Source organism: Methylobacterium sp. J-059, assembly GCF_022829485.1.
GTDB lineage: Bacteria > Pseudomonadota > Alphaproteobacteria > Rhizobiales > Beijerinckiaceae > Methylobacterium.
This window is the reverse complement of sequence record NZ_JAKSYA010000035.1, coordinates 1-55,139: the sequence shown is the minus strand read 5'-3', so window position 1 is coordinate 55,139 and position 55,139 is coordinate 1. Positions and strand designations below refer to the sequence as shown.

Here is a 55,139-nt window from a genome sequence, read left to right as displayed (position 1 = left end):
TGTAGGTCGTGGTCCAGGAGGCGAGCCAGCCGAGGCCGCCGACGACGGCCAGCGCGGCGGCGCAGGCGGCGAAGGTCGGCCACGAGGCCTCGAGGCCCGCCAGCACCGCGCCGTCGAGGGCCGCCGGCAGGATGGTCCAGGCGGCCAGCACGCCGAACCACAGCACGACGAACCCGCCGTGCATCGGGCGGGCGGCCATGCCGAAGGCGGCCGGCCGGCCCTGCCACAGGATGTGCTCGCCCGGCGGCAGCGCCTCGGGCAGGCCCTCGGGGATCCGGTCGTCGCGGACGGTGTCGTCCGAGGGCGTATCGTGGGTCCGGCGGCCGCTCATAGCAGGGTCTCCGCGCGCTGGGGCGTGGCGTACAGGGTGCCGGCGCCGAAATAGGCGATGATCTTCTCCTCCTCGAGGAGGGTCACCGCGTCGGGGTCGGCGTGGGGCGGGATGTCCGAGAACTGCCGGGCGAGCAGCGCCTCGGTCTTCACGGTGCGCGAGAACCGCCCCGTTCGGCAGAAGGTGACCGGCATCAGCACGCGGCGTCCGCCGGCGCCGAGATCGACCTCGTAGTAGCGGGCGAAGCTTTCGCCGCGGTCGACCCAGATGTCGGACACCGTTCCGGCGATCTGGCTGTCGGCGCCGAACACGCTCATGCCGATCGGGTTGGGGCCGTCCTCGTGGACCATGAAGTGCGTCGCGACGCGCAAGGGGACGATCCGCTTCTGGCCGTCGAAGGTGTGATCGAACGCGTCGTCGCGGCTGACCCAGGAGCCGGGGCCGACATGGGCGAACATCGGGTCGGCGCCGGTCGGCTCCAGCGGGGCGCCCGGCCAGGGCTCGCGCTTGCTGCCGAGGTAGTTGCGATCGGGCCTGGTGTCGGCCTGCGGCGCCTGCTTGATCTTGCCGTCGGCGAGGTGGAACAGCTTCGGCGTCGGGATCAGGATCGGGTCGGGGCGCTTGAGGGTGCCCGTCACCTCGGCCTCGAGGGGATAGCCCTCGCGCCGGTCCTCGCGCCGGAGCCAGAAGACCAGGCCGAAGAAGAACAGGAAGAAGGCGTACAGGACGATCTGCGCGACGTCGACGTAGCCGGTGAGTGCTCCCGTGGGCAGTGCTCCTGGTGGCATGGCGATCTCCCGAGCTTCAGGTGGAGGAGGTGGACAGGGCGACGCGGGGCCTGCCCCGCGCCGCCGCTTGCGGGCTGCGGTCCCGGACCAGCGGGCCGATCGCGACCAGCGTCGCGAACAGCAGCGCGATCTCGATGTGGTAGACGACGAGGTAGCCGATCGAGGGATCGCTCATGCCCTCGCCGAGCGCCCCCGAGACGGCGAGCGCCGAGCCGACGTCCCGCACGATGCCGCTGCCGGCGATGGCGAGGCCAGCCGCCGACGCCTGGACCGCGCCCCAGGCGCCGAGCGCGAGCCCGGTATCCTCCGGCCCGGCCTTCGCCATGGAGGCGGTGAGCGTGCCGTGGGCGAACAGGCCGCCGCCGCAGCCGATCAGGCTGACGCCGGCCGCGAAGACCTGCGTCGAGCCGAGCGGGGCCGCGAACACGACGCAGGAAAAGGCAAGGATGCCGATCACGGCACCCGCCGCCGCCACCCGGAACGGGTCGCCGCCCCGGTTGAGCCAGCGCGCCGCCGCCAGCAGCCCGAGGCCGCCGCCGGCCGCCAGCATCGCGGTCAGCGCCGTGGTCGCGCCGACCGAGAGGTGCAGGATCTGCCCGCCATAGGGTTCCAGCAGGATGTCCTGCATCGAGAAGGCGGCGGTGCCGAGCCCGGTGGCGACGAGGCGGCGCCGCGCCAGCCCCTGCCCCGCATAGGCCGCCCAGGATTCGGAGAAGCTCGGCTGCGCCGCGTCGCGGGCGCGGTCGGGGTCGCGCGCCTCCTGCTTCCACAGGGCCAGCCCGTTGAGCACGATGGTGACGAGGGCCGTACCCTGGATTACCTGGATCAGCCGCACCTTCGAGAAGTCGGCGAGCAGCAGGCCGAAGGCGACCGCGCTGACCATCATCCCGACGAGCAGCATGACGCAGAGCAGCGCGACGACCTTGGGCCTTGCATGGGCCGGTGCGAGGTCGGTGGCGAGGGCGAGCCCCACCGTCTGCGTGGTGTGGAGGCCGGCTCCGACCAGGACGAAGGCGAGCGCGGCGGCGACCTGCCCGGCCCACATCGGGCCGGTGGTGTCGCCCGACAGCAGCAGCAGCGCGAACGGCATGATGGCGAGCCCGCCGAACTGCAGCAGCGTGCCGAACCAGATGTAGGGGACGCGGCGCCAGCCGAGCACCGACCGGTGCGTGTCCGAGCGGAAGCCGATCAGCGCCCGCAAGGGGGCGAAGATCAGCGGCAGGGACAGCATCAGCGCGACGACCCAGGCCGGCACCTCCAGCTCCACGATCATGACGCGGTTGAGCGTGCCGATCAGCAGCACCGCGGCCATGCCGACGGTGACCTGGAACAGCGACAGCCGCATCAGCCGCCCGAGCGGCAACTCCTTCGTCGCCGCGTCGGCGAAGGGGAGGATCGACGGCCCGAGGGCCGCGACGTGCCGGATCAGGCGGAGGCCGAGCTTCATCGGCGGCCCCGCGCCAGCTCGATCGCGTTCGAGAGGTAGAAGCCGCTGTTGACGCGCTGCGTGCGCGTCAGCACGAACTCGGCCAGCGCCGGCTCCCGGCCGATCCGCTTGGCCAGCGCGCCTAGCGTGATCGGCACGATCGCCGGCGCCCGGTCGGCCCTCGGGAACAGCGTGCCGGCGGCGTGCATCGCGGTGAGCAGGGCGGTGCGGGGCGCCACCGTGAACACCACCGACCCGTCCGTGCACGCGCCGAGCGCGGCGAGCGCCCGGGCGATGTCGGCGGCGCCGTAATGGATCAGCGAATCCATCGCCACGACGTGGTCGAAGCGGCCGAGGCTCGGATCGAGCATGTCGCCGACCCGGAAGTCGATCGACCCGCCGCCCGCGATCGGCCCGGCGCGCTCGGCCGCGAGGCCGACCAGCGTCGCCGACACGTCGATGGCGACGACCTCGGCGCCGCGGCGCGCGGCCTCCAGGCTGAGCGCCCCGGTGCCGCAGCCGGCATCGAGGATGCGCCGGCCGGTCAGGTCGTCGGGCAGCCAGGACAGAAGCTGAGCCCGCATCGTGTCGCGACCCGCCCGCACCGTCGCGCGGATCTTCGAGACCGGTGCGTCCGAGGTGAGCCGCGCCCAGGCCTCGACCGCGGTGCGGTCGAAGTAGGTGGTGAGCTGCGAGCGGCGCTCGGCGTAGGATGCGCTGGTCATCACGAGACCCCTCAATCAAATCCCAGGAACTCGAAGAGGTCGCGGTCCTTCATCGGGATCGCGGAGAGCGGCTTGCCGCCGGCGTAGAGGTAGGCGGCCAGCCGCATGTACTCGGCCTTCACGGCCTCCAGTTCCGGCGTCTCGTCCATCTCGAACAGGGTCGACTTCTTCAGGCGCGAGCGCCGCACGACGTCGAGGTCGGGGAAGTGGGCGATGCGCTCCAGGCCGACGGCGGCGTTGAAGCGGTCGATCTCGTCGGTCTTGGCCGAGCGGTTGGCGATGACGCCGCCGAGCCGCACGGGGTAGTTCTTCGCCTTGGCGTGGATCGCGGCGACGATGCGGTTCATCGCGAAGATCGAGTCGAAGTCGTTGGCGGTGACGACCAGCGCCTGTTCGGCGTGCTGGAGCGGCGAGGCGAAGCCGCCGCAGACCACGTCGCCGAGCACGTCGAAGATCACCACGTCGGTGTCCTCCAAGAGGTGATGCTCCTTGAGGAGCTTCACCGTCTGGCCGACGACGTAGCCGCCGCAGCCGGTGCCGGCCGGCGGCCCGCCGGCCTCGACGCACATCACGCCGTTGTAGCCCTCGGCGACGAAGTCCCCGACGCGCAGCTCCTCGGAGTGGAACTGCACCGCCTCCAGCGCATCGATCACGGTCGGCGCCAGGCGCTTGGTGAGGGTGAAGGTCGAGTCGTGCTTCGGGTCGCAGCCGATCTGCAGCACCCGCTTGCCGAGCTTCGAGAAGGCGACCGACAGGTTCGACGAGGTCGTCGACTTGCCGATGCCGCCCTTGCCGTAGACCGCGAAGACCTTCGCCGTCGTGCCGATGGCGACGTCCAGCGAGACCTGGACGCTGCCTTCCGGCTCGCGGCGGGCGGCGACGGGGTTTCGAATCGCGATGTTCATGCCGCAACCTCCGCGGTGATGCCTTCGAGACGGTCCTCGAGCTCCTCCTCGGCGCGGGCGAGCGCGTCGCGCGTCGCCGCATCGGGAGTCCAGAAGCCGCGCTGGTGCGCCTCGATCAGCCGGTGCGCGACCTTGGCCGAGGCGGTGGGGTTGAGGGCGGCCATGCGCGCGCGCATGGCGGGGTCGAGGACGTAGGTCTCGGTGATGCGCTGGTAGATCCAGGGCGCGACGCCGTCGCTCGTGGCCGACCAGCCCATGGTGTTGGTGAGGTGCGCCTCGATCTGGCGCACGCCCTCGTAGCCGTGCCCGAGCATGCCCTCGGTCCATTTCGGGTTGAGCATGCGGGTCCGGGTCTCGAGCGAGACCTGCTCGGAGAGCGAGCGCACGGTGCCCTCGCCGCGGGTCTGGTCGCTGATGAAGATCGGCACCGCGGCGCCGCGGGCCTCGGCCACCGCCCGGCCCATGCCGCCGAGCCCGTCGAAGTAGTGGTCGACGCTCGTGACCCCGACCTCGACCGAATCGAGGTTCTGGTAGGCGAGGTCGACCTTGGCCAGCACGCTGCGCATCAGCGCGCGCTGCGGCGCCGGCTGGCCGGTGCGGCCGTAGGCGAAGCTCTTGCGGCGCGAGAAGGTCTCGGCGATCTCGTCCTCGTCCTCCCAGCGGCCGGACTCGACCAGCCCGTTGACGTTGGCGCCGTAGGTGCCCTCGGCGTTCGAGAACACCCGCAGCGCCGCGGTCTCGAGGTCGATGCCGTGCTCGGCCTGATGCGCGAGGGCGTGCTTGCGGACGAAGTTGCGCTCCACCGGCTCGTCGGCGGTGGCGGCGAGGTAGGAGGCTTCGGCGAGGAGCTTCGTCTGGAGCGGCAGCAGGTCGCGAAAGATGCCGGAGAGGGTGACGACCACGTCGATGCGCGGGCGGCCGAGCGTCTCCAGCGGGATCAGGGTCGCGCCGCAGAGCCGGCCGTAGCCGTCGAAGCGCGGCGCCGCGCCGATGAGCGCCAGGGCCTGGGCGATCGGGCCGCCCTCGCTCTTGAGGTTGTCGGTCCCCCACAGCACCAGGGCGACGCTCTCGGGTAGGGCCGCGCCCTCGTCGCGGTGACGGGCGAGGATCCGGGCGACCTGCCGCGCGCCGTCGGCGACCGCGAAGGCCGAGGGCAGGCGGTAGGGATCGAAGCCGTGCAGGTTGCGTCCCGTCGGCAGCACGGCCGGGTTGCGCAGCAGGTCGCCGCCGGCTACCGGCGCGATGAAGCGCCCGTCCAGCGCCTTGAGCAGGCCGGCGACCTCGTGGTCGCGGGCGAGCAGCGCGTCGGTCTCGGCCAGCGACCGGAAGGCGGCGCGGTGGGTCTCGTCGAGGGGCAGGTTCGCGGTGGCCAAAGCCGCGTCGACGTCCTCGCCGGCCACCAGGGCCGCGATCCCGGCCCGCTCCGGCGCGAGGCCGGCGGAGGCTTCGGCCAATGCCAGCAGCAGGTCGACCCGCTCCTCGGGCGGCGTGCCCTGCCCCACCACGTGCATCCCGTGCGGGATTAGGGTGTGCTCCAGCTCGTGCACCGCCTGGCCCAGCGCCTGGATGCGGGCGGCGAGGTCGTCCCAGGCCGGCTCGGCCGGGGCCAAGTCGAGGGCGGCGGCCTGCGCCTGGACGAGCAGGCCGAGGTCGCGGCGCTCGGCTTCCGCCTCGGGCTCCAGGGCACGCCAGCGCTCGATCGAGGCCTTGAGGTCGATCAGGCCGCGATACAGCCCCGCCTGGGCGAGGCTCGGGGTCAGGTAGCTCACCAGCGTCGCGGCGGAGCGGCGCTTGGCGATCATCCCCTCGGAGGGGTTGTTGGCAGCGTAGAGGTAGACGTTCGGCAGCGGCCCGATCAGCCGCTCAGGCCAGCACGATTCGGACAGGCCGGTCTGCTTGCCGGGCATGAATTCGAGCGCGCCGTGGGTGCCGAAATGCAGCACCGCGTCGGCGCGGAAGTCGTCGCGCAGGTAGCGGTAGAAGGCCGAGAAGGCGTGGGTCGGCGCGAAGCCGCGCTCGAACAGCAGGCGCATCGGGTCGCCCTCGTAGCCGAAGCCGGGCTGCACGCCGACGAAGACGTTGCCGAACTGCGCGCCGAGGACGAAGAGGGCCGAACCGTTGCTGTTCTGGCGCCCCGGCGCGGGCCCCCACTGCGCCTCGATCTCGGACAGGTACCGCTCGCGCCGGACGTGCTCCTCGGCCGGGATGCGGTGATGGACGTTGGCGGGCGTGCCGTAGCGGGCGGAGTTGCCGGCGAGCACCGCGTTGCGCAGGTCGTCGACCGTGTCGGGCACCGCGACGTCGTAGCCGTCCGCCTTCATCGCCGTCAGGGTGTTGTGCAGCGACTGGTACACCGACAGGAACGCCGCCGTGCCGATCGAGCCGGCATTCGGCGGGAAGCCGAACAGCACGATCGCCACCTTGCGCGCGGCCCGCGCGGTCCGCCGCAGGGCGACGAGGCGCTCGATTCGGGCGGCGAGCATGTCGGCGCGCTCCGGGTGAACACGCATGTCGCGGGCGTTCTCGCCCATCGACGCGCCGGAGCGGCCGCCGAACACCATCGGCGCGGTGGCGCCGTCGAGCTCGGGGATCGCGACCATCATCGTGGCCTCGACCGGCGAGAGGCCGCGGTCGGAGCCCTCCCACTGCTCCAGGGTCTGGAACTCCAGCGCGTGGGCGGCGAGGTAGGGCACGTCGAGGTCGGCGAGCGCCGTCTCGGCCGCCGCGGCGTCGTTGTACGCGGGCCCGCCGACCAGCGAGAACCCGGTGAGCGAGACCAGCGCGTCGATGGCCGGCCGGCCGTCGCGGCGGAAGAAGGCGTCCACCGCCGGGCGGTTGTCGAGGCCCGAGGCGAAGGCCGGCACCACCGCGAGGCCGCGGCCTTCGAGCGCCGCGATCACGCCGTCGTAATGGGCGGTGTTCCCGGCCAGCACGTAGGAGCGCATCACCAGCAGGCCGACACGACCCTTCGCAGGGCCGCTCGAAGGCCCCTTGGGCATGGGGAGCGCGGCGAGCGACCCGCCGATGCGGCCCTTCATGCGCGGGTGGTAGAGGCCGGTCTCGGGATAGCTCAGCGGCGCGGGTGCGGCGGCGATCTCGCGCCAGGCGAGGCGCGGGCCGGCGGCGTAGCGCCCGACCAGGAAGCGCACGAGGTTGGCGATGTTCTCGTCCGAGCCCGAGAGCCAGTATTGCAGGGTGAGGAAGTAGGCGCGCACGTCCTGCGCCGAGCCGGGGATGAAGCGCAGGATTTTCGGCAGCTTGCGGATCATCGCCATCTGGCGGGCGCCGTTGCCCTGGGCGCCCGGCTTGCCGCGCAGCTTCTTCAGGAAGTCGAGGGCGCCGCGCTTGGTGCCGTCCATGTCGAACCGGTTGAGGCGGGTGGTCTTCACCACCTCGCCGGCCGAGAGGCAGCCGATCATCGCGTCGCAGTGCGGGCGGCGGGCCAGCAGCGCCGGCAGCACGGCGCGGACGTGCTCGTCCATGAACAGCATCGTCGCGAGCACGATGTCGGCCCGGGCGATGTCGGCCTTGCAGGCGGACAGGCTCGCGGGCGCGGTGTCCCACTCGGCGGCGGCGTGGAAGTCGAGGATGAGGCCGGGCATCTCGCTGCGCAGCCGGAGGCGAGCGCGCTCGAGGGCGCTCGCCATGTGGTTGTCCATCGTCACGACGACGATGCGGAGCTCGGGCCGTTCAGCGACCGAAATGCGCTTTGGCATCGTACAAGGTCTCGACGGTGATGAGCGGCAGCGCCCGCTCCCTGGCGAAGGTTTCCGTGTTGGTGCGGGCTTTTCCTCGGACGAAGAACGGGATCTTCCGCAGCTCCTTCTCGGCCTCCACGGCCCAGGTCGGAGCGGTCGGGCCGGCGAGCGTCACCGAGGTGACGGGCTCGGGAACCGGCGGGGCGGGCGCGGGCGCCCCGGCGGGGGCCTTGCCGCCGAGATGGGACGGGGCGCGGTCGTTGAACTCGGGGTCCTCGCGGAACATCCCGAGCAGGTGCTCCTCCAGGCCCATCATCAGCGGGTGGACCCAGGTGTCGAACAGGACGTTGGCGCCCTCGAAGCCCATCTGCGGCGAGTAGCGCGCCGGGAAGTCCTGGACGTGGACCGGCGCCGAGATCACCGCGCAGGGCAGCCCGAGCCGCTTGGCGATGTGACGCTCCATCTGCGTGCCGAGCACCAGCTCGGGGCCGGCCGCCTGGATCGCCGCCTCGACGTCGAGGTAGTCGTCGGAGATCAGCGCCTCGATGCCGTGGAGCGCGGCCTCCGCCCGGACCTCGCGGGCGAACTCGCGGCCGTAGGTGCCGAGGCCGACGACCCGGAACCCGAGCTCGGCCTTCGCGACGCGGGCGGCGGCGATCGCGTGGGTGGCGTCGCCGAAGATGAAGACGCGCTTGCCGGTGAGATAGGTCGAGTCGACCGAGCGCGAATACCAGGGCGCGCGCGACGGCGCCCCGGCGAGCACCGGCGCCGGGTCGATTCCGGCCAGCGCCGCGACCTCCTCGACGAAGCGGATCGTCGCGCCGACGCCGATCGGCACCGTCTCGACCATCGGCTGGCCGAAGGTCTTCTGCAGATACTGCGCGGCCGCGCGCGCCACCTCCGGGTAGAGCACGACGTTGAAGTCGGCGTCCTTCAGGCGGCCGAGGTCGGCCGGGCTCGCGCCCATCGGCGCCACGACGTTGACGGCGATCCCGAGCCGCTCGAGCAGGCCGGTGATCTCGTCGAGGTCGTCGCGATGACGGAAGCCCAGCGCCGTCGGCCCGAGGATGTTGCAGGACGGACGCCGGCCCTCCGGCTTCGGCTCCAGGGACGGCGAGCCGGAAAGCCCGCGGACCAGCCGGTAGAAGGTCTCCGACGCGCCCCAGTTCTCCTTCTTCTGGTAGGCCGGCAGCTCCAGCGCGATCACCGGGATCGGCAGGTTCAGCGCCTTGGCGAGGCCGCCCGGATCGTCCTGGATCAGCTCCGCCGTGCACGAGGCGCCGACGATCATCGCCTGCGGCCGGAAGCGCTCGTAGGCGGCGGCGGCCGCGTCCTTGAAGATCTCGGCGGTGTCGGAACCGAGGTCGCGGGCCTGGAAGGTGGTGTAGGTGACCGGCGGGCGGGCGTCGCGCCGCTCGATCATCGTGAACAGCAGGTCGGCGTAGGTGTCGCCCTGCGGCGCGTGCAGCACGTAGTGCAGCCCCTCCATCGCGGTGGCGACCCGCATGGCGCCGATATGCGGCGGTCCTTCGTAGGTCCAGAGGGTGAGCTGCATCGCCTCAGACCTCCAGCCGGGTGCGGCGGACGAGCGGGCGGGCGAACAGCTCGGCGAGGTCGCCGGCCTGGTCGTAGCCCTGGATCGGCGTGAACAGCAGCTCGATCGACCACTTGGTCGCGAGCCCTTCCGCCTCCAGCGGGTTGGCGAGGCCGAGGCCGCAGACCGTCAGATCGGGCCTCTCGGCCCGGGCCCGGTCCATCTGCGCGTCGAGGCTCTGGCCCTCGACGATGTCCGTGCCGTCGGGCAGCAGGGCGAGGTCCTCGGCGAGGTGCCCGCGGTGCAGGTAGGGCGTCCCGACCTCGCACAGGCCCATGCCCAATTCCCGCGACAGGAACCGGGCGAGCGGCACCTCGAGCTGCGAATCGGGGAAGAAGAACACCCGCTTGCCGGCAAGCGTCTCGCGGTGGTGATCGAGCGCGCGGGCGGCGCGGGCCCGGCCCGGCGCGGTCGCCGCCTCGAAGCGGCCCTCAGGCACCCCCCACGCGTCGGCCGCGGCCCTGAGCCAGCGCGTCGTGCCCTCCACGCCGAGCGGGAACGGGGCCGACAGGCGCTTGGCGCCGCGGGCCTCCAGGGCCTTGGCGGTGTCGGTCAGGAACGGCTGCGCCAGCAGGAAGGTCGTGCTCGGGCCGACGGCCGGAAGCGCGCCGGCCCGGCGCGCCGGCAGGAACGCGACGTTGGCGATGCCGAGCTCGGAGAACAGCCGAAGGAACTGGTCCTCGACCACGTCGGCGAGCGCGCCCGCCACCAGCAGCGACGGGGCGGCGTCGGGCGCTTCCCGCGGCATCTCGGGCACCAGGGCCGCGAGGCAGGCATCCTCGCCCTGCGTGAACGTGGTCTCGATGCCGCTGCCGGAATAGCTCAGCACCCGCACGTCCGGCGAGAAGGTGGTCGAGAGCCGCTGCGCCGCGCGGCCGAGATCGAGCTTGATCACCTCGGAGGGGCACGAGCCGACCAGGAACAGCAGCCGGATGTCGGGGCGGCGCTCGATCAGGCGGCGCACCACCCGGTCGAGCTCCTCGTTCATGTCGGCGATGCCGGCGAGGTCCCGCTCGTCGATGATCGCGGTGGCGAAGCGCGGCTCGGCGAAGATCATCACCCCGGCGGCCGACTGGATCAGGTGGGCGCAGGTGCGCGAGCCGACGACGAGGAAGAACGCGTCCTGGATCTTGCGGTGCAGCCAGACGATGCCGGTCAGCCCGCAGAACACCGCGCGCTGGCCACGCTCCTGCCGGATCGCCACGTCGCCGCAGCCGGGTTCGGCGGTGGCTGCGACGGTCCTCGGCGGGAGGAAGGGCGCATTCATCGCGCCACCATCGCGGTGCCGGCGACGGGGCGCGGACGCCGTGGCGCCTGCAGCCGCGCCGCTCGCAGCTTCAGCAGGAATTGCGTCGCGTTGACCGCGTAGGAGGCGTAGGCCGCGAGCGCCAGCCACATGAGGCCGGCCGTGCCGAGGAGCCCGAAGCCGAGGGCGCCGAGATAGGCGGTGTGCAGGGCCAGCACGAGCATGCTGACCACGTCCTCCCAGTAGAAGGCCGGGGCGAACAGGTATCGCCCGAACACCGCCTTCTCCCAGATCGAGCCGGTGACCATGATTGCGTAGAGCAGGAAGGTCTTGGCCAGCACCGAGAGGTTGGCCGCGGCCTCGCCCTCCCCGGTGGACAGCGTCCGCAGGACCAGCCCCAGGCTGACGAGGAACACGAGGAATTGAAGCGGGGCCAGAAGGCCCTGGATCAGGGTCCAGCGGGTCGCGTCGCGCCGGGCGCGCTCGGCCGACGTGTAGAGTGGTGGTCGTGCCGTCCGGTCGCTGGGACCCATAGCCTTACCCCATCCCTGCTGCGGCGGGCCGCCTCTCGGGAGGGCGGCTTGGGGGAAGCCTAGAAACCGTGCCAAAAAGTGTCAAGCGCGCTTTACGTCAAAACTGTATGACAATGACGTGGGAGCATTCTTATTCGATTCGACCATTGCCAAGCCGCCTCGAAAGCGTATCGTCTAAGTCAAGTCGTCCCGGAGAGGGCGACGGCACGGGGAATCCTAACCCCGGCCAAGCTATATTTTGAATACAATTAAGCCGTCAGCGACATTGGAGTTGGCCAATGGATGACTTGAGGCGCTCCGAGGGGCGAAACGCCATCCTAGCGCTCGCTCGCGAGATGGCGTCAGCCTGCGAGATCGACCAGCAGGCGCCGCCGCGCCGGCAGCAATTGTCCGATCGCTGGCACGGTCACCTCTCCCGCGTGGTCGAGGCCGAGATCATCCCCCGCCTGATGCTCGCACACCGCATGGAGGCGTCGACGCGCGGCCCGGGGCCGAGAAAGCCGACCGCCGAGGACATCGAGGCCTTCGCCTCCCTCGTGCTGGCGCCGGCCGGCGAGGTGGTGGAGGCGCGCATCGCCGCGCTCGTCGACGACGGCCTCGCCCTCGACAGCCTACTCCTCGACCTCCTGGCGCCGACCGCGCGGCACCTCGGCGTGCTCTGGGAGGAGGACCTTTGCGACTTCGCCGAGCTGACGATCGCGATGGGCCGCCTGCAGCGGATCATGCACGACCTCGCGCGCCGCTACGGCGGCGAAACAGGAGGGCACCGGGACGGGCACAGCATCCTCCTGAGCCTTTGTCCCGGCGAGACCCACATGTTCGGGCTGTCGATGATCGAGCAGTTCTTTCGCGACGCGGGCTGGGACGTCACGAGCACGGCGCTCGCGCCGGTGGGCGAGATCCTGAACCAGGCGCGGACCGCTTGGTTCGACGTGATCGGCCTGTCGCTCGGCTGCGAGGTGCTTCTGCCGACCCTGACCAAGACCGTCCACGAGCTGCGCCGGGTCTCGTTCAATCCCGGCGTGCGCATCCTCGTCGGCGGCCCGATCTTCGTCGACAATCCGGGGCATATCGAGCGCGTGGGTGCTGATGCCACGGCCACGGATGCGCGTCGTGCTGTGGCCGCCGCCGAGTTCATGCTTGATCTCAGGGCGGGAGCCTGCTGAAAGACCCGATCGACGACTTCACGAAGCGGTGAGACTTGACCAGCTTGGCCACCCACGCTGCGCAGAACCCCTCCGCAGCCCTGAGCAAGACCCTGTCGGCCCTCGGGGGAGAGGCGGCGGGCCTTCTCGTCGCGGCCGCGACCGACCTGTCCCTGGTGGTGGATGCCGACGGCATCATCCGCGACGCGGCCTTCGCCGCCCCGGACCTCGCGGGCCAGGGCTGCGACACGTGGCTCGGGCGGCGCTGGATCGACACCGTCACCGTCGAGAGTCGCCCGAAGATCGACGCGCTGCTGCGCGACGCCGCGCCGGACGGGGTGACGCGCTGGCGGCAGGTCAACCACCCGTCCGTCTCCGGCGACGACCTGCCGATCCGCTACGCCGCGATGCGCCTCGGCACGGACGGCTCGATCATCGCGATCGGCCGCAACCTGCTCGCCATGGCCTCGCTCCAGCGCAAGCTCGTCGAGACGCAGCAGGCGCTGGAGCGCGACTATCTCCGCCTGCGCGGCGCCGAGACCCGCTATCGCATGCTGTTCCAGCTCGGCAGCGAGCCGGTGCTCGTGGTCGACGCGGCCACGCGCCGGGTCACCGAGGTCAACCCCGCCGCGGTCCGGCTCCTCGGGCGCACCGAGAAGCGGATCCTCGGGCTGGACGTGGTCGAGCTGTTCGAGGCGGCGAGCGGGCGCGAGATCGAGCTGCTGTTCTCCGGCCTGCGCGCCACCGGCAAGGCCGAGGATCTCGAGACCCGGCTCGCCGGAAGCCGCGGGCAGGCGCGGATCTCGGCATCGCTGTTCCGGCAGGGCAGCTCGGCGAGCGCGCTGCTGCGGCTGAGCGATTCCGCGATCGGCGACGCCGCGTCGCCCGAGCGGCGCGGCCCGCTCCTCGACGTCATTGAGGGCATTCCCGAAGGGTTCGTCGTCACCGACCTGTCGCGGCGGATCCTCACCGCCAACGGGGCCTTCCTCGACCTCGCCCAGGTCGCGACCGTGGAGCAGGCGCGCGGCGAGCTGATCGACCGCTGGATCGGCCGCGAGGAGACCGAGGCCGCGACCCTGTTCGCGACGCTGGCCGAGCACGGCTCGGTCCGCCACTTCGCCACCGGCCTGCGCGGCCTTCTCGGATCCGTCGAGGAGGTCGAGATCGCCGCCGTCGCCGTGCCGAACGCCCGCCCGCCCTGCCTCGGCTTCACCATTCGCGGCACGCCGCGCCGTGCCGTGGCGACGGCGGTGTCGGGCGGGCACGAGCTGCCGCGCTCGGTCGAGCAGATGACCGAGCTGGTCGGCCGCGTCTCGATGAAGAACCTCGTGCGCGAGACCACCGACCTGATCGAGCGTCTTTGCATCGAGGCGGCGCTGCGGATCACCCGCGACAACCGGGCCTCGGCCGCCGAGATGCTCGGGCTCAGTCGCCAGGGCCTCTACGCCAAGTTGCGCCGCTACGGCATCGGCGATCTCGACGGGCCCGACTATCCCGACGCCTGAGCGCGATCCGCTCGGCCTGCCTCCACCCGCGAATCGCGACGTCCGCCGCCGGAACGATCGTGAATGGACCGTCCGTCGGCATTCGACCTCGCCCGCTTGGTTTCAGCTTGGCACTACTCCTACCTTGGTGTGTCCAAGTTTTCGATCATCTGTCGTGTCATCTCTACTTGACACTTCGTAGGGCGAGATCCTAGCCTCGCACCATGGCGACACCGGCTCCCAGCGCACTCGTCGAACTGCTCAAGCCGATCACGTGGTTCGCGCCGATGTGGGCCTTCGCCTGCGGCGTGGTCTCGTCTGGGCAATCCACCCACGGGCAATGGCCGGTGATCATGGCCGGCGTCGTGCTCGCCGGGCCGCTGGTCTGCGCCACCAGCCAGGCGGTCAACGACTGGTACGATCGCCACGTCGACGCGATCAACGAGCCGAACCGCCCGATCCCGTCCGGCCGCATGCCCGGCCGCTGGGGGCTCTACGTCGCCGGGGCCTGGACCGGGCTTTCGCTCCTCGTCGCTGCCGCGCTCGGGCCCTGGATCCTCGGCGCGGCGATCTTCGGCCTCGTCCTGGCGTGGCTCTACAGCGCGCCGCCGATGCGCCTGAAGAGCAACGGCTGGTGGGGCAATTCCGCCGTGGCGATCTGCTACGAGGGGCTGCCGTGGTTCACCGGCGCCGCCGTGATGGCCGCCACCGTGCCCGACCGCCGCGTCCTGATCGTCGCGGCGCTGTACTCGATCGGTGCCCACGGGATCATGACCTTGAACGACTTCAAGTCGGTGGAGGGCGACACCCTCACCGGCATCCGCTCGCTGCCGGTCCAGCTCGGCATCCCCGGGGCCGCCCGCTTCGCCTGCCTCGTGATGACCGTGCCGCAGGTGGCCGTGATCGCGTTCCTCTACGGCTGGAGCCGGGGGTGGCACGCCGCGATCGTCGCGCTGCTGCTCGTCGGGCAGATCGCGCTGATGCGCCGGCTGCTCGCCGCGCCGCGGGCGAAGGCCGCCTGGTACAACGGCACCGGCACCACCCTCTACGTGCTCGGCATGCTGGTTTCCGCCTTCGCGCTCCGCCCGCTCGTGGGAGCCCCGTGATGGCCGCGCCCGCCTCATCGTCATTCACATCTTCGTTCTCTTGGGCGCAGATCGTCCGTCTCGGCCTCGTCCAGACCGCGCTGGGCTCCGTCGTCGTGCTGATGACCTCGACCATCAACCGGGTGATGGTGGTGGAGCTGGCGCTGCCCGCCATCGTCCCGGGCGCGCTGGTCGCCTTGCACTACGCGGTGCAGGTGCTGCGCCCGCGCTGGGGCTACGGCTCGGATGTCGGCGGCCGCCGCACGCCGTGGATCGTCGGCGGCATGGCCGCCCTGGCGCTCGGCGGCTTCCTCGCCGCGGCGGCGACGGCGCTCGCCGAGACGAACCTCCCCGCCGGCCTTTCGCTCGCGATCCTCGCCTTCTTCTCCGTCGGCATCGGCGCGGGCGCGGCGGGAACCTCGCTCCTCGTCCTGCTCGCCACCGGCGTCGAGGATCGGCGCCGGGGTGCCGCCGCCACCATCGTCTGGGTGATGATGATCGCCGGCTTCGCGGTCACGGCGCCGCTGGCCGGGCACTTCCTCGATCCGTTCTCCGGCGCGCGCCTGGTCGCGGTCTCCGGCACCGTCTCGCTCGCGGCGTTCGCCCTCGCGTGCCTGGCCGTGCGCGGGGTCGAGCCAACCGTCGCGCCGGTGCGATCGGAGACAGCCGGCTCTGCGAAGGCGCCGTTCCGGGCGGTGCTCGCCAAGGTCTGGTCCGAGCCGGCCTCGCGCCGCTTCACCGTGTTCATCTTCGTGGCGATGCTGGCCTACAGCGCCCAGGAGCTGATCCTCGAGCCGTTCGCCGGCCTCGTCTTCGCGATGACGCCGGGCACCACCACCAAGCTCGCCGGCCTCCAGCACGGCGGCGTGCTCGCCGGGATGCTGCTGGTCGCGGGTCTCACCATGGGCGTCGGCGGACCCTGGCTCGGCTCGCTCAAGCTCTGGACGGCCTTGGGCTGCGCCGGCTCCGGCGCGATGCTCGTCGGGATCGCGGCCGGCGGCCTCGTCGGGCCGGAGTTTCCCTTGCGCGCCGTGGTCTTCGGCCTCGGCCTGTTCAACGGCGTCTTCGCGGTCGCCGCGATCGGCTCGATGATGGGGCTCGCGGGCGCCGGCGGCGAGGCCGAGCGCGGCACGCGCATGGGCGTGTGGGGCGCGGCGCAGGGCGTGGCCTTCGGCGCCGGCGGCTTCCTCGGCACCGTCGCGGTCGACCTCGCCCGCCTCGTCACCCCGGAAGCCGTCCACGCCTACGCCGCCGTCTTCCTGGCGGAGGCGCTGCTGTTCGTGCTCGCCACCCTGATCGCGCTGCGGATCGAGCATGCGGGCGCCACCCGCGTGCCGCGCGTGCAACGCCGGGCGGCGCTCGATCTCCGGTTCGAGCCGCGGTTCTAGGGCGTTTTCAGGCGAGGTGGATGCCGGCTCGCGTGAAGGACATCCGACCCGACGACGAGAGAGCGTTTTTTTGATCCGGCGATTTGGGAAGACGCTCCAAGCGCCGCCCGCCGAAACCAACGCCAGGGAGCACAGCATGTCCGAAGCCCCCGAATTCTTCGATTGCGTCGTGGTCGGTGGCGGTCCCGCCGGCGCGACGGCGGCGACCGACCTGGCGCGGATGGGCCGTAGCGTGCTGCTCCTCGACAAGCCGGGGCGGATCAAGCCCTGCGGCGGCGCGATCCCCCCGCGGGCGATCCGCGATTTCGCCATCCCCGACGCGCAGATCGTCGCCCGCATCAAGCTCGCGCGGATGATCGCGCCCTCCGACACGGCCGTCGACATGCCGGTCGGCGACGGCTTCGTCGGCATGGTCGAACGCGAGCATTTCGATCCGTGGTTGCGCGACCGGGCCTCGCTCGCCGGCGCCGACCACCGCCCCGGCACCTACGAGCGCATCGTCCGCGACGGCGCCGGCACCACGGTGCATTACCGCGTCGGCGACGCGGCGCGCACGGTGCGGACCAAGCTGGTGATCGGTGCCGACGGGGCCTCGTCCCCGGTCGGCCGGGCCGAGATCCCGGGCCATGCCGGGATGCGCCAGGTCTTCGCCTACCACGAGATCGTCCGGCCGCCGGCCGACGGCAGCGGAGCCTACGCGGCCACGCGCTGCGACGTGTTCTACCAGGGCAAGCACTCGCCCGATTTCTACGCCTGGATCTTCCCGCACGGCGAGACGATCAGCATCGGCACCGGCTCGGCGCGGAAGGGCTTCTCGCTCCGCACCGCGATCCGCAACCTGCGCGAGTCGACGGGGCTGGCGGCGGGCGAGACGGTCCGCCGCGAGGGTGCGCCGCTGCCGCTCAAGCCGCTGAGCAAGTGGGACAACGGCCGCGACGTCCTGCTCACGGGGGATGCCGCCGGCATCGTCGCGCCCGCATCCGGCGAGGGCATCTACTACGCGATGCTCGGCGGCCGGCTCGCCGCCGACGCGGCCGACGCGTTCCTCAGGACGGGCGATGCCCGTGCCCTCGCCCAGGCCCGCCGTCGCTTCATGAAGCTGCACGGGCGGGTGTTCCTGATCCTGCGGATCATGCAGGCGGTCTGGTACCGCAACGACGCCCTGCGCGAGCGCTTCGTCTCGATCTGCCGCGACAAGGACGTGCAGCAGCTCACCTGGGAAAGCTACATGAACAAGGAGCTGGTGCGGAAGAAGCCGATGGCGCACGTGAAGATCTTCTTCAAGGACATGGCGCACCTGTTCCGCTGGGTCTCGCCTTGAGCGAGGTCTGGATGCCGGCGGCGATCGCCACCCTGTCCGCGCTCGTGGTGGCCCTGGCCGGCGGCGTGCTGACCACCACCGGCCCGTGGTACCGCGCCCTGCGCAACCCGGCCTGGAAGCCGCCGGACTGGGCGTTCGGCCCGGTCTGGGCGACGATCTTCGCGCTCTGCGTCGTCTCCGCCGTGATCGCCTGGAGCGAGGCCGACGAGCCGCAGCGCGTCGTGCTGCTCGCGGCCTACGCCGTGAATGCCACGCTCAACATCGCCTGGAGCGCGCTGTTCTTCCGCGCCGAGCGGCCGGACTGGGCGTTCTTCGAGCTCGTCCTGCTCTGGCTCTCGGTGGCGGCGCTGATCGCCGTCACGCTGCCGGTCTCGGGCGTCGCGGCGGTGCTGCTGGCGCCCTACCTCCTCTGGGTGACAATCGCCGGGTTCCTCAACCGCGCCATCGTGCGGCTCAACGGCCCGTTCGGAGCCGCGTGATGGCGGAGTGGTTCGCGACCGGCCGGATCGTCGACGCGATCCTCGTGCTCGTCGCCGCCGAGGCCGCGATGCTGCTCGCGTTCCGGTGGCGGACGGGGCGCGGGCCGGCGCCGGTGCCGCTCCTGTGCAACCTCGTCTCCGGGGCGGCGCTGATGCTGGCCGTGCGTGCGGCCCTGGTCCAGTCGCCCTGGCCGGTCGTCGCCGGCTGGATGCTGGTCTCGCTCGGCGCCCATCTCGGGGACCTCGTGCCGCGCCTGCGCAACCCGGCCGGCCTGACGCTTCGTCGCACCTCCCTGCCTGGGGTGCCAGGAACTTCCGACGCGGCGGCCGCGTTCAACGCGCGGCCGCGAAGCTGAATTATTATGCTTCTTACCTGCCACAACCGGAGATTAGGCATCATGCGTGGCTTCCTCGCTCTGGCCGCGACCTCCGGTTTTCTGCTGGGTTCCAGCCTGCCGATCGCGGCCTTCGCGCAGGAGGCTGCCGGGGGCGCGAGCCAGGATCTGGTGAAGCGCGGCGAGTATCTCGTCACCGCCGGCGATTGCGTCGCCTGCCATACCGGCCCGAGCGGCAAGCGGCTGGCCGGCAACTACGTCCTCAACACGCCGATCGGAAAGATCCGCACCCCCAACCTGACGCCCGACGACGAGACCGGCCTCGGCAAGTGGACGGAAGCGGACTTCGTCAAGGCGATGCACGAGGGCATCGACAACGAGGGGCACTACCTCTACCCGGCCTTCCCCTTCGCCTGGTACACCAAGGTGACGACCGACGACGTCAAGGCGATCTGGGCCTACCTGCGCTCGCTCGAGCCGGTGAAGGAGCCGCGCAAGGACAGCGAGATCCCGTTCCCGTTCAACATCCGCACCGCCCTGATCACCTGGCGCACCGCCTTCTTCACGCCGGGCGAGTGGAAGCCCGATCCGAACGCCACCGCCGAGGTCAACCGCGGCGGCTACCTCGTCGAGGGGCTCGGCCACTGCGGCATGTGCCACAACGAGAATAAGATCGTCGGCAACAGCAGCCTCGCGGGCAAGCTCGGCGGTGGCGTGATCGACGGCTGGTACGCCCCGAACATCACCCCCGACGGCCACCAGGGCATCGGCGCCTGGACCGAGGAGCAGGTGGTGACCTACCTCAAGACCGGCACCGCCCCGGGCGACAAGCCCGGCGTCGCCGCCGGGCCGATGCGCCAGACCATCGAGGAATCGCTCTCGAAGATGACGGACGCCGACCTCAAGGCCATGGTCGCGTATCTCCGGACCTACCAGGCCAAGCAGACCTACAAGTCCAAGGACCTGCAGGCCTACGACACCACCGGGGCGCCGGGCGCGGGCGTCTACCTCAGCTACTGCTCGTCCTGCCACCAGCCCGACGGCAAGGGCGTCGAGGGTGCGATCCCGGCGCTCGCCGGCAACACCTCGGTCCAGTCGGCCGGCCCGGAGACGGTGCTGCGCGTGATCTACGGCGGGCTCGGCGCGCAGAGCGGCTACGCGCCGATGACCGCGATCGGCCAGGGCATGACCGACCAGCAGGTCGCCGACGTCACCGACTACATCCGCAACTCCTGGGGCAACAGCGCTCCCGTCCTGAAGTCCGGCGTCGCCGCCGACGCGCGCAAGGCGACGAGCACCATGCTCGCCGGCAATGCGCCCTGCGCCGAGATCGAGCAGCCGGACGTGGCCAAGGCCGTGGCCGACGCCGGTGCCGCGGAACAGCTGAAGGGCCTCAAGCAGGAGGACTTCATTCCGCGCATCGATGCGCTCCTGCCGAAGATCAAGTCGGCGCTGCCCGCGGGACGGGACGACGACATCGTCAACGGCCTGACCACGGCATTCTGCAAGGCCGCTAAGCCGGAGACCGACGACGTGAAGCTGCCCTGGCACGCGACGATCGGCAGCTTCAGCAACCTCGTCTACAGCCAGCTCAAGCACCCCGAGCGGCAGGCCAGCACGATGCCGGCCCCGGCGATGCCGAAGCCGAACTGAGCCACGGGCAACCGGTCGCGGGCGGCCTGACGAACCAGCGCGCGATTGGCGCGTTGGCCGGCCGCGCCGACGAGGGGATGTCGCGGTGTCGCACGATTCCGCAATCCCGGTCTTTTCAAAACCATGACGCATCAGACCTGTGACGTGGCCGTCATCGGGGCCGGCACGGCGGGGATCGCCGCGTTCCGTGCCGCCGAGGCGGCGGGCGCCGACGCCGTGCTGATCGAGCGCGGCCCCGGCGGCACCACCTGCGCACGCGTCGGCTGCATGCCTTCGAAGCTGCTCGTCGCGGCCGCGGCGGCGGCTCACGACGCGCGCCGCGCCAGCCTGTTCGGCGTCGCGGTGTCGGGCGTATCGGTCGACGGCCCCGCGGTGATGGCGCGTGTGCGGGCCGAGCGCGACCGCTTCGTCGCCGGGGTGCGCGACGGGCTCGACGCGATCCCGTCGGCCAAGCGGCTCGCCGGCGAGGCGCGGTTCCTCGACGCCCGGACGCTCGCGCTCGGCGACGACCGCCGCGTGGCGTTTCGGGCGGCGGTGATCGCCACGGGATCGAGCCCGAGCATCCCGAAGCCGCTCGCGCCGCTGGGCGACGCCGTCCTGACCACCGACACCGTGTTCGAGCTTCCCGACCTTCCGGCGTCGCTGGCGGTGATCGGCGGAGGGCCCGTCGGCATCGAGATCGCCCAGGCGATGGCGCGCCTCGGCGTGCGCGTCGACCTCTTCGACACCGGGTCGGGCCTGGCCGGCCTGAGCGAGCCCGGCCTTCGGAAGGACGCGGCCGCGATCTTCTCCGACGAGATGGCCTTGCATCTCGGGTCCGAACTCGTCTCGGCCGAGCCCGTCGACGGCGGGGCGCAGCTGACCTGGGCGGAGGCCGACGGCACCCGTCGCACCGGCACCTTCGCCCGGGTGCTCGCAGCCGCCGGCCGCCCGCCCAACGTCCGAGGCCTCGACCTCGCGCAGGCCGGGCTTCGTCTCGACGAGAAGGGCATGCCGGCCTTCGACACCCGGACCCTGCTCTGTGCGGGGGCGCCCGTGCTGATCGCGGGCGACGCCAACGCGGTGCGACCGGTCCTGCACGAGGCGAGCCGCCAGGGCGGGATCGCGGGGCGGAACGCGGCGGCCCTCGCCGCGGGCCGAGCCCTCGCGGCGCCGGAGCCCTGGCCGGCGCTCGCCATGGTGTTCACCCACCCGCAGGCGGCGAGCATCGGTGCGCCGTTCGATCCCGAGGCGGGCGACGGGCGCGTGGTCGGCGGGATGTCGTTCGACGACCAGGGCCGGGCGCGGGTCGAGGGCGTCAACCGGGGCGGCATCCGGCTCTGGGCGGATCGGGACGGGCGCCTGCTCGGCGGCGAGATGCTCGGGCCGTCCTGCGAGCACCTCGCCCATCTCGTCGCGCACGCGATCGGCGACGGACGGACCGTCGACGACCTTCTGGCGCGGCCGATCTACCATCCCACCGTCGAAGAGGGACTTGCGAGCGCATTGTCCGATCTTATACAACCGCTGAAGGGATGACCGCCGGACGCCGGACGGTCGTGACCGATCCTTCATCTTGCCGCATCGCGGATACCATTGCGCCCGCCCGTCCCACGGGTCATACCGGGCCGCAGATGACGCGGTCCCATTCCTGATGTCCACGATCGTTGCCGCGGGCAATGCGATCGACCTCGACGCCCTGACGGCGGAAGAGCGCGATGGCCTCGATATCGGGGTGATCGGGCTCGACGCCGCCGGGACGATCGTGTCGTTCAGCGAGGGGGCGAGCGCGCTCTCGGGCCTCGCCAGCGCCGCCGTGATCGGCCGCAACTACTTCCGCGAGGTGGTGCCGAGCACCAACGTCCCCGGGTTCTTCGGCCGCTTCCTCGCGGGCACCCGCCGCGGGCACCTCGACGAAAGCTTCGACTTCGTGTTCGGGCGCATGCCGCAGCCCCTGCGCGCCCGCGTGCGGATGCGGAGCGGCAAAGGTGTCACCTGGCTCACGATCACCCCGGTGGAGACCCTCGGCGCGGGCCAGTCGCGCGAGGCGGTGATGGCCGCCATCGGCCGCCGCGTCCGGGCCGAGCCGGTCGATCCCCAGCTCTGCGAGCGCGAGCCGATCCACATCCCGGGCTCGATCCAGCCGAACGCGGTGATGCTGGCGGCCGATGCCGGCACGCTCGAGATCCTGGCCCACAGCACCAACGTCCGCGACGTGCTCAGCCGCGCGCCGGAGCGGATCGCCGGCCTGCCCCTGGCCGAGGTCCTGCCGACCGCCTTCGTCGAGACGATCCGCCAGCGCCTCGCCAGCGCCACCCTCGACGACGGGCGCTCGATCCGCCGCACGCTCAAGCTCGCGGGCGACGACCATGCCAGCTACTACGCCATCGTCCACGCCCATTCCGGCCGGGTCATCGTCGAGCTGGAGCTCGAGCCCGAGCATCCCGAGGACTTCCGGGTCGCGACCCAGACCGATTCGGAACTCGCCGTCACCCGCCTCCGGGCCGCCGAGACGCTGAGCGGGGCCGCCCGCATCGCCGCGCTCGAGGTCCGGGCGCTCACCAGCTTCGAGTGCGTGCTGGTCTACCGCTTCGACGCGGACTGGAACGGCGAGGCGATCGCCGAGGACAAGGTGCCGGATTGGTCGCGCGCCCTGCTCGGGCTGCGGTTCCCGGCCTCCGATATCCCGGCCCAGGCGCGCGCGCTCTACACCAAGGCCAAGAGCCGCTTCGTGATCGATCGCGATTCGGTGCCCGTGCCCCTGGTCGCGGCGCCGGCGGCCGGCAACGGCCCGATCGACCTCACCTTCGCGCAGCACCGCACGCTCTCGCCGATCCACCTGGAGTACCAGCGCAACCTCGGCGTGAACGGCTCGATGTCGATCTCGATCATGGTCGAGGGGCGGCTGTGGGGCCTGATGATCGGCCATCACCGCCACCCGCACTACGTCGCGCCCGAGACCCGCGCCGCCGCGACCGTGCTCACCGACGCCTTCGCCATGCGCGTGCAGGAGATCGAGGCGCGCCGGCTCTGGACCGAGCGCAAGGCCCATCTCGACACCGAAGGGCGCCTGGTCCGCGGCCTGACCCGGTCGGACGACTTCGTCGCGGCGCTGACCGGCGGCTCGACCACCCTCCTCGACCTGTTCGGGTCGACCGGTGCGGCGATCGTCTCCGGCGCGCGCGCGACCCTGATCGGCACGACGCCCCCGGACGAGGCCGTCCGCGCGATCGGCGACTGGCTGAAGGAGATCCTGGCGCCGGGCGAGACCACCTATGCCAACGCCAACTTCTCCGCGCAGTGTCCCGCCGCCGCCCCGCACCGCGAGATCGCGAGCGGCGTGCTCGCCGCGTTCGTCGACGAATCCCGCGAGAACCTGCTGCTCTGGTTCCGCCCGGAGGTGTCGAGCACGGTGACGTGGAGCGGCGATCCGCGGAAACCGGTGCTCGCCGGCAACGGGCCCGTCGCGGTGCTGCCGCGGCGCTCGTTCGAGCGCTGGGTCGAGGAGCGCACGGGCTTCGCCAGCCCCTGGGCCGACTGGCAGGTGTCGCTGGCCGGCTCCCTCGCCCACGCGGTCGAGGGCGTCGTCCTGCGCCAGCGCCGCAAGATCGACGAGCTCACTGGCCTCCTCGCCGAGAAGGAGCGCCTGCTCGCCCAGAAGGATCTCCTGACCCGTGAGATCGACCATCGGGTGAAGAACTCGTTGCAGATCGTCTCGGCCTTCCTGCAGATGCAGCGGCGTCAGGTCTCCGATCCGGCCGCCCGCCAGGCCTTCGCCGACACCTCCGCCCGGGTGATGAGCGTCGCCCGCGTCCACGACAGCCTGTATCAGGCGGAGAACGTCGAGGAGGTCGACCTCGGCCAGACCATCGAGGCGCTTTGCACCGACCTCGCCGGCATGGCGGGCGGCGGCCATGCCGTCGACCTCACCGCCGAGCCCGGCCTGATGGTGCCCTACCGCAAGGCGGTGGCGCTCTCGCTGATCGCCACCGAGCTCGTCACCAACGCCTTCAAGTACGCCGCCAAGCCCGAGGGCGTCGGCCGCGTGGCGGTCACCGTTTCGGGCCACGGCCCCGGCAGCGTGCGGCTGCGCGTCTGCGACGACGGCGAGGGCCTGCCCGAGGGCTGGTCGGAGACCAAGCCCCGCGCCAACGGCACCGGCGTCGGGCTCGGGATGAAGCTGATCCGGGCGATGCTCGACCAGATCAACGCCCGCCTCGACGTCGACAACGCGCCCGGCGCCTGCTTCACGATCACGGCGTGAGCCTGCACCAGCGGCTGCGCGCCGCCACCGCCTCGTCGCATCAGGGTCTCGAGGACGCGCTCGACTGGCGGGCGCGCGTCGCGACGCTGCCCGGGTATCGCGCCCTGCTCGCCCGCTTCCATGGATTCCATGCGGCCTACGAGCCGGCGATCGGGCTTGCGCTCGCCGACGAGGCGTTCTGGGGCCCGCGCCGGCGCTTCGCCGCGCTGGCGGCGGACCTCGCCCATCTCGGGATGCCGGACGCCGAGATCGCCACCCTGCCCCTGCCCTCGGCCGTGACGTTCGCGGACGAAGCCGCGGCGATGGGGGCGCTCTACGTGCTCGAAGGCTCCACGCTCGGCGGCCAGGTCATCGGCCGGCACATCGGCGCGGTGCACGGGCTGACGCAGGCGGGCCTCGCCTATTATCGCGCCCATGGCCGGCAGACCGGCGTGATGTGGAACGCCTTCCGCGCCCGGCTCGATCGCCTGTCGGGCGATCCGGAGGCGGAGGCGGCTGCCCTGGCGACCGGCACCGCGACGTTCGACGCGCTTCGGATCTGGCTGTGCGCGCCGGATTCGTCCGCCGCGTGCGGGGCCGGCTGAGGCGCAGGCCGCCTCAGCCCTCGCGATCCCGCCCGAGCAGCCCGTCGACGAAGGCTTCGAGGCCGATCCGCCGCGTGCGCTTGAGGCGCTCGGCGGCCAGGATGCCGCGCAGGGCGTCGAAGGCGTTCTGCAGGTCGTCGTTGACGATGACGTAGTCGTACTCGCTCCAGCGCTGGATCTCGACGCGGGCGTTGGCGAGCCGCTTCTCGATGGTCTCCGGGCTGTCCTCGGCCCGGCGCTCCAGGCGGTGGCGCAGCTCCTCCAGGCTCGGCGGCAGGATGAACACCGTCACCACGTCGTCGGCGAGCTTGGAGCGGACCTGGCGGGTGCCCTGGTAGTCGATGTCGAAGATCATGTCCCGGCCGGCGCTGAGCACCTTCTCCACCGGGCGGCGCGGCGTGCCGTAGAAGTTTCCGTGGACCTCGGCCCATTCGAGCAGGTCGTCGCGGCTGCGCAGGTCATCGAAGGCCTCGCGCGCGATGAAATGGTAGTGGCGCCCGGCGATCTCGGACGGGCGCCGGGCGCGGGTCGTCACCGAGATCGACAGGTCGAGACCCCAGCCGCCGTCATCGGCAATGGCGCGCGTCAAGGTGGTCTTGCCGGCGCCCGACGGCGAGGACAGGATCAGGATCAGCCCGCGGCGGGCGATCGAGTCCGAGACCGATGGGGAGGGGGCGTCCGTCATCCGCGTGCCCCGGCCGTGTCTCGCGCGCCCATCGCCTCAGTCCCGCTACTCGACGTTCTGAACCTGCTCGCGGAATTGCTCCACCACGGCCTTCAAGTCGAGTCCGATTCGCGACAGCGCCACGTCGTTGGCCTTGGCGCACAGGGTGTTGGCCTCGCGCCCGAGCTCCTGGGCCAGGAAATCGAGGCGCCGCCCGATCGCGCCGCCCGCCGCCAGGAGCTCGGACACCGCTTCGAGGTGGGCGCGCAGGCGGTCGAGCTCCTCGCGGACATCGGCCTTGGCCGCCATCATCACCGCCTCCTGATGCAGGCGCTCGGGATCGAGGCCGCCGGCGTCCAGCAGGCCCGCGACGGAGGCCGCGAGACGGGCGCGGATCGCCTCGGGCTTGCGCGCCGGGCAATCCTCCGCGGCCTGCGTCAGCACGCCCATCCGCGCGACCTGCGCCGCGACGATCTCCGCGAGCGCCCGGCCCTCGGCGCGGCGGGCCTCGACGAGGTCGGCTACCAGCTGCACGACGCCCTCCGCGAGGTCGCGCGCCAGCGCGTCCGGCTCGGTGGCGGCCTCGTCCTCGGCCTCGACGACGCCGCGGATCGACAGCAGCCCGTCCATCGTCGCGGGCGCGATCCCCTCCGGAACCGGCACGCGGGCGACGGCCTCGGCGAGCCGCGCCAGCAGCGCCTCGTCGATCCGCACCCGCGCCTTGCTCTCCGGCTTCGTCAGGTTGAGCGAGAGCTGGCACTGGCCGCGGGCGAGCGTCTTCTGCAGGGCGGTGCGCGCGACCTCGCCGACGGAATCGTATCCGTTCGGCACCCGGAGCCGCACGTCGAGCCCGCGGCCGTTGACGCTGCGGACCTCCCAGGCCCACTGCACCGGCCCGGTGGTGCCGGCGGCCCGGGCGAACCCGGTCATGCTCGCGATCATGGTCTTGCGATGCCCTGCGTTGCGGCGCCGAGGTTTCGTCGTGCGGGACGCCTACACGAAGGCGTTGACCTCTACCGTGAACCCGCCCGGCGCCTGGAAATAGAACGTCACCCGCCCGTGCTCCTCGCGCGGGGTCTCCGGGGCGAAGCCGCCTTCGGTCAGCCGTGCGTGGATCGCGTGGACCTGCTCCACCCGCTCCTGGATGAAGCCGATGTGGAAGATCTTGGGGTAGGTCGCATCCTTCACGCGGAACAGGCTGAGGATGCCGCCGCCGTCGTCGGCGAGGAAGGCCATCTTGTCGTTGACCGGCATCGCGGTGCGGCGCAGCCCGAAATAGGTCTCCAACATCGCGACCGTGGCCGGGACCTCGGTGACGCCGAGGTTGACGTGGTTCAGGTGCATCGGCTCGTCCTGATGGCGCGTGCGAGCGGCGCCGCAGCGCCGGGGACGATCACGGTTGCTTCAGCACCGGCACGGTCTTGGGCGAGCCGAGGTCGTAGGTCTTGTTCTTCAGCGGATCGAGCTTGGTGCCCTCCGAGGCGTCGAAGGCCTTCGGCCGCGGCCCGCCCGCCCCGACGGTCGCCCCGTCCAGCGCGTAGGCGTTCGTCGGCGGGGCGAAGGCCGAGGCCCGGTTCGGCACCGCGGCGGGATCGGCGGCCGGCTCGGCCTTGTCGACGCCGGCGGCATCCGGCGTCGTGGCCAGGCGGGCCTTCTCGACTTGGCGCCAGCGCGCGACGTTCTTCTGGTGGCCGTCGAGGCTCTCGGCGAAGGCGTGCCCGCCGGTGCCGTCGGCGACGAAGAACAGGTCCTTGGTCCGCGACGGATTGGCGACCGCCTCCAGGGCGGCGCGGCCGGGATTGGCGATCGGGCCGGGCGGCAGGCCCTCGATCACGTAGGTGTTGTAGGGCGTCGCCCGGTCGATCTCGGAGCGCTGGATGCCGCGCCCGAGGGTGCCGCGCCCGCCGACTAGCCCGTAGACGATGGTCGGGTCCGATTGCAGCTTCATCCGCTTGTTCAGGCGGTTGACGAACACGCCGGCCACCCGCGGCCGCTCGTCGGCGCGCCCGGTCTCCTTCTCGACGATCGAGGCCAGCGTCACCATCTCGGCCGACGTCCGCACCGGCACGTCGGCGCTGCGGCGCAGCCAGATGTCGTTGAGGACCTTGCGCTGCTTCTCGCGCATCAGGTTGACGATCTGCTGGCGGCTCGCGCCGCGCTCGAACTTGTAGGTGTCGGGCAGCAGCGAGCCCTCGGGCGGGATCTCGCCGACCTCGCCGGTGAGCACGTCGTTCTCGTTGAGGCGCATCACGATCTGCTCGGAGGTGAGCCCTTCGGGGAAGGTGATCGCGTGCTGGACCTGCCGGCCCGTGGTCACGGTGTCGATCGCATCGCTGATGCTGGCATGGGCCTTGAAGGTGTACTCGCCGGCCTTCAGCGGCGGGCGCCCGCCGAAGCGGGCGGCGAACTCGAACAGCCCGACATGGTCGATCACGCCCTCGCGCTTCAGGATCTCGGCGATCTCGCCGGTGCCGCTGCGGGACGGGATCACGACCACCTTGTCGGCGGCGAGCGGGCCGGGCTCCTGCACCTGCCGCTGGAACAGCGTCAGCCCGAGCATCACGGCGATGGCGATCACCACCGCGAAGGTGAGCAGCCCGCTGATGGTGGCGAAGAGCCCGCCGCGGCGGCGCTCGGGCCGCTCGGGCGGCGGCGGGGCCGCGGTCGGCTTGATCGCCTCGTTCGGCGAGCGGGGGGAGAGGCGCTGCGGCTGGGCCGGCTCGTCGAAGGTGAGCGGCTGCGGCGGCACGTGCGTCTGGCGTCGACGGAAGAACATCGGGATCCTGCTCGGGCTCGCGCCGGCGACGAGGGCGGTGCCGGGCGCGCATGCGCGACGGGGCGGCGATCACGAAGGATCGCCGCAGGGTACCGGAAACTACGCCGGTTTGTGGCGAAATTGCCGTTGCGCGCTGCACGCAGCCCCGCTGGTCGACAGACAAGCCGATCCGGTCAGCGCAGTTTCGGGGGCGTCGGCGCGATCCGCGTCCCAGAAGGCTGGCAGGTCGCGCAGAAGAAGGTCGAGCGGCCGGATTGCACGATCCGGCCGACGGTCCCGCCGCAGCCCTTGGTGCGGCAGGCCTCGCCGACCCGGTCGTAGACGCGGAACGCCTGCTGGAAGGCGCCCGACGTGCCGTCGGTGTGGGCGTAGTCGCGCAGGGTCGAGCCGCCGGCGGCGACCGCCTCGGTGAGCACCTCGCCGATCACCCTGGCCAGCAGCCGGGCCTTCGGCGTCGGCGCGCCGTCGGCCTTGGCCAGCGTGCCCGCGGCCGCCTCGGGGTGGAGGCCGGCCCGGTGCAGAGCCTCGCAGACGTAGATGTTGCCCAGGCCCGCAATCAGGCGCTGGTCGAGGAGCGCGGCCTTCAGCGGCGTGATCTTGTGGCGAAAGAGCCGCGCGATGGTCTCGGCCGTCAGATCCGCGCTCAGGGGCTCGATGCCCATGCCGGCGAAGTGCCGGCACGCGGCGAGCGTGTCGGTGGGCACGAGGTCCATGAAGCCGAAGCGGCGGGCGTCGTTGTAGGTGACGGTGGCGCCGTTCCCCATCGCCATCACCACGTGGTCGTGCTTGGGCGTGCCGAGCGCCCCGTCGAGGTAGAAGTCGCCGGGCGACGTGTTGCTGCCGTCGGGCATCGCCACGTCGAAGCGGCCGCTCATGCCGAGATGCATGATCAGCGTCTCGCCCGAATCGAGGCCGGCCGTGAGGTACTTCGCCCGCCGCGCGAGGCCGGTGACCCGGCGGCCCTCCAGGCGCGCGCAGAAGCGCTCGGGGAACGGGAAGCGCAGGTTCGGCCGGCGCAGGGTGACGCGGCTGAAGGTGGCCCCGACCATCGCCGGCGCGAGGCCGCGCCGCACCGTCTCGACCTCTGGAAGCTCGGGCATCGTCCTGTGGCCGTCCCTCGGCAAATCGGATGGTGGAAGGCGGATCGTGGAGGCCGGGTATCGGCCCGGGCCGCCGCCGCCGCAATCCCGGCCGACGGGCGAGGCTTCGCCGCCCACGGCCGGCCGTCCCCACCGCGTCTTACGACGCATGGCGGATCGCGTCCGGCTTCGCTATGAGGCGCGAGGGCGCAGACGGGCAGGACTTCATGACGGTGGCGGACGAGACGACGGGCGCGCGGGACGGCACGACGGGGGCGCAGGAGACCGATTTCGGCTTCGAGCGTGTGGCCCTGGCCGAGAAGCAGGCGCGCGTCGACGACGTGTTCCGCTCGGTCGCCAAGCGCTACGACCTGATGAACGACCTGATGTCCGGCGGCCTGCACCGGGCCTGGAAGGCGCAGCTCATCGCGATGCTGCGCCCGTCGCGCACGCGGCCGTTCCGCCATCTCGACGTGGCCGGCGGCACCGGCGACGTCGCCTTCCGCGTCCTCGAGGCCGGCGGCCCGCAGGCCTCGGTCACCGTGCTCGACATCAACGAGGCGATGCTGCGGGTCGGCGCCGAGCGCGCCGGGGCGCGCTTCGACGGGCGCATCGACTTCGTCACCGGCAACGCCGAGACCTTGCCCCTGCCGGACGCGACCTTCGACGCCTACACCATCGCCTTCGGCATCCGGAACGTGCCGCGGATCGAGCTGGCCCTGCAGGAGGCCCGCCGCGTACTGAAGCCCGGCGGCCGCTTCCTGTGCCTGGAATTCTCCAAGGTCGACCTGCCGGTGCTCGACAAGATCTACGACGCCTACTCCTTCCACGTGATCCCGCGGCTCGGCGCGCGGGTCGCGGGCGACGCGGAATCCTACCGCTACCTCGTGGAATCGATCCGGAAGTTCCCCTCCCCCGGGCTGTTCGCCGGGATGATCGAGCAGGCCGGCTTCCGCCACGTCACGCACCGGCCGCTCTCGGGCGGCATCGTCGCGATCCATTCCGGCTGGAAGGTCTCGTGACCGACCCGAGCCGCCGGGCGGCGCGATGATCGCCGCCGCGGTCAACCTCTTCCGCGGGGCCCATGTCGGCTTCGTGCTGGCGCGCGAGGGCGCGCTGGCGCTCGTCGACGCCTCCGAGCTGCCGCCGCACCTGCGGCTCGGGCTGCGGATCGTCCGGTTGCTGGAGCGGCCGGGCCTCGGTACCGGCGCGGCCCGGCTCTCGGCCGGCCTGACCCGGCTCGGCCCGTCCTACGTCAAGTTCGGGCAGTTCCTCGCCACCCGCCCCGACATCGTCGGGATGAGCGCGGCCCGCGACCTCGAGATGCTGCAGGACCGGGTGCCGCCCTTCCCGCAGGCGGTGGCCGTGAAGGTGGTCGAGGCCGCCTTCGGCAAGCCGATCTCCGCCCTGTTCGTCGCCTTCGGCGAGCCGGTGGCCGCGGCCTCGATCGCGCAGGTCCACAAGGCGGTGGTCCACGATGCCGACGGCACCCAGCGCACGCTCGCCGTGAAGATCATGCGGCCGGGCGTGCGCGAGCGCTTCCAGCGCGACGTGGAGGTGATGCGCCTCCTCGCGCGCATCGTCCACGTGCTGTCTCCGCAAGCCGAGCGCCTGCGCCCGCGCGACGTGGTCGAGATCCTGGCCCGCTCCGTGACCATGGAGATGGACTTCCGGCTCGAGGCCGCCGCCGCCTCGGAGCTCGCGCAGAACACCGCGGAGGACGACGATTTTCGCGTGCCGCGGCCCGAATGGGAGCTGATCGCCCGCGACGTGCTCACCTGCGAATGGATCGACGGCACCCGCCTCCACAGCGCCGCCGCGCTTCGGGAAGCCGGCCACGACCCGCACGCGATCGGGCGCACGGTGATCCAGAGCTTCCTGCGCCAGGCGATCCGCGACGGGTTCTTCCACGCCGACATGCACCAGGGGAACCTGTTCGTGGACGCCGCCGGCAAGCTCGTCGCGGTGGATTTCGGCATCATGGGCCGGCTCGGGCGCAAGGAACGGCGGTTCCTCGCCGAGATCCTGCTCGGCTTCATCATGCGCGACTACCGCCGTGTGGCGCAGGTCCACTTCGAGGCGGGCTACGTGCCGGCGCACCACTCGGTCGACGACTTCGCCCAGGCGATCCGCGCCATCGGCGAGCCGATCCACCAGCGCCGCGCCGACGAGATCTCGATGGCGAAGGTGCTGACGCTGCTGTTCGACATCACCGCCCTGTTCGACATGAGCACGCGCACCGAACTGGTGATGCTGCAGAAGACCATGGTGGTGGTGGAAGGCGTCGCCCGCAGCCTCGATCCCAAACTCGACATGTGGACCTCGGCCGAGCCGGTGGTCCGCAGCTGGATCACCCGCAACCTCGGCCCGGCCGGGCGCCTGGAAGGGGCGGCCCACGCCGCGCGCACCCTCACCGACATCGTCGCCGACGTGCCGGACCTCGCCCTGCGGCTCCGGCGCCTGATCGTCCATGCCGACGAGGCGGGCACGGGCGACGCACGCCGCCTGGAGCGCATCGCCCGCAACGAGCGCCGCAACGCGCTGTGGCAGACGCTGGCCCTGTGGGCGATCGCGGCGGGCGTGCTGGTGGCGGCCTTGCGATAGGCCGGGACGGCGAAGCCGCCCGCTTCGGAGCGTTCCGTCAGGCGGCGCGACCCTGTCGCGGCGCATCCGCGACGGCGGCTGCGCAGGGGTCGATCCCGTGCGTGTCGACGGGGCCCGGGCGACCGAACAGGTAGCCCTGCACCTCGGCGCACCCGGCCGCTCTCAGGAACGCGAGTTCCGCGACGGTCTCGACGCCCTCGGCGACCACCGGCAGGCCGAGCCCGCAGCCGAGCCCGAGGACAGCGCGCACGATCGCCGCCGTCTGGGCGTTGGTGTCGACGTTGCGCACGAAGGACCGGTCGATCTTGATCCGGTCGAAGGGGAATGCCCGGAGGTTGGCCAGCGACGAGTAGCCCGTCCCGAAATCGTCCATGGCGATGCCGACGCCGAGCGTCCGCAACTGGCGCAGCGTCGCCACCGCACGGTCGAAGTTGCGGATCAGCGCGGTCTCGGTGATCTCCAGCTCCAGCCGCGCGGCCGGCAGCCCGGTCTCGACCAGAACCGCGTGCACCTGCGCGGCGAAGGCCGGATCGTGGACCTGGACCGCCGAGACGTTCACCGCCACCCGCAGGGGCGACGCCCAGGCCGCGGCCTCGCGACAGGCGGTGCGAAGCACCCACATCCCGATCGCCGAGATCGTTCCGCGCTCCTCGGCCACCGGGATGAAGACGTCGGGCGGGACGAGCCCTCGTGTCGGATGGGTCCAGCGCAGCAGGGCCTCGAAGCCGAGCAGGGCGCCGCCCGCGGCCGCGACCTGCTTCTGGTAGACGAGGTGGAACTCGCCGCGCGCCAGGGCCTGTTCGAGGTCGCGTTCCAAGGCGTGACGCTCGCGCACGGCGATGCCCATCTGCGGCTCGAAGAAGCGGTAGGTCCCCCGGCCCTCGGCCTTGGCGCGGTAGAGCGCCGTATCGGCATGTCCCATCAGGCCCTGGCGCTCCACGGCGTCCTGCGGGCACAGGGCGATGCCGATGCTGACCCCGACGATCGCGTCGGCGGGCCCGCCCGAGGCCTGCGCCGCGAGGGCCGCGAGAATGGTCTTCGCCAGGCGCTCGGCAGCGTCCGGCCCGGTCCGTCCGGCCATGAGGATGGCGAACTCGTCGCCCCCGAGGCGTGCCAGGATCTGGTCGGGGCCGAGCAGCCCGGTGACGCGGCGGGCGACCCGATTCAGCATCGCGTCGCCGGCCGCATGGCCGAACAGGTCGTTGACCGCCTTGAACCGGTCGAGGTCGAGGCAGAGCACCGCGATCGGAACGCCGGTCTCGACCGCCGCGCCCACGGCGCGATCGAGGCGCGCGTTGAAGGCGGAGCGGTTGAGCAGGCCCGTCAGGGCATCGTGGTGGGCGAGGTACCGGATGTGCCGCTCAGCGTGCTTGCGCTGCCGGATGTCGCGGACCGCCAGGGCATGATGCGGCTTGCCCGCGAAATCGATCCGCCGAAGGATCACCTCCGCCTCGATGACCGCGCCGGCGCCGTCGCGCAGGCTCAGCTCGACCGGCTGCCCGATGACGTAGGGGAGCCGATCCCAGGTCCGGGGCTCGTCGAGGAAGGCGGTGACCGACAGGCCCGTCATCGCTTCGTGCGAGAGGCCGACGAGCCGGCTGAAGCTGATGTTGGCCGTGACGATCCGGCACCGGTCCAGGACGATCAGACCCTCGACCGCCGCGTTGGCGAGGCCGCGCATGCGCACCATCTCCGCGCGCGCGCGACGCTGCTCGCGAAGGCTGAGCGCGTAGGCCGTCGCCGTGAGGACGAACACGATGAGGCTGGCCACCGCGACGGCGCCGGCGAGCCAGCCCGGCGGCATCGCCTGGGGCGACAGGGTCGCCAGCGGGTTCTCGGTGATCGTCACCCCGGCCATGCCCACCCCGTGATGCGCGCCGATCGCCAGCGCGAGCAGGCCTGCGCTGCCGAACAGGGAGATGAGCGAACGGGCATGCACGGCGATGGAGACGGCGACGGCGGAAAGGAACTCACCGATCAGGATCGACGCGAACACGAAGGCCGGATCCCAGCGCAGACGTCCCGTGACCTCGAAGGCCGCCATGCCGGTGTAGTGCATCGCGGCGATGCCGAAGCCGACCACGACCCCCCCGAGCCAGGACGCCCGCGGCGTCTCGGACAGGGCGATCCGCAGGCCCAGGCCGGTGAGGCCGATCGCGAAGACCAGCGAGAGGACGGTCAACCCGGAATCGTAGGCGCTCGGGATGCTCGGCTCGAACGCCAGCATCGCGATGAAGTGGGTCGCGAAGATGCCCGACCCGCTGGAGATCGCCGCGACCACGAGCCAGGTCGATCGCGCGCGACCGCTGGCGGTGCCGGCGTGGCGGAGAAGCCGGATCGCGGTCAGCGCCGCGATCGCGCAGATCACGCCCGCCAGGACGACGAGGCGGAGGTCGTGCCGGGCCGTGAAGCAACCGAGGACGGTCAACATGCGCGCAAGTCCGAAATCGCCTCGGCCGAGCCCCAGGCGGCGCGGTCCGATCCTCCGGCCTCTCCCGAACGGATGGAGCCTGTGAGACGACGCTGCGTGGTGCGACCTTGGGGCGGTTCGAGTAGCAGGTTGCGATAATTTTCTTAAAGATGTCTTGCCGCTCAGATTTCGTGCGTGAGGCGCAAGTCGAAGACGTTGACCGCGGTTTCCGCGTACGGCGTTCCACATCCTGTCATCTGGAGTGTGAGGTACGAGTACCCATCAAGCGAACTCAGAAGTTGTAATTCAACTTCTGAGAAGCGCAACCCTACACGGCCGCCGTGCGAAAGCCCGCGAAGATGTCGCGGCGATCCGGCCCGAAGAAGTTGCGGTAGGCGTTGTCGACCATCCGCCCGCGGGTGATCCAGGCACCGCCGCGCAGCACCTTCCGCGTGCCGAAGGCGGGCTCGGAATACTCGCGGTAGGCATCGGGCGAGAAACCCGGATAGGGCAGGAAGTCGCTCGCAGTCCATTCCCAGACGTTGCCGATCATCTGGCGGCAGCCCCAGGCGCTGTCGCCCGCGTCGTGGGCGGCCACGTCGACGCAGCCGAGGCGGCCGCCGTCGAGGTTGGCGCGGGTCGCATCCGGTGCCGCCTCGCCCCAGGGATAGCGGCGTTTCACCTGCCCCATCGCCCCGCCCGGGGTCGGCGCGGTGGAGGCCGCGACCTCCCATTCGGCCTCGGTCGGCAGGCGGCGGCCGGCGAAGGCGCAGTAGGCGGCGGCCTCGTACCAGCCGACATGGACCACTGGCTGGTGCGGGGCGAGGTCGGAGACGCCGTCGAAACGCCGGACCCGCCAGCCCGCCCCGTCCGGCTGCCAATGCGCGGGGTGCTCCGCCCCGCTCCGGCAGCGCCAGCGCCATCCCTCCGCGTCCCAGAACGACGGCTCGCGATAGCCGCCGGCGGCGACGAAGGCGGCGAACTCCGCGTTGGTCACCGGCGCCCGCGCGATGCGGAACGGCGCGACCTCGACCGGGTGCGCCCACTTCTCGTTGTCGAACACGAACGCCTCGCCCCGCTCGGCACCGAGCCGGAAGGTGCCGCCGGGGATCGCCGCGTCGCCCGGCCACGGCCCCTCCGCGACCGGGGCGAGACCGGCCGAGGCGGCGAAGGACGGCGCCGGGTATCCGAGCGTCTGGCGCGAATAGGTGAAGGCCTCGCCGTGCATGTCCTCGTGGTAGGTGGTCAGCCGGTAGCGGTAGGCTTCCTCGGCGGTCGGCGAGCCGTCGAGGCGCCGGACCAGCGCGTCGTGGACGCGGCCCATGTATCCGAGCGTGACGTCGAGCGGCGGCAGCGCGCGCACCCAGCGGTCGTCGTGGGCGAGCACCGCGGAATTGTAGACCGCGTCGGCATCCGCGATCGCGGGTTCCGCCCCGTCGAGGGCGCGCAGGATGAAGTGCTCGTGGAACCAGGCGAGGTGCCCGATCTCCCACAGCAGCGGGTTGACGATGTCGAGCCGCGGCCCGATCAGCCGCTCGGCATCGAGCCCGGCCACCAGCTCGAGGGTCCGGGCGCGGCTGTCCTCCAGCATCGCGATGAGTTGTGTGGCGTCGGTCATGGCACCCATCCGATAAGCGATCGACCCATGGACATCATCCTGATCACGCCGGCGCCGAAACGTTCGCGGGCCGGCAACCGCACGACGGCCCTGCGCTGGGCCGGCATCCTGCGCCGGCTCGGCCACCGCGTCGTCGTGGCGACCGCCTACGCCGACGCGCCCTACGACCTGATGATCGCGCTGCACGCCTGGAAGAGCGCCCCGGCGATCGCGCGATACCGGCGCTTATACCCGGAGCGCCCCCTCGTCGTCGCGCTGACCGGGACCGACATCAATCACGATCTCGCCGCCGATCCCGGCACCACCCTGCGTTCGCTCGATCTCGCCGACGTGCTCGTCGGCCTGCACGACCTCGTCGCCGACGCGATCCCGGAAGCCTACCGCGACAAGCTCGCGGTGATCGTGCAGTCGGTGCCGGCGAGCGAGGAGCGCCTGCCGCCCACGACGCGCACCTTCGAGATCCTCGTCGTCGGCCACCTGCGCGCCGAGAAGGACCCGTTGCGCGCCGCGCTCGCCGCCCGCGCCCTGCCGCCCGCCTCCCGCATCCGCGTCGTCCATCTCGGCGGCGCGCCCGACCCGGCGTGGGCGGATCGCGCACGGGCCGAGATGCAAACCAACCCGCGCTACGATTGGCGCGGCGAGGTCTCCGGCGCGCGGGTGCGGCGGTTCCTGCGGCGCGCGCGGCTGATGGTGCTGAGCTCGCTGAACGAGGGGGGCGCCAACGTGATCTCCGAGGCGATCGCGGCCGGGCTGCCGATCCTGGCCTCCGAGATCCCGGGCAATGTCGGCCTGCTCGGCACCGATCACCCGGGCTACTTCCCGGCCGGAGACCAGGCTGCACTCGCGCGCCTGATGCTGTGCGCGGAACAGGACCCGGCCTTCCTCGAGCGCCTGCGCGCGCACGGTGCGGCGCGTGCGGCGGCGTTCGACCCGGCGCACGAGCGGGAGGCCTGGGCCGTCCTCGTCGCGCGCGCGGCCGGCGCGGCGAGAGCGCGTGCCGCGGCCGGGATTGACGCGGCCCGCTCCGCACCGGCACTCCTTCTGCCATGACCGCAGCCCCCACGTTGCCGCTCGCGAACCGGCGCATCCTCCTCGTCATCGGCGGGGGCATCGCGGCCTACAAGGCGCTCGACCTGATCCGCCGCCTGCGCGAGCGCGGCGCCACCGTCCGACCGCTGCTGACCAAGGGCGCGCAGGAATTCGTCACCCCGCTCGCGGCCGCAGCGCTCGCCGGCCAGCCCGCCCATACCGACCTGTTCGACCGGGCCGACGAGGCGGAGATCGGCCATATCAAGCTGGCCCGGGACGCCGACGCGGTGGTGGTGGCGCCGGCCACCGCCAACCTGATGGCGCGGATGGCCACCGGCCACGCCCCCGACCTCGCCTCCACGGTGCTGCTCGCCACCACCCTGCCGATCCTGATCGCGCCGGCGATGAACGTGGCGATGTGGGCGCATCCCGCAACGCGGCGCAACCTCACGACGCTGCTCGCCGACGGCGTCCGGGTCGTCGGCCCCAATGCCGGCCCGATGGCCGAGCCCGAGACAGGGCCGGGCCGCATGGCCGAGCCGGCCGAGATCGCCGACGCCGCGGCCGCGATGCTCGGGGAGGCCGAGGCGAAGCCCGCCGGGTTCGGCTTCCTCGCGGGTCGCGCCAAGGCCGCCGGGCCGCTCGGCGGCCACCGCGTGCTCGTCACCTCCGGGCCGACCCATGAGCCGATCGACCCGGTGCGGTTCATCGCCAACCGCTCGTCGGGGCGCCAGGGCCACGCCATCGCCGCCGCCGCCGCCGCCGCCGGCGCGACGGTCACGCTGGTCTCCGGGCCGGTGGCGATCCCCGATCCCGAGGGCGTCGCCGTGGTGCGGGTCGAGACCGCGCGCGAGATGCTGGCGGCGGTCGAGGCGGCGCTTCCCGCCAGCATCGCGGTGTTCACGGCCGCGGTCGCCGACTGGCGGCCCGCCACCGAGACCGGCTCCAAGATCAAGAAGGCCGGCGCGGCGCCCGCCCCGCTGACGCTGGTCGAGAACCCCGACATCCTCGCCACCATCGCCGGACGGACGGAGAACCGCCCCGCCCTCGTCGTCGGCTTCGCCGCCGAGACCGACACGGTGATCGCGCACGCCCAGGCGAAGATCGCCCGAAAGGGCTGCGACCTGATCGTCGCCAACGACGTCTCGGCTGCGGGCGGCGTGATGGGCGGCGCGACCAACACGGTCCACCTGATCGCGCGCGACGGGTCGGTCGAGACCTGGCCGACGCTCGACAAGGACGAGGTCGCGCGCCGGCTGGTGGCACGGTTTTCGGAGTTGCTTCGGGGTTAGGGCCGGTTCGGGTGCCCTACCCTGCCGCCGCCTGCTGCGCCGCCGCGAGGCGCGCGTCGTCGGCGGCGATCGCCTGGTAGGCCGGACGCGCCCGGAAGCGCGCGAGGTAGGCCATGATCGCCGGCTCCTCGGGGACGAGCTTGAACGCGGTGGTCCAGCCGAGCGCCGAGCCCCACAGGACGTCGGCGGCGGAGAAGCGCTCGCCGAGGATCCAGGGGCCGGGCGTCAGCATCGCGAGCACCTGGGCCAGCACCGTGTCGTAATCGCCGTAGGCCGACATCATCCGGGGCGGCGGCGCGCGCTCCATCGCCCGGTCGATCACGGCCGGCTCGAAGCACGAGCCGTAGAACACCATCCAGCGCAGGTAGGCGCCGCGGGCCGGATCGGTCGTGCCGGGCGCGAGGCCGGCCTCGGGAAACAGGTCCGCGAGGTAGAGGTAGCAGGCGGCCTGCTCGGCCACCGTCGCGCCGCCGTGGCGGATCGCCGGGACCTTGCCCATCGGGTTGACGGCGAGGTGCGCGCTGCCCTGCTGCTCGCCGGCCTTGAGGTTGATGACGTGCAGCTCGTGCGGCGCGTTAAGTTCCTCGAGCAGCACCCGCACGCCCGTCGAGCGGGTGTTCGGGGCGTGGTGCAGGACGAGTCCGTCGGTCGTGGTCGGCATCGTCGTCTCCGGGGCCTGAACGCTTCGGGCGCACGCTCTGCCGGAGGCCGGCTCCGGTCAAGCCGGCCGTTCGGACCGGATCGGCTCAGACCCGGTACTTGCCGTTGCGCTTGATCAGCACCTGCGTCCCCACCGGCACGCGCTCGTAGAGGTCGACGATGTCCTCGTTGAGCATGCGGACGCAGCCCGACGACATCTGCTCGCCGATGCTCCAGGGCTCGTTGGTGCCGTGGATGCGGAACAGGATGTCGCGGTTGCCCTGGTAGAGGTAGAGCGCGCGGGCGCCGAGCGGGTTGTCGACGCCGCCCTTGCGCTGGCGGTCGATCTCCGGATGGAGGGCGACCATGGTCGTGGTCGGGCTCCAGTCCGGCCAGACGCCCTTGCGGCCGACCCGGGCCTCGCCCTTCCACGAGAAGCCGAGCTTGCCCACGCCGACGCCGTACTGCATCGCCGTTCCGTCGGCCTGGACGAGGGCGAGCTGGCGCTTGTCGATGTCAACGACGATGGTGCCCGGCCGCTCGGGGCCGGAATAGCTCACGACCTGCCGGCGGTACTTCGGATCGAGGCGGTTGGTGTCGACCAGCGGCACGTCGAACGGCTTGTCGGGCATCGAGCCGACATACCACGCCGCCTCCTCGTCGTTGGCGGCGAGGTTCACGGGCCCGCGCTGGTTGCAGGCTGCGAGCGGCGCGATGAGGACCGCAGCGAGGAGGATCCGGCGGAGGGGCATGGGGCCTCACGAGGCGAAGAAGCGTTCGGATCATGCCTACCGCCTCGCCGCCCCCCACGATGTGACTTTTGCGTCTCAGGTTGGATGAAGCGCCCGGCACGATTGCCCGGATTTCGCCTCGTTCGGCCGTGGCTTGCGCCCTAACTCTCTCGGATCGGTTCCGAGACGAGGCGCATCATGGCCGACACGCTCACCCTTCCCGAGATGCAAGGCGCATTGCCGGAGACGCCGCTGCGCCCGGCGATCCATCTCGACCATTGCGTGATCCACGTCAGCGACTGGACGCGCGCGAACGCCTTCTACGGAGATGTCGTCGGTGCCGAGATCGTCCCGGCCGGCGCGGGCTTCGCGTACCGGCTCGGCGGGGTGCAGCTGAACTGCCACGGCCCCGGGCTGTCCCCGGAGCCGCTCGCCGAGAAGCCGGTGATGCCGGGCGGCAGCGACCTGTGCTTCCGCTGGTCCGGCACGATCGAGGAGGCGATGGCGCACCTGGCCGCCCACGGCGTCCCCGTCGAGCTCGGCCCGGTGGAGCGCCACGGCGCGGCCGGGCCCGGGACCAGCATCTACTTCCGCGATCCGGACGGGTCGCTGATGGAGTTCATCACCTACCCGGCGCCGTGACGCCCGATCGCGCGATCTCAGGCGCGGCTCTGCGCGAGCGCCTGGTTCGTCTGCTCGAGGCGCAGGGCCAGCTCGCGCATCAGCGCGATGCTGATCTGCGGAAACTGCGCCAGCAGCTCGAGGAACACGCCGCGGTCGATGCGAAGGGCGGTGGCCGCCGTCTCGGCCGTGACGGTGGCCGAGCGCGGCTGGTCGGCCAGGATGCCCATCTCGCCGACCAGGGCGTTGGCCCCCAGCAGGGCGAGACGCACCGGCCCCGCGGCCCCGTCGATGGTCACGGCGGCGCTGCCCTCCAGGATGAGGTAGGCGGCATCCGCGACGTCGCCGCGGGTGAAGAATTGCTGGCCCGCCTCGAAATGCACCCGCTCGCTGGTGAAGGCGAGCAGCTTCAGCCGCGACGGCTCGACCTCGCGGAACAGCGGCACCTGCCGAAGGGAGGTAACCTCCGTATCGAGGGTCATGGGTGGAACTCCGCACCGCGCCGGATCTCGTGATGGCGCCGGCCGCCTCATCCATGCGGCTTGCGGCGATCTTGTCCAGCCCTCCCGTCCCGGCGGCACGCTGCGACGGCGTGCCCCGGATGCCCCGTCGAACGCGATCGGGCATGCAGGCCCCCACCGGAGGTGCCATGCGCCGCGCCCGCCATCCTCGCCTCGCCGCGCTCCTCGTCGGGATCGCGTTCGCCGCCACGCCGGCCGCCGCCCGCCTGAACCGGACCGAGCTCGCGCGCGTCGCGGTCGTGCCGCCTCCGGGCGCCCGTGTTCCCCTCGATCTGGCCTGGAACGATGCCGCGGGCGACCGGCCGACCACGCTGGGCGAGGCGCTCGGCGGCCGGCCGACCCTGCTGCTGCCGGTGGACTACACCTGCGGCAACGTCTGCGACCCGATGCTGTCGATGTCCGGGGCGGCCTTGGCCGCAACCGGCCTCGTCGCCGGCCGCGACGTCAGCCTCGTCCTCGTCGGGATCGACCCGCGCGACGACGCGGCCGCGGCGCGGCACATGCTCGACACCGAGCTCGGGAACCCGGGGCTTTCGGCGCAGGCGGCCGCGCTGGTGGGCGACGCCGCCGCCGTCGATCGGCTGACGCAGGCGCTCGGCTACCGTTTCGTCTACGACGCCGGCACCGACAGCTTCGCCCACCCCGCCGCCGCGATCCTGCTCACCGGCGACGGCCGCGTCGCCCGCGTCCTGTCGCCGCTGGCGCTGAACGGCAGCGACCTGCGGCTCGCCCTCGTCGAGGCCGGCGAGGGCCGGACCGGCAGCCTCGCCGACCGCCTCGTCCTGCTCTGCTACGGGTACGATGCCGCGACCGGCGTCTACACGCCGATGATCCGCCGCGTCCTCAGTTTCGCCGCCGCCGGGACGATCCTCGCGATGGCGATCGGGATCGTCCTGCTCAGCCGCCGGCCGCGGCAGGTCTGAGGCCGCTCAGCGCTTCGTCGCCAAGCCGGATTTCTCGGCGCTCGGCGGCTCGCGGCCGGCGCTGGCGTTCGGTTGGGGCGAATCGATCGGCTCGACCTGCGTCGTCGGCGTCGCGCTGCCCTCGTCCGCGGGCATCGGCGGAAGCGCCCGCGTGTTCGGCTTCGGCGCGGCCTCCGGCGAAACCTTGGCCGCACCGGAGACCATCTCGCGATTCGTCATGCTCGAAAAAACCTCGTTCGAGGCAGGCGCTGAATTGTCGTTTGCCCCACCGCTGTCTTCCAACGCCAGCGCACCGACGTGGTTGCGGCTAAGCTTGTCGCGGAAGCGTGAGAGGAACCTTCGGATACTGGCGAAGGTTGTGAAAGGGTGAAGAGAAGCCTGAGGAGGAGCTGATGGCATCCGGTAATTCAACCTCGAAGCGAGGTTTTGCGTCGATGGATCTCGAGCGCCAGCGCGAGATCGCCAGCAAGGGTGGCCGCAGCGTGCCGGCTGAGAAGCGTTCGTTCTCGCAGGACCGCGAACTGGCCTCGACGGCCGGCCGCAAGGGCGGTCAGGCCACCGGTACGGGCCGCGACGGCGCCGAGTGATCGACCGCCCTTCGAGACGCGCGGCGTCTGCCCTTCGCCGGGCAGGCGCCTTTTTTATGTCCGCTTCCATGCCGCAAAACGCGAAGGCCCGCTCCAGAGCATGGAGCGGGCCTTCGCGTCGTGCACCGTAAGCCGGTAGGTTGATCGGTGTCGCCTCAGGAGATGCAGCGGCCGGGGATCATGCGGCGGGCTTCGGGGCCGACCAGCGAGCTGAGCGCCGCTTCGCAGCCCTCGCGCATCATCCGACGCGGCTTGAGCGGCGGCTTGGTTCCCATCTCCTGCGCCGTGTCCGACGCGGCCGGGACGGCGCGGTTCGGCTCGGATTGCAGGCTCGCCACCCGGCTCGGCCGGATCGCGATCGAGACCGGGCGCATGCCCGGCAGGGGGCGTGCTTCGAATGCGGCCGGACCGGGGGCGGCGACCGTGGTCGTGGGGACCCATTGGTCCGCGCTCGCCTGGACCATCGGGTGGACGAGCAACGTCAGGATGGCGGCCGGTGCGCTCACGCCGAGAAGGAAGCCTGACCGAAGCATCGTCGTGGTCTCCGAATGGGAGCTTGACAGGATGAACGGAAAACGCGTCTTCCATGATCCGGTTCCGTCACGGCCTCGCTTTTGACGAAATCAGTATTCGGCAACAGTTTCTCGCGGTGGTGCCTGGCACGAGGAACCTTGTCCACAGCGACCCGGAGTGGCGCGGACGCCACAGGCGTCGAAAAACGGTTCGCGCCCGGAACCTGGTTCGCGCACGCCCGTTGATCGAGCACCCGGCCACCTGGTCCTCCCCGCATTCCCCTTGTGCATCGGCCGGAACCTCATCCACGGGTCGGAGATTTCTCCGGCCCGTTTTTTTATGCCTGGACCGATGTCCTTGGCGGGCAACAAAAAACCCCGGCTCGTCGCCGGGGTTTTTTCGTTCTGCGGATTGGTACGGAGGCGGTTGTGGACCGCCTCCCGGTCAGGCCGACTTGGCTTCACGCCGGCGTGCCGTCTGCTGGAAGAACAGCGCCTGGCTGATGACGGCGGAGACGTTGGCGGGCTGGAACGGCTTGGCGATGAGGAAGGCCGGCTCCGGGCGCTCGCCCGTGAGGAATCGCTCCGGGTAGGCGGTGATGAAGATCACCGGGACCTCGAAGGTCTTCAGCAGGTCGTTGACGGCATCGAGGCCGGACGAACCGTCCGCGAGCTGGATGTCGGCGAGGATCAGGCCCGGGCGCTTGCTTTCGGAGGCGATCTTGACGGCCTCGGTGCGCGTGCGGGCGACGCCGATGACGTTGTGGCCCAGGCCCTCGACCAGCGCTTCGAGGTCCATCGCGATCAGCGGCTCGTCCTCGATGATGAGGATGTCGGTGGCCATGTCCGCGGCGAGCTCGCGTCCCGCCTCGTCGACCAGGTCGCGCACCTGGCTGACGTCGACGTCGAGGATGATCGCCGCGTCCTCCTCCGAGAAGCCTTCGAGGCAGGAGAGCAGGAAGGCCTGGCGCGGCAGCGGCGTGATCTGGCCGAGCCGCACCTCGGCGGGGAGATCGTGCTGCACCTGTTCGCTGCGGCCGTTCACCGAGAGCGAATTCCAGATGCGGGTGAACACCCGGAACAGGTCGGCCTTCACGTTCGTGCTGCGGCCGAGCGTATCCGGCTCGTTGACCAGCGTCTCCAGAGTTGCCGCGACGTAGGCGTCGCCCGCCACCTGGCTGCCCGTCAACGCGCGCGCGTAGCGCCGCAGGTACGGCAGGTGCTGCACCACGAGTTGCGATGTCGACATACGATCCCCTGTGCCTTGTCGGCCTGCTATTCAACCTGCCGCCCCAACGCGGGGCATCCGACTCCGTTCCGGCAGGGCGCGGAACCGCTTCTGGCCGGAGGCGTTGCTGGTGCAGCCATGGCGTATGTCGCGCGGCAAGACAATGCGCGTGTGCCTCATGCACAGATGCCGCGAACGGCACCGGGGGACGTGAGGATGACCGACGCTGCGAAGGCGGGGAGGCCGATCGGCAATGCTGGCCTGAGGCCCGTCGGGGAATCGGGGCCCGCGGGCTCGAGAGCCGGGAAGGGCGAGCATGGATCGTCGCGCCTCAGCGACCAGGCCCAGGCGCGCATCGGCCACAACCTCCGCTGCCTCTACGACGGTCTCGTCCAGCAACCCGTCCCGGATCGATTTCGCGAGCTCATCGAGCGTCTCGATGCGAAGGAGCCGAAGTCGCCCTGAGGCGCTCCGGCTCCATCTTCTGCAGTTCCTGTGGCGCGGGAAGCGCCCGCAGGACGCGAGCTCGGCGTCAGAGCGTGGGCGAGCGGCCGCGCATCAGGCCGATCACGGCCGAGATGGCGAACAGCACGATCGCGACGAAGAACACCAGCTTGGCGGCTTCCATCGCCGTGCCGGCGATGCCACCGAAGCCGAGCAGAGCGGCCACGAGGGCCACGACGAGGAACGTAACGGCCCAACCGAGCATCTGCGTTATCCTTGACAACATGGACGCGGGCTTGGCCGCGACCTTCTGACATCCCAAACGTCAAGTCGTTGTTTCGGTTCCGCCGCTTCGAATGCCTGCACACACGAAAAATCGAGCGTCGCGGATCCGGTGCCGATCGATCGCCGAAATCGTCGCCCGCCCCCTCGCGCCGGTGCGCATGTCACGCCATATTGCTCTTCGTTGGACACGAGGCCGCAGCCGGAACGGAGCCGTTCCGAACGGCGTTCCTGAGTCCAGGTCCGAAACCAGAGAACAGCGATGAGAAAAGCGTCCGCCCTCGTCCAGCGCCTCACCGATATCGTCAGCTCCGCCGCGGGTGCCGCGGCACGCGGCGTCGAGGAGGTCCTGGGTGCGCTGGCCCCGAGGCCCGAGCCGCGCCTGGTTCCGATCCGGGTCCGGCCGAACGGTCCCGCTCATCGGCATTGATCGCCGCCGGAGTCGATCCGTCGCTGAGCAAGCCGCCCTCCGGGGCGGCTTTTTTCATGCGCCGTCCACCGGAATCCCGCGGCGGAGGCTCGAACGCGCCGCGCACCGCCCACCGGGCAAAGCCGACGAGCATGGCCTCGCGACAGGTCCGCCAAGTCGAGCCGCCTGCTGGTGTCCTCATAATAGGCCGCTCGAGGGGCCAATACCTGTGCCTGATCGCTGCGATGTTATGATCGTGTCGGTTGTCTTCCGCACTTGCCGCCCCGCTTAACGAACCTTTAAGTCGGCCTCGCTCGCCCAGGCCACCGCCGGGCCGGCATGCCGCATGGGCGGGGACCTGACGAGACATGGCGTTCTGGGCGCGCTGGCAGAGGTTTTACGGCTCCGGGGGAACGCGGCGGCAGATGATCGGGACCGCCGCGGCGGGGCTGATCCTCGGGCTCGGCAGCGTCACGATCGGATCGAGCCTCGTCCAGGCCTCCGAGCGCGGCGGCCTGCTCGACTTCTTCCAGGAACTCTTCGCGCCCGCCCGGCCGCAGCCCGCGCCGTTGGCGCACCGCCCCGGCCGCTACGCCAACTTGCCCGACGGCCGCCGCCTCGGCTATTCGCGCCCGGTCTACCATACCCCGCGTCCCGTGGCCGACCTCCCGCTCGGCCGGTCGCGTCGCAAGCGGGCCCGCGCGGAGCGCGTGACGCGGGTCGCCGTCGCCTCGGCCGGGCGTCGCACGGTCTGCGTGCGGATGTGCGACGGCTATCTCTTCCCCCTCGGCAATCTCGGGGCACGGGCCGACATGCCGGTGCACGAGGCGGCCTGCGCCGCCGCCTGCCCGGGGGCGCCGACGAACGTCTACACCCTCGGCGCCCGCGAGACCGAGCTCGACCGCGCGATCAGCCCGCAGGGCCTGCCCTACCGGGCCTCGGCTCTGGCCAACATCTACCGCCAGCGGCGCGTCGAGAACTGTTCCTGCCAGGCCGCGCCCGGCACCCCGCCCCTGCCGCTCGCCGGCGATCTCACCCTGCGCAAGGGCGACGTCGTCGCCACCCGCGACAGCGCCGACGTGGTGACGCGAAACCGGTCGGGCTCTGTCGCCCTGGTCGACTTCCGGCAGGCCGCGATCACGCGGGGCCAGAGCCGGCGGATCGAGGCGAAGGTTGGCGCGATCCGCCGCGACGCCGAGGCGCACGCCTTCCGCCGGACGCTGCGCACGGCCGAGCGGGCGAGCCTCGTCCAGGTCGCCTCGGTCGGCGACGGCTTCCGCATCCCCGAGCGCGCCGCGATCAACCATAACCCGATCCGCGTGGTCACGCCCTCCCCGTTCCGTTGACGTCCTCGCGCTTCGGATTGTCCGCCGCCGCGCGTTCGCGTAGCTCCGGGCCGACCGCGCCGGTCGGGATCGAAAGGAGCCTCGGATGGCGGACATGGATGCCGGTACCGATGCGCCCGACTTCGACACGGTGATGCCCGCGAGCGGCCGCCTGGAAACGTTGAGCCCCCTCGTCCGCCGCCGGGTCGCGCCGAACGGCGGCCCGTTCACCGCGAGCGGGACCTGCACCTACGTCGTCGGGCACGGACGCGTCGCGGTGATCGATCCGGGGCCGTCCGATGCCGACCACGTCGAGGCTCTGCTCGCCGATCTCGGCCAAGAGTCGGTGGCGGCGATCGTCGTCACCCACACCCATCGCGACCACTCCCCGGGCGCCCGCCTGCTGCAGGCACGCACCGGCGCGCCGATCGCCGGCTGCCTGCCGCATCGGGCCGCCCGCGCGCTCGGCGCCGGCGAGATCGGCCATCTCGATGCCGCCGCCGACCGCGACCACGTCCCCGACCGGCCGATGCACGAGGGCGATGCGCTCTCCGGCGAAGGCTGGACCCTCGTCGCGGTCGAGACGCCCGGCCACACCATGAACCACCTCGCCTTCGCCCTGCCAGAGGAGGCGGCCTTGTTCTCCGGCGATCACGTCATGGCATGGTCGACCAGCATCGTCGCGCCGCCGGACGGTTCGATGCGCGCCTACATGGATTCGCTCGACAAGCTCAGGGGCCGCGACGAGACCATCTACTGGCCGGGCCATGGCGGCCCGGTGCGCGATCCCCGGCGCTTCGTGCGCGGGTTGGCCAACCACCGCCGCCACCGCGAGGCCTCGATCCGCGCGCGCATCGCCGCCGGCGACGACACCATCCCGGCGATCGTCGCGGCCACGTACCAGAACCTCGATCCGCGCCTGCGCGGCGCGGCGGCGCTGTCGGTGTTCGCCCACCTCGAGGATCTCGTCGCGCGCGGGCTGGTGGCGACGCAGGGCGCGCCGCGCCTCGACGGGATCTTCGCACCGGGCCCCTCGCCGGCCGGCTGAGGCGCGAGACCGCCCGCCGCGCGCGGCCGCCCGACGCTACTTCACGGCGAGCGCGAGGTTCGCGACCTCGTCGAGATAGGCCCGGATGCGGTCGGCGTTGACGCCGAAATCGCGCGTGCCCAGCCGCGAGGCGGAGCGGACGTCGATGCGGGCGCCGTCGGCACGCGGCCGGACGCGGATGGTGACGTCGTCGGGCAGGTTGAGGATGAGGCTGCGCGAGACCGCCTCGATCCGGCCGTTGCCGGTCCGCCCGCCGGGGCGGATCGCCTCGACGATCTGCCACTTGCGGTTCACCGCCGCCTTGCGCGCCAGCTCGAATGCCTCGTCGGCGTCGATGTCGAGGGTCAGCGGCGCGATCTGCGGATAGGCGGCGCGCTGCCGTTCGCGGGTCGGGAGGTCGGGATCGGCGGGGTAGCGCCCGTTCCGGGCGGCGAACGCGGCGCGCGAGCGCGAGAAGGCCGGAGGGTTGTCGATGTCGGTGGTCACGTCGGTCAGCGCCGGCAGCCGGAAGCCCCGCAGCGCCGCGTAGGCCGGGTAGGCGAGCACCAGCATCGCGAGAACCAGCCCGCCGAGCGCCGCACCGAGGCCGCGGGCGCCTTCCCGCCAGACCCGGACGAAGGCGAACCCGGCGAGCGCGACGGCCAGCACCGCGACGCCGAGGCCCGCGGCCAGCGTCGCCAGCGCCGGCCCGGCCTCCGCACGGGGATCGCGGACCAGCACGATCGCGATGCCGGACACGATGAGCGAGAACAGGGCGGCCCACCGGGCCAGGGGGCCGGCGCGGGTGACGGGTTCCTCGACGAGAAGGCGGCGCATGGCTGGTGTCTGGCTTCGGGGTCGCGAACGCTATACCGGCCGGCGCGTGGCCGCGCCACTCGCCGGGATCGCCCGGTCTGCTATAGCTTGGCCCCGTGATGCCGCGTACCCGCCCCGTCCCCGATCCGGATCCTGCCGACGCCGCGGTCGATCCCCTGCGCGTCTGGTTCCGCTTCATCCGCCTCAACCGGCGGGTCACGGCGGCGATGAGCGGGACGCTGCGCGGCATCGGCCTGTCGATCCCACAATTCGACGTGCTCTCGACGCTGACCGAGCGCGAGGGCCTGACCCAGCAGGACCTGGCGGCGCGCCTCTACGTCACGAAGGGCAACGTCTCCGGGCTGATCGACCGCCTGGTCGAGGCCGGGCTGGTCGAGCGCCGCCCGATCCCCGGCGACCGGCGCTCGCACGCGCTCCACCTCACGCCGGCCGGTGCCGACCTCGCCGCGCAGGGGCTCGCGGCGCAGGCGGCCTATGTCGGGCGGACGCTTGGGCGCCTCGGCGCCGACGACCTCGCCGCGTTCGAGGGCCTCGTGCTGCGCTGGCGGGAGCTGGCCCGGTCCGAAGCCGAGAGGCCGGATCGTCCCACGGCCGATTGATCGTCGCGGGATGGCGGATCCGAGCTTCGCCCGAACCCCGGATCAGGGGGCGTAGGCGCGCGCCGAGCCAGGAATCACGACCGAGGTCGGCACGTGCAGGGGCAGGGACGACGGCGCGTCCTCGCGTTGGTCCGGATCGGCGCCCTTCTGGCCGGTGCGGACGCGGATCCCGGCCCACGGGCCGTCGATGTCGAAGGCGAGGCTTGCACGGGCGTTGTCGCCCCCGGCCTTCGGGCCGAGTTCCGCCCGGGCCCGGACGCTGCGCGCCGGCAGCGAGACTTGGCCGCGCAGGATGCCCGTGAGGTTGGCGGCCTTGAGGGTGCCCTCGCCGATCTCGCCGACCCCGTCGGCGAACTTCAACGTGATCGCGGCCCGCTCGAACGGGGTGCGGCCGTTGCGGCGGGCGAGCGCGCCGGGCGCGACCGCCCCGTTGCGATGCAGGACGTCGGCGAGGTCGATCCCGGCGAGCACGCCGCCGTCGATGGCGAAGGCGGCCCGTCCGGCGACGTGCGCGGTGAGGTCCGCCGCATCGCGCCCGGTGCTCTCCAGGGCGAACTGCCCTTGCGTGCCGCCGTGAACCCAGCGCGACTCGCCGAGGTCGAGCAGGAGGGCGCCGAGGTCGAGCCGGTCGAAGGCGCCCTGCGCCTTGACCTCGGTCTCGGCCCCGTCCGCGCCGGTCGCCGACAGGGCGACCCGGCCCTTCAGGGTCGCGCCCTGGAGCTCGGCGCGGTTGAGGGCGACCTCGACCGCCCCGGGCCGCACCAGCACGCTCGCCGCGAGATCGTTCAGGAGGACCGGCCCGATCCGGCTCTCGGCCGCCGAGATGCGCAGGTCGAGGTCTCCGCCCGTGAGCGGGCCCAGGGCGATCGCCTGAGCGCCCTGGAGGGCGCCGTCGACCGTCGATCCGCCGAAGATCTGCATCAGGCCGCCGAGCAGGGGCGCCAGGTTCAGGCTGTCGCTGGCGAGCGTGGCCTGGACCGCGGTGCGGGCCTCGCCGAGGCTCACGGACCCCGCGCCCTCGAGCACGTCGTCGCCGAAGGTGGCGCGCAGGCTGGAGAACGCCATCGTGCGGCCGGCGGCCTCGAAGCGTCCGTCGAGGGCCAGCGTCCGGATGAAGGGGGCCAAGGCCACGTCGCTGCCGATCCAGGCCATCGTCTCGGAAAGCGAACGCGTCTCGATCCGCCCCTGCCCCTGGATGGCGAGGCCTCCCGCGGTCCGGGCGCTGCCCTCGGCGGCCAGGTTCCCGGTGGGCCAGGCGGCATCGAGCCTGAACGGCGACGCGGCGCCGCTCAGCAGGTCGTTCGAGCGCAGGCCGATAAGCGCGACGCTGGTGCGCGCGCCGCGCCAGGTGAAGCTCGCCGCCGCGTCGAGGCCGGCGCTCCAGAGCGGCCAAGCGAGGGTGAGGTCGACCGCCTGCGCGCCGCCGCCGGGGCTCGCCGCGTCGAGGGTCGCGCCGGTCAGCGTGATCCGGCGCGGGTGATTCGTGCCGCCTTGGCCGAGCCGCGCGGCGGTCCGGCGCACCGGCTCGGCCCAGCGCGGATCGTCGGCGCCCTCCGGCATGTGGATCGTGGCGCCCCCCAGCGCGAGCGAGCCGAGGTCGGCCTGGCCCGAGAGCAGGGCGAGCGGGTTGAGGTCGAGATCGAGGCTGCCGCCCTCGATCAGCGCCGGGCCGCCGGCCTGCGCGGCGGTGATCCGGGTGCGGGTGAAGCTCAGGCGCGGCAGGGGCAGCAACGTCATCGTGGTCGCGCCCTCGGCGGTGAGCGCGAAGCCGAAATCGCGCAGGCCGCGGCTGACGAAGGCCGCCGCCGTCGGGGTGCCGACCGGCCAGGGCAGGGTCGCGAGGCCGGTCCCGAGGACGGCGAGCGACGCGAAGCCGACGGCGAGAAGGAGGCGGCGCGGCGACATTGCACTCCGGGCGGGCACGTCGCGGGCCGCCCGAGGGGCGGCGAGGTCGCGACGGGGGACGACGAGCGGCCCCGGATGTTTCAGGCTCACCCCGCCGTCATGCATCGGACCGTTCCGGTGATTCCCTTAAAGCGTCCGATCGGCTTTGTCTGCCCGCAGCGCCCGGCCGTCCCCGCCGCCTTCGTGCGGACGGCCGGGGCCGCGCTTCCCGACGCCGGGCGCCTTTACCGGCGCGCCGGAATCGGGGACAGCTTTCGCGGAACGAATGTCGGCGCGATCGCGCGCGGGCCGGAAGGGTTCAGTGTCCATGAAGAAGGTCTATGCGGATCCGACGTCGGCGCTCGCGGGGCTGCTCAAGAACGACATGATGGTGATGTGCGGCGGCTTCGGCCTCTGCGGCATCCCCGACGAGCTGATCGAGGCGGTGCGGGAATCGGGCGTGAAGGGGCTGACCATCGTCTCGAACAACGCCGGCATCGACGGCGTCGGCCTCGGCAAGCTGCTCGAGACCCGGCAGGTCGCGAAGATGATCTCGTCCTATGTCGGCGAGAACAAGGAGTTCGCCCGGCAGTACCTCGGCGGCGAGCTCCAGATCGAGTTCAATCCGCAGGGGACGCTGGCTGAGCGCATCCGCGCGGGCGGGGCCGGCATCCCGGCCTTCTTCACCAAGACCGGCGTCGGCACGAAGGTGGCCGAGGGCAAGGAGGTGCGCGAATTCGACGGCGAGCACTTCGTGATGGAGCGCGGGCTGTTCGCGGACCTCGCCATCGTCCACGCCCATACCGGCGACACCGAGGGCAACCTGCGCTACCGGAAGACCGCGCGGAACTTCAACCCGATGATGGCGACCGCCGCGACGATGACGGTGGCGCAGGTCGAGCACCTGGTGCAGCCCGGCGAGATCGACGCCGACGACATCCACACCCCCGGCATCTTCGTGAAGCGGATCATCCACGTTCCGGGGCGCGAGAAGCGGATCGAGCAGCGCACGGTGCGCAAGCGCGCCGAGGCCGCTCCGGCCGCGGCCGGCGGCGGCGCCGTCTGAGCCCGCGACGACTTCCGGCCGTGAGGCCGCAAGCGCGAAGCGCGTCGCCGCGGGTGCGGCGGACGGCGCGGGACGCGCCCCACAGGAACCCGGCCGGCAGGCCGCAAGCGCGAAGCGCGTCGCCGCGGGTGCGGCGGACGGCGCGGGACGCACCCCACATCAGGAGATCGAAAAATGGCCTGGACCCGCGAGCAGATGGCGGCGCGTGCCGCGCGTGAGCTGGAAGACGGCTTCTACGTGAACCTCGGGATCGGCATCCCGACGCTGGTGTCGAACTACATTCCCGAGGGCATGTCGGTGCAGCTCCAGTCGGAGAACGGCATGCTCGGCATGGGGCCGTTCCCGTTCGAGGGCGAGGAGGACGCCGACCTGATCAATGCCGGCAAGCAGACGATCACGGCTCTGCCGACGACGAGCTACTTCTCCTCGGCCGATTCCTTCGGGATGATCCGCGGCGGCCACATCAACCTGTCGATCCTGGGCGCCATGCAGGTGGCCGGAAACGGCGATCTCGCCAACTGGATGATCCCCGGCAAGATGGTGAAGGGCATGGGCGGCGCCATGGACCTCGTGGCCGGCGTCAAGCGCGTCGTCGTCGTGATGGAGCACGTGGCGAAGAACAAGGACGGCACCGAGAGCCCGAAGCTGCTCAAGGAATGCGACCTGCCGCTCACCGGCACGCACGTGGTCGACCTCGTCATCACCGACCTCGGCGTGTTCACGATCGATAAGCACGGCGACGGCGGGATGCGGCTGATCGAGCTCGCCGACGGCGTCACCGAGGAGGAGATCCGCGGCAAGACCGAGGCGGCCTACACGGCGGCGCTCGCCTGAAACCCTACGCCGCGGCTCGGCCGCCCCGCCTGGCGCCGAGCCACGTCGCGGCGCCGACCGCGAGGCCGACCGCGGCGATGAGCAGCGTCGAGGCGGCGTTGATCTCGGGGTTCACGCCGAGGCGGACCTGGCTGTAGAGCCGCATCGGCAGGGTGGTCGCGCCGGGCCCCGAGACGAAGCTCGCGACGACGAGGTCGTCGAGCGACAGGGTGAAGGCGAGCAGGAACCCGGCGGCGATGCCGGGGGCGAGCAGCGGCAGCGTCACCGTCGCGAACACCCGGAACGGCCCGGCGCCGAGGTCGGCGGCGGCCTCCTCCAGGTCGCGGTCGAGCCCGCGCAGGCGGGCGGCGACCACGACCGCGACGAAGCCGGTGCCGAGGGTGGCGTGGGCGACGACGATCGCGCCGAGGCCGCGGTCGATGCCGACCCCGACGAACAGCAGCAGCAGCGACAGGCCGGTGATCACCTCCGGCATCACCATCGGCGCGGTGACGAGCCCGGTGAACGGCGTGCGCCCGCGGAAGCGTCCGTGCCGCGCGAGCGCGAGGGCGGCCAGCGTGCCCAGCGCCGTCGCGATGACGGCCGACAGCGTCGCGACGCGGAGCGACACCCAGGCGGCCTCGAGCAACGGCCCGTCGGCGAGCAGGACGCCGTACCACCGTGTCGAGAACCCGCCCCACACCGTGACCAGGGCCGAGGCGTTGAACGAGTAGATCACCAGCACCAGGATGGGCGCGTACAGGAAGCCGAGCCCGAGGAGCAGCGCAGTGCGGGTGAGCGCGGTCGGACGATGCGCGTTCATGGTGCGCCCTCGCCGCTCGCGGCCTCGGCGGCGGCGTCGCGGAACAGCACCACCGGGCCGACGACGAGAACCAGCAGCAGGATCGCCACCGCCGAGGCGAGCGGCCAATCCCGGTTGGTGAAGAACTCGCTCCAGAGCACGCGCCCAAGCATCAGCGTCTCGGAGCCGCCGAGCAGGTCCGGGATCACGAACTCGCCGACCATGGGGATGAAGCACAGCGCCGCGCCCGCCAGCAGCCCGGGCAGGGCGAGCGGCAGCGTCACGGTCCAGAACACCCGCGTCGGCGAGGCGCCGAGGTCGGCCGCCGCCTCGCGCAACGCCGGATCGAGGCGGCTCAGCACCGCGTAGAGCGGCAGGACCATGAACGGCAGGTAGGCGTAGACGAGGCCGATCAGCACCGCGGCGGGGGTGTTCAGGATCTCCAGCGGCTGCGCGATCAGCCCGAGGCGCAGCAGCCCGAGATTGAGCAGGCCTTCGGGCTTCAGGATCGCGATCCAGGCGTAGACCCGGATCAGGAAGCTCGTCCAGAACGGTACTACGACAAGCGCGACGAGCAGCGGCTGGCGCGCCGCCGGGCTCCGGGCGATGGCGTAGGCGAGCGGCGTGGCGATGCCCGCCAGGATCGCGGTCGCCGCGAGTGCGTAGGCCAGCGACGTCAGGGCCGCGTCGCGATAGAGCGCGTCGGTGGCGAGCGTGACGTAGTTCTCGAAATTGAGCGCTCTGAGGAAGTCCGACCAATCCCCCGCGCCGCCCCGCCAGTCGAGCACCGGCAGGTACGGCGGCATCGCGGTCGCCGGCTCCGACAGGCTGATCTTCAAGGTGATGACGAACGGCACCAGGAAGAAGGCGCCGAGCCAGAGCCAGACCGGCAGGCGGAGAAGGGCTGCGAGAGCGCGCGCATGCGACGGTGCGGTCATCGCATCGACCTCTTTCCCCTTCCCGCCACCGAGGCGCCGATATTCTCACATCGCGCGAGCGGAGCCGTCCGGCCTTCCCTCCCCCCTCCGCGGGGGAGGGAAGGGGTGGCGACGGCGACGCGCGAGGCATGACGATGATCGTGCGGATCGCTCGTCCGCCCATGCCGGCAGGATCGTCGCGGCGCCGGGGGCGAAGCGAAGCGGAGCCGATTCGCTCCCGGCCGGGGCGCCCCCGCCCGGCCGGCAGAGGCAGGCACGGAGAACTCGCGGTCGGCAGCGTCGACACGCTGAATCTACCTGTGACCACGAACGGCGCCAGGAAGACCGCGATGCTCCAGGGGCGGACCCGCAGGCGTAGGAGCGCTCCGCGCCCGCGCGCATGCGACGGTGCGGCCATCGCCTGCAACGCTCGCGACATCCGACCACCGGGGCCCGCATAGTCTCACATCGCGCGAGAGGAGCTGCGCGGCCTACCCTCCCCCGCAGAGGGGGGAGGGAACGGGTGGCGACGTCGAC

51 protein-coding genes (1 of these 51 running past the window's edge) are annotated in these 55,139 nt (G+C 71.9%); 24 read left to right on the top strand and 27 right to left on the bottom strand.

The annotated features are described in order from the left end of the window. The 9 genes in view from puhB to bchF are tightly spaced (at most 31 nt apart) and all read right to left on the bottom strand, a layout consistent with a single transcriptional unit that may run on beyond the window. Window positions 1-331: the start of a photosynthetic complex putative assembly protein PuhB gene (gene puhB, locus MKK55_RS03385; RefSeq protein WP_243933291.1), read on the bottom strand. Its footprint begins 371 nt before the window's first position; the window shows 331 of its 702 coding nt (coding positions 1-331); the start codon lies at window positions 329-331; its stop codon lies off the left edge, out of view. Continuing rightward, window positions 328-1,104 (bottom strand): photosynthetic reaction center subunit H, encoded by a 777-nt coding sequence (puhA, locus tag MKK55_RS03380; protein ID WP_147728032.1) that lies wholly within the window; start codon window positions 1,102-1,104, stop codon window positions 328-330. Before puhA ends, puhB begins: the two co-directional genes overlap by 4 nt. Window positions 1,105-1,135: 31 nt before the next feature. Next, window positions 1,136-2,566 carry a BCD family MFS transporter gene (locus tag MKK55_RS03375; protein WP_243933290.1) on the bottom strand — a complete coding sequence of 477 codons (1,431 nt, stop codon included), beginning with the start codon at window positions 2,564-2,566 and terminating at the stop codon, window positions 1,136-1,138. Next, on the bottom strand, window positions 2,563-3,270 hold the full coding sequence (bchM, locus tag MKK55_RS03370) for a magnesium protoporphyrin IX methyltransferase (RefSeq protein WP_243933289.1): 708 nt from the start codon (window positions 3,268-3,270) through the stop codon (window positions 2,563-2,565). Before bchM ends, MKK55_RS03375 begins: the two co-directional genes overlap by 4 nt. 11 nt (window positions 3,271-3,281) lie before the next feature. Then, the gene (gene bchL, locus MKK55_RS03365; RefSeq protein WP_243933287.1) at window positions 3,282-4,175 is read right to left on the bottom strand and encodes a ferredoxin:protochlorophyllide reductase (ATP-dependent) iron-sulfur ATP-binding protein; all 894 of its coding nucleotides are present in this window, start codon (window positions 4,173-4,175) and stop codon (window positions 3,282-3,284) included. After that, on the bottom strand, window positions 4,172-7,891 hold the full coding sequence (locus MKK55_RS03360; protein WP_243933285.1) for a magnesium chelatase subunit H: 3,720 nt from the start codon (window positions 7,889-7,891) through the stop codon (window positions 4,172-4,174). Before MKK55_RS03360 ends, bchL begins: the two co-directional genes overlap by 4 nt. Continuing rightward, window positions 7,866-9,428: a ferredoxin:protochlorophyllide reductase (ATP-dependent) subunit B gene (gene bchB, locus MKK55_RS03355; protein ID WP_243933283.1), complete on the bottom strand. Its 1,563-nt coding sequence runs from the start codon at window positions 9,426-9,428 to the stop codon at window positions 7,866-7,868. Before bchB ends, MKK55_RS03360 begins: the two co-directional genes overlap by 26 nt. Window positions 9,429-9,432: 4 nt before the next feature. Continuing rightward, the gene (locus MKK55_RS03350; protein WP_147841439.1) at window positions 9,433-10,734 is read right to left on the bottom strand and encodes a ferredoxin:protochlorophyllide reductase (ATP-dependent) subunit N; all 1,302 of its coding nucleotides are present in this window, start codon (window positions 10,732-10,734) and stop codon (window positions 9,433-9,435) included. Then, the gene (bchF, locus tag MKK55_RS03345; RefSeq protein ID WP_243933282.1) at window positions 10,731-11,246 is read right to left on the bottom strand and encodes a 2-vinyl bacteriochlorophyllide hydratase; all 516 of its coding nucleotides are present in this window, start codon (window positions 11,244-11,246) and stop codon (window positions 10,731-10,733) included. The genes MKK55_RS03350 and bchF overlap by 4 nt, the downstream gene beginning before the upstream one ends. Before the next feature lie 278 nt (window positions 11,247-11,524). On the opposite strand from bchF, the gene MKK55_RS03340 reads away from it, so the two are divergent. The 11 genes from MKK55_RS03340 to MKK55_RS03290 all read left to right on the top strand — a co-directional run bounded on the left by MKK55_RS03340 (window position 11,525) and on the right by MKK55_RS03290 (window position 24,963). Further along, a complete protein-coding gene (locus MKK55_RS03340; RefSeq protein WP_243933281.1) occupies window positions 11,525-12,412 on the top strand; it encodes a B12-binding domain-containing protein in 888 nt (295 codons plus the stop codon). A gap of 35 nt (window positions 12,413-12,447) precedes the next feature. After that, the gene (gene ppsR, locus MKK55_RS03335; protein ID WP_147728497.1) at window positions 12,448-13,896 is read left to right on the top strand and encodes a transcriptional regulator PpsR; all 1,449 of its coding nucleotides are present in this window, start codon (window positions 12,448-12,450) and stop codon (window positions 13,894-13,896) included. 203 nt (window positions 13,897-14,099) lie between these two features. Then, a complete protein-coding gene (gene chlG, locus MKK55_RS03330) occupies window positions 14,100-14,981 on the top strand; it encodes a chlorophyll synthase ChlG (protein ID WP_147728498.1) in 882 nt (293 codons plus the stop codon). Further along, window positions 14,981-16,348: a BCD family MFS transporter gene (locus MKK55_RS03325; protein WP_243933280.1), complete on the top strand. Its 1,368-nt coding sequence runs from the start codon at window positions 14,981-14,983 to the stop codon at window positions 16,346-16,348. The genes chlG and MKK55_RS03325 overlap by 1 nt, the downstream gene beginning before the upstream one ends. A 136-nt stretch (window positions 16,349-16,484) precedes the next feature. Then, a complete protein-coding gene (locus MKK55_RS03320; protein WP_243933279.1) occupies window positions 16,485-17,669 on the top strand; it encodes a geranylgeranyl diphosphate reductase in 1,185 nt (394 codons plus the stop codon). An 11-nt stretch (window positions 17,670-17,680) separates the two neighbouring features. Continuing rightward, a complete protein-coding gene (locus MKK55_RS03315) occupies window positions 17,681-18,148 on the top strand; it encodes a TspO/MBR family protein (RefSeq protein WP_243933296.1) in 468 nt (155 codons plus the stop codon). Further along, window positions 18,148-18,504, top strand: coding sequence for a hypothetical protein (locus MKK55_RS03310; protein WP_243933278.1), 357 nt, complete (start codon window positions 18,148-18,150; stop codon window positions 18,502-18,504). Before MKK55_RS03315 ends, MKK55_RS03310 begins: the two co-directional genes overlap by 1 nt. Window positions 18,505-18,546: 42 nt before the next feature. Further along, the gene (locus tag MKK55_RS03305) at window positions 18,547-20,136 is read left to right on the top strand and encodes a c-type cytochrome (RefSeq protein WP_147841444.1); all 1,590 of its coding nucleotides are present in this window, start codon (window positions 18,547-18,549) and stop codon (window positions 20,134-20,136) included. Between the two features lie 123 nt (window positions 20,137-20,259). Then, entirely contained in the window at window positions 20,260-21,654 is a 1,395-nt protein-coding gene (locus MKK55_RS03300) for a dihydrolipoyl dehydrogenase (RefSeq protein WP_243933277.1), read from the top strand. Window positions 21,655-21,769: 115 nt separating this feature from the next. Then, window positions 21,770-24,379 (top strand): histidine kinase dimerization/phosphoacceptor domain -containing protein, encoded by a 2,610-nt coding sequence (locus tag MKK55_RS03295; RefSeq protein ID WP_243933276.1) that lies wholly within the window; start codon window positions 21,770-21,772, stop codon window positions 24,377-24,379. Further along, the gene (locus MKK55_RS03290; RefSeq protein WP_243933273.1) at window positions 24,376-24,963 is read left to right on the top strand and encodes a biliverdin-producing heme oxygenase; all 588 of its coding nucleotides are present in this window, start codon (window positions 24,376-24,378) and stop codon (window positions 24,961-24,963) included. The genes MKK55_RS03295 and MKK55_RS03290 overlap by 4 nt, the downstream gene beginning before the upstream one ends. 13 nt (window positions 24,964-24,976) lie before the next feature. Here the strand turns inward: MKK55_RS03290 and gmk are convergent, their stop codons facing one another. The 5 genes from gmk to mutM form a co-directional block, all read right to left on the bottom strand. Continuing rightward, complete coding sequence (gene gmk, locus MKK55_RS03285) at window positions 24,977-25,648, bottom strand: guanylate kinase (protein ID WP_147728705.1); 672 nt, start codon at window positions 25,646-25,648, stop codon at window positions 24,977-24,979. Between the two features lie 45 nt (window positions 25,649-25,693). Next, window positions 25,694-26,557, bottom strand: a complete 864-nt coding sequence (locus tag MKK55_RS03280; protein ID WP_243933271.1) for a YicC/YloC family endoribonuclease — start codon at window positions 26,555-26,557, stop codon at window positions 25,694-25,696. Window positions 26,558-26,620: 63 nt separating this feature from the next. Next, window positions 26,621-26,971: a VOC family protein gene (locus tag MKK55_RS03275; RefSeq protein WP_243933269.1), complete on the bottom strand. Its 351-nt coding sequence runs from the start codon at window positions 26,969-26,971 to the stop codon at window positions 26,621-26,623. Between the two features lie 49 nt (window positions 26,972-27,020). After that, window positions 27,021-28,403, bottom strand: coding sequence for an endolytic transglycosylase MltG (mltG, locus tag MKK55_RS03270; protein ID WP_243933268.1), 1,383 nt, complete (start codon window positions 28,401-28,403; stop codon window positions 27,021-27,023). Between the two features lie 173 nt (window positions 28,404-28,576). Next, window positions 28,577-29,503 (bottom strand): bifunctional DNA-formamidopyrimidine glycosylase/DNA-(apurinic or apyrimidinic site) lyase, encoded by a 927-nt coding sequence (gene mutM, locus MKK55_RS03265; RefSeq protein ID WP_243933267.1) that lies wholly within the window; start codon window positions 29,501-29,503, stop codon window positions 28,577-28,579. Between the two features lie 206 nt (window positions 29,504-29,709). On the opposite strand from mutM, the gene ubiE reads away from it, so the two are divergent. Together ubiE and ubiB are read left to right on the top strand one after the other, a co-directional pair. Beyond that, a complete protein-coding gene (gene ubiE / locus MKK55_RS03260) occupies window positions 29,710-30,504 on the top strand; it encodes a bifunctional demethylmenaquinone methyltransferase/2-methoxy-6-polyprenyl-1,4-benzoquinol methylase UbiE (RefSeq protein WP_147729355.1) in 795 nt (264 codons plus the stop codon). A gap of 25 nt (window positions 30,505-30,529) precedes the next feature. Then, complete coding sequence (ubiB, locus tag MKK55_RS03255) at window positions 30,530-32,086, top strand: 2-polyprenylphenol 6-hydroxylase (protein ID WP_147841452.1); 1,557 nt, start codon at window positions 30,530-30,532, stop codon at window positions 32,084-32,086. A gap of 37 nt (window positions 32,087-32,123) precedes the next feature. Here ubiB and MKK55_RS28995 read toward each other — a convergent pair whose 3' ends face one another. Continuing rightward, the gene (locus tag MKK55_RS28995; RefSeq protein WP_279595957.1) at window positions 32,124-34,517 is read right to left on the bottom strand and encodes an EAL domain-containing protein; all 2,394 of its coding nucleotides are present in this window, start codon (window positions 34,515-34,517) and stop codon (window positions 32,124-32,126) included. Between the two features lie 307 nt (window positions 34,518-34,824). After that, a complete protein-coding gene (senA, locus tag MKK55_RS03235; protein WP_243933266.1) occupies window positions 34,825-36,114 on the bottom strand; it encodes a selenoneine synthase SenA in 1,290 nt (429 codons plus the stop codon). 27 nt (window positions 36,115-36,141) lie between these two features. Between senA and senB the strand changes: the two genes are divergently transcribed. Beyond that, window positions 36,142-37,164: a selenoneine biosynthesis selenosugar synthase SenB gene (senB, locus tag MKK55_RS03230; protein ID WP_243933265.1), complete on the top strand. Its 1,023-nt coding sequence runs from the start codon at window positions 36,142-36,144 to the stop codon at window positions 37,162-37,164. Then, window positions 37,161-38,435 (top strand): bifunctional phosphopantothenoylcysteine decarboxylase/phosphopantothenate--cysteine ligase CoaBC, encoded by a 1,275-nt coding sequence (gene coaBC, locus MKK55_RS03225; RefSeq protein ID WP_243933264.1) that lies wholly within the window; start codon window positions 37,161-37,163, stop codon window positions 38,433-38,435. The genes senB and coaBC overlap by 4 nt, the downstream gene beginning before the upstream one ends. Before the next feature lie 16 nt (window positions 38,436-38,451). Here coaBC and MKK55_RS03220 read toward each other — a convergent pair whose 3' ends face one another. Both MKK55_RS03220 and MKK55_RS03215 read right to left on the bottom strand, forming a co-directional pair. Beyond that, a complete protein-coding gene (locus MKK55_RS03220) occupies window positions 38,452-39,096 on the bottom strand; it encodes a glutathione S-transferase family protein (protein WP_147727391.1) in 645 nt (214 codons plus the stop codon). A gap of 85 nt (window positions 39,097-39,181) precedes the next feature. Continuing rightward, window positions 39,182-39,826, bottom strand: a complete 645-nt coding sequence (locus tag MKK55_RS03215) for a L,D-transpeptidase (RefSeq protein WP_147727392.1) — start codon at window positions 39,824-39,826, stop codon at window positions 39,182-39,184. Window positions 39,827-40,003: 177 nt separating this feature from the next. On the opposite strand from MKK55_RS03215, the gene MKK55_RS03210 reads away from it, so the two are divergent. Beyond that, window positions 40,004-40,447, top strand: a complete 444-nt coding sequence (locus MKK55_RS03210; protein ID WP_243932091.1) for a VOC family protein — start codon at window positions 40,004-40,006, stop codon at window positions 40,445-40,447. Between the two features lie 17 nt (window positions 40,448-40,464). Here the strand turns inward: MKK55_RS03210 and MKK55_RS03205 are convergent, their stop codons facing one another. Next, window positions 40,465-40,908, bottom strand: coding sequence for a cyclic nucleotide-binding domain-containing protein (locus tag MKK55_RS03205; RefSeq protein ID WP_147727394.1), 444 nt, complete (start codon window positions 40,906-40,908; stop codon window positions 40,465-40,467). Window positions 40,909-41,075: 167 nt separating this feature from the next. Between MKK55_RS03205 and MKK55_RS03200 the strand changes: the two genes are divergently transcribed. Beyond that, on the top strand, window positions 41,076-41,870 hold the full coding sequence (locus tag MKK55_RS03200; RefSeq protein WP_243933263.1) for an SCO family protein: 795 nt from the start codon (window positions 41,076-41,078) through the stop codon (window positions 41,868-41,870). Between the two features lie 6 nt (window positions 41,871-41,876). On the opposite strand, the gene MKK55_RS03195 is transcribed toward MKK55_RS03200, so the two are convergent. Beyond that, entirely contained in the window at window positions 41,877-42,089 is a 213-nt protein-coding gene (locus MKK55_RS03195) for a hypothetical protein (protein WP_243932093.1), read from the bottom strand. 173 nt (window positions 42,090-42,262) lie between these two features. Between MKK55_RS03195 and MKK55_RS03190 the strand changes: the two genes are divergently transcribed. Beyond that, window positions 42,263-42,457 (top strand): general stress protein, encoded by a 195-nt coding sequence (locus tag MKK55_RS03190; protein ID WP_147727396.1) that lies wholly within the window; start codon window positions 42,263-42,265, stop codon window positions 42,455-42,457. Window positions 42,458-42,612: 155 nt separating this feature from the next. Here the strand turns inward: MKK55_RS03190 and MKK55_RS03185 are convergent, their stop codons facing one another. Next, complete coding sequence (locus MKK55_RS03185) at window positions 42,613-42,990, bottom strand: hypothetical protein (RefSeq protein ID WP_243932095.1); 378 nt, start codon at window positions 42,988-42,990, stop codon at window positions 42,613-42,615. A 424-nt stretch (window positions 42,991-43,414) separates the two neighbouring features. Then, the gene (locus MKK55_RS03180; protein ID WP_147727398.1) at window positions 43,415-44,218 is read right to left on the bottom strand and encodes a response regulator; all 804 of its coding nucleotides are present in this window, start codon (window positions 44,216-44,218) and stop codon (window positions 43,415-43,417) included. Window positions 44,219-44,413: 195 nt separating this feature from the next. On the opposite strand from MKK55_RS03180, the gene MKK55_RS03175 reads away from it, so the two are divergent. Further along, window positions 44,414-44,662 (top strand): NepR family anti-sigma factor, encoded by a 249-nt coding sequence (locus tag MKK55_RS03175; RefSeq protein ID WP_243933297.1) that lies wholly within the window; start codon window positions 44,414-44,416, stop codon window positions 44,660-44,662. A 67-nt stretch (window positions 44,663-44,729) separates the two neighbouring features. On the opposite strand, the gene MKK55_RS03170 is transcribed toward MKK55_RS03175, so the two are convergent. Continuing rightward, window positions 44,730-44,906: a DUF1328 domain-containing protein gene (locus MKK55_RS03170; RefSeq protein ID WP_003599466.1), complete on the bottom strand. Its 177-nt coding sequence runs from the start codon at window positions 44,904-44,906 to the stop codon at window positions 44,730-44,732. 851 nt (window positions 44,907-45,757) lie between these two features. On the opposite strand from MKK55_RS03170, the gene MKK55_RS03165 reads away from it, so the two are divergent. Together MKK55_RS03165 and MKK55_RS03160 are read left to right on the top strand one after the other, a co-directional pair. Then, window positions 45,758-46,678 carry a DUF2865 domain-containing protein gene (locus tag MKK55_RS03165; RefSeq protein ID WP_243933262.1) on the top strand — a complete coding sequence of 307 codons (921 nt, stop codon included), beginning with the start codon at window positions 45,758-45,760 and terminating at the stop codon, window positions 46,676-46,678. Window positions 46,679-46,772: 94 nt separating this feature from the next. Beyond that, complete coding sequence (locus tag MKK55_RS03160; RefSeq protein WP_243933260.1) at window positions 46,773-47,705, top strand: MBL fold metallo-hydrolase; 933 nt, start codon at window positions 46,773-46,775, stop codon at window positions 47,703-47,705. A gap of 36 nt (window positions 47,706-47,741) precedes the next feature. On the opposite strand, the gene MKK55_RS03155 is transcribed toward MKK55_RS03160, so the two are convergent. Continuing rightward, on the bottom strand, window positions 47,742-48,521 hold the full coding sequence (locus MKK55_RS03155; protein ID WP_243933258.1) for a DUF1499 domain-containing protein: 780 nt from the start codon (window positions 48,519-48,521) through the stop codon (window positions 47,742-47,744). A gap of 98 nt (window positions 48,522-48,619) precedes the next feature. On the opposite strand from MKK55_RS03155, the gene MKK55_RS03150 reads away from it, so the two are divergent. Next, window positions 48,620-49,120, top strand: a complete 501-nt coding sequence (locus MKK55_RS03150; RefSeq protein ID WP_243933257.1) for a MarR family winged helix-turn-helix transcriptional regulator — start codon at window positions 48,620-48,622, stop codon at window positions 49,118-49,120. 42 nt (window positions 49,121-49,162) lie between these two features. Here MKK55_RS03150 and MKK55_RS03145 read toward each other — a convergent pair whose 3' ends face one another. After that, window positions 49,163-51,115, bottom strand: a complete 1,953-nt coding sequence (locus tag MKK55_RS03145) for an AsmA family protein (protein WP_243933256.1) — start codon at window positions 51,113-51,115, stop codon at window positions 49,163-49,165. A 217-nt stretch (window positions 51,116-51,332) separates the two neighbouring features. On the opposite strand from MKK55_RS03145, the gene MKK55_RS03140 reads away from it, so the two are divergent. Both MKK55_RS03140 and MKK55_RS03135 read left to right on the top strand, forming a co-directional pair. Continuing rightward, window positions 51,333-52,070 carry a CoA transferase subunit A gene (locus tag MKK55_RS03140; protein WP_243933255.1) on the top strand — a complete coding sequence of 246 codons (738 nt, stop codon included), beginning with the start codon at window positions 51,333-51,335 and terminating at the stop codon, window positions 52,068-52,070. A gap of 174 nt (window positions 52,071-52,244) precedes the next feature. Next, window positions 52,245-52,904 (top strand): 3-oxoacid CoA-transferase subunit B, encoded by a 660-nt coding sequence (locus MKK55_RS03135; protein WP_243933254.1) that lies wholly within the window; start codon window positions 52,245-52,247, stop codon window positions 52,902-52,904. A gap of 4 nt (window positions 52,905-52,908) precedes the next feature. On the opposite strand, the gene MKK55_RS03130 is transcribed toward MKK55_RS03135, so the two are convergent. Both MKK55_RS03130 and MKK55_RS03125 read right to left on the bottom strand, forming a co-directional pair. Further along, entirely contained in the window at window positions 52,909-53,706 is a 798-nt protein-coding gene (locus MKK55_RS03130; RefSeq protein WP_243933253.1) for an ABC transporter permease subunit, read from the bottom strand. Continuing rightward, a complete protein-coding gene (locus MKK55_RS03125; protein ID WP_243933252.1) occupies window positions 53,703-54,623 on the bottom strand; it encodes an ABC transporter permease subunit in 921 nt (306 codons plus the stop codon). The genes MKK55_RS03130 and MKK55_RS03125 overlap by 4 nt, the downstream gene beginning before the upstream one ends. Window positions 54,624-55,139 lie beyond the last annotated feature (516 nt).

What these genes read in the sequence shown, in the direction of transcription:
- MKK55_RS03375 (WP_243933290.1), bottom strand. Translation starts at nt 2,566, where the DNA reads ATGAAGCTCGGCCTCCGCCTGATCCGGCACGTCGCGGCCCTCGGGCCG.
- bchM (WP_243933289.1), bottom strand. Translation starts at nt 3,270, where the DNA reads ATGACCAGCGCATCCTACGCCGAGCGCCGCTCGCAGCTCACCACCTAC.
- bchL (WP_243933287.1), bottom strand. Translation starts at nt 4,175, where the DNA reads ATGAACATCGCGATTCGAAACCCCGTCGCCGCCCGCCGCGAGCCGGAA.
- MKK55_RS03360 (WP_243933285.1), bottom strand. Translation starts at nt 7,891, where the DNA reads ATGCCAAAGCGCATTTCGGTCGCTGAACGGCCCGAGCTCCGCATCGTC.
- bchB (WP_243933283.1), bottom strand. Translation starts at nt 9,428, where the DNA reads ATGCAGCTCACCCTCTGGACCTACGAAGGACCGCCGCATATCGGCGCC.
- MKK55_RS03350 (WP_147841439.1), bottom strand. Translation starts at nt 10,734, where the DNA reads ATGAATGCGCCCTTCCTCCCGCCGAGGACCGTCGCAGCCACCGCCGAA.
- bchF (WP_243933282.1), bottom strand. Translation starts at nt 11,246, where the DNA reads ATGGGTCCCAGCGACCGGACGGCACGACCACCACTCTACACGTCGGCC.
- MKK55_RS03340 (WP_243933281.1), top strand. Translation starts at nt 11,525, where the DNA reads ATGGATGACTTGAGGCGCTCCGAGGGGCGAAACGCCATCCTAGCGCTC.
- chlG (WP_147728498.1), top strand. Translation starts at nt 14,100, where the DNA reads ATGGCGACACCGGCTCCCAGCGCACTCGTCGAACTGCTCAAGCCGATC.
- MKK55_RS03325 (WP_243933280.1), top strand. Translation starts at nt 14,981, where the DNA reads ATGGCCGCGCCCGCCTCATCGTCATTCACATCTTCGTTCTCTTGGGCG.
- MKK55_RS03320 (WP_243933279.1), top strand. Translation starts at nt 16,485, where the DNA reads ATGTCCGAAGCCCCCGAATTCTTCGATTGCGTCGTGGTCGGTGGCGGT.
- MKK55_RS03315 (WP_243933296.1), top strand. Translation starts at nt 17,681, where the DNA reads ATGCCGGCGGCGATCGCCACCCTGTCCGCGCTCGTGGTGGCCCTGGCC.
- MKK55_RS03310 (WP_243933278.1), top strand. Translation starts at nt 18,148, where the DNA reads ATGGCGGAGTGGTTCGCGACCGGCCGGATCGTCGACGCGATCCTCGTG.
- MKK55_RS03305 (WP_147841444.1), top strand. Translation starts at nt 18,547, where the DNA reads ATGCGTGGCTTCCTCGCTCTGGCCGCGACCTCCGGTTTTCTGCTGGGT.
- MKK55_RS03300 (WP_243933277.1), top strand. Translation starts at nt 20,260, where the DNA reads ATGACGCATCAGACCTGTGACGTGGCCGTCATCGGGGCCGGCACGGCG.
- MKK55_RS03295 (WP_243933276.1), top strand. Translation starts at nt 21,770, where the DNA reads ATGTCCACGATCGTTGCCGCGGGCAATGCGATCGACCTCGACGCCCTG.
- gmk (WP_147728705.1), bottom strand. Translation starts at nt 25,648, where the DNA reads ATGACGGACGCCCCCTCCCCATCGGTCTCGGACTCGATCGCCCGCCGC.
- MKK55_RS03280 (WP_243933271.1), bottom strand. Translation starts at nt 26,557, where the DNA reads ATGACCGGGTTCGCCCGGGCCGCCGGCACCACCGGGCCGGTGCAGTGG.
- MKK55_RS03275 (WP_243933269.1), bottom strand. Translation starts at nt 26,971, where the DNA reads ATGCACCTGAACCACGTCAACCTCGGCGTCACCGAGGTCCCGGCCACG.
- mltG (WP_243933268.1), bottom strand. Translation starts at nt 28,403, where the DNA reads ATGTTCTTCCGTCGACGCCAGACGCACGTGCCGCCGCAGCCGCTCACC.
- mutM (WP_243933267.1), bottom strand. Translation starts at nt 29,503, where the DNA reads ATGCCCGAGCTTCCAGAGGTCGAGACGGTGCGGCGCGGCCTCGCGCCG.
- ubiE (WP_147729355.1), top strand. Translation starts at nt 29,710, where the DNA reads ATGACGGTGGCGGACGAGACGACGGGCGCGCGGGACGGCACGACGGGG.
- ubiB (WP_147841452.1), top strand. Translation starts at nt 30,530, where the DNA reads ATGATCGCCGCCGCGGTCAACCTCTTCCGCGGGGCCCATGTCGGCTTC.
- MKK55_RS28995 (WP_279595957.1), bottom strand. Translation starts at nt 34,517, where the DNA reads ATGTTGACCGTCCTCGGTTGCTTCACGGCCCGGCACGACCTCCGCCTC.
- senA (WP_243933266.1), bottom strand. Translation starts at nt 36,114, where the DNA reads ATGACCGACGCCACACAACTCATCGCGATGCTGGAGGACAGCCGCGCC.
- senB (WP_243933265.1), top strand. Translation starts at nt 36,142, where the DNA reads ATGGACATCATCCTGATCACGCCGGCGCCGAAACGTTCGCGGGCCGGC.
- coaBC (WP_243933264.1), top strand. Translation starts at nt 37,161, where the DNA reads ATGACCGCAGCCCCCACGTTGCCGCTCGCGAACCGGCGCATCCTCCTC.
- MKK55_RS03220 (WP_147727391.1), bottom strand. Translation starts at nt 39,096, where the DNA reads ATGCCGACCACGACCGACGGACTCGTCCTGCACCACGCCCCGAACACC.
- MKK55_RS03215 (WP_147727392.1), bottom strand. Translation starts at nt 39,826, where the DNA reads ATGCCCCTCCGCCGGATCCTCCTCGCTGCGGTCCTCATCGCGCCGCTC.
- MKK55_RS03210 (WP_243932091.1), top strand. Translation starts at nt 40,004, where the DNA reads ATGGCCGACACGCTCACCCTTCCCGAGATGCAAGGCGCATTGCCGGAG.
- MKK55_RS03205 (WP_147727394.1), bottom strand. Translation starts at nt 40,908, where the DNA reads ATGACCCTCGATACGGAGGTTACCTCCCTTCGGCAGGTGCCGCTGTTC.
- MKK55_RS03200 (WP_243933263.1), top strand. Translation starts at nt 41,076, where the DNA reads ATGCGCCGCGCCCGCCATCCTCGCCTCGCCGCGCTCCTCGTCGGGATC.
- MKK55_RS03195 (WP_243932093.1), bottom strand. Translation starts at nt 42,089, where the DNA reads ATGACGAATCGCGAGATGGTCTCCGGTGCGGCCAAGGTTTCGCCGGAG.
- MKK55_RS03190 (WP_147727396.1), top strand. Translation starts at nt 42,263, where the DNA reads ATGGCATCCGGTAATTCAACCTCGAAGCGAGGTTTTGCGTCGATGGAT.
- MKK55_RS03185 (WP_243932095.1), bottom strand. Translation starts at nt 42,990, where the DNA reads ATGCTTCGGTCAGGCTTCCTTCTCGGCGTGAGCGCACCGGCCGCCATC.
- MKK55_RS03180 (WP_147727398.1), bottom strand. Translation starts at nt 44,218, where the DNA reads ATGTCGACATCGCAACTCGTGGTGCAGCACCTGCCGTACCTGCGGCGC.
- MKK55_RS03175 (WP_243933297.1), top strand. Translation starts at nt 44,414, where the DNA reads ATGACCGACGCTGCGAAGGCGGGGAGGCCGATCGGCAATGCTGGCCTG.
- MKK55_RS03170 (WP_003599466.1), bottom strand. Translation starts at nt 44,906, where the DNA reads ATGCTCGGTTGGGCCGTTACGTTCCTCGTCGTGGCCCTCGTGGCCGCT.
- MKK55_RS03165 (WP_243933262.1), top strand. Translation starts at nt 45,758, where the DNA reads ATGATCGGGACCGCCGCGGCGGGGCTGATCCTCGGGCTCGGCAGCGTC.
- MKK55_RS03160 (WP_243933260.1), top strand. Translation starts at nt 46,773, where the DNA reads ATGGATGCCGGTACCGATGCGCCCGACTTCGACACGGTGATGCCCGCG.
- MKK55_RS03155 (WP_243933258.1), bottom strand. Translation starts at nt 48,521, where the DNA reads ATGCGCCGCCTTCTCGTCGAGGAACCCGTCACCCGCGCCGGCCCCCTG.
- MKK55_RS03150 (WP_243933257.1), top strand. Translation starts at nt 48,620, where the DNA reads ATGCCGCGTACCCGCCCCGTCCCCGATCCGGATCCTGCCGACGCCGCG.
- MKK55_RS03140 (WP_243933255.1), top strand. Translation starts at nt 51,333, where the DNA reads ATGAAGAAGGTCTATGCGGATCCGACGTCGGCGCTCGCGGGGCTGCTC.
- MKK55_RS03135 (WP_243933254.1), top strand. Translation starts at nt 52,245, where the DNA reads ATGGCCTGGACCCGCGAGCAGATGGCGGCGCGTGCCGCGCGTGAGCTG.
- MKK55_RS03130 (WP_243933253.1), bottom strand. Translation starts at nt 53,706, where the DNA reads ATGAACGCGCATCGTCCGACCGCGCTCACCCGCACTGCGCTGCTCCTC.
- MKK55_RS03125 (WP_243933252.1), bottom strand. Translation starts at nt 54,623, where the DNA reads ATGACCGCACCGTCGCATGCGCGCGCTCTCGCAGCCCTTCTCCGCCTG.